Origin of the sequence: Streptomyces sp. NPDC048018 (assembly GCF_043202995.1) — a bacterium.
Taxonomy (GTDB): Bacteria; Actinomycetota; Actinomycetes; order Streptomycetales; family Streptomycetaceae; genus Streptomyces.
This window is the reverse complement of the sequence record NZ_JBIDBK010000019.1, coordinates 1-42,940: the sequence shown is the minus strand read 5'-3', so window position 1 is coordinate 42,940 and position 42,940 is coordinate 1. Positions and strand designations below refer to the sequence as shown.

Sequence of the window (42,940 nt, the reverse complement as noted above, 5' to 3'; positions counted from 1 at the left end):
CCGTCGAGCGCATGATGCGCGACGCCAAGATCACCCAGATCTACGAGGGCACCAACCAGGTCCAGCGCATCGTCATGGCCCGCAACCTCCCGTAATCCCCCCACGGGAAAAGGACGGCCCCCGGCGTGATGCCGGGGGCCGACCCGCGTCGGGGGGCGCCGCGCTCAGAAGCGCTCGACCTTCTCGCCCTCCGGCACCTGGTAGCAGCCCGAGGTGAGGAACAGGTTCAGATTGGGCTTGGCGTCCCGGGCGAAGTGGGCGATCTTGACGCTGTACTTCTTGGCGTCGTTGTCGGCCGTGATGGTCAGGTTCTTGTTCTTGCTGGCGTCGGGCCCGTACTCGACGATCTTCCAGCCGCGCTTGGGCATCTCCGCCTTGAGCCGCTCCATCACACCGCCGAGCTGGTCGGGCGACGCGGGCGTGAAGGTCCACGCGTGGAACACGGTGAAGTACTTCTCCGGGTCCTTGCCCGAGCACTCGGCCACGCCGGGCCCGGGCTCCGTCGCCGATCCCTTGAGCCCGATCAGGTCGTAGAGCTCGCTGGAGATCTTCTCCGCCTGGTCCGCGGCCTGGTGCGTGGTGGCCGTGCCGGCGGAGGGGAGGCTCTCGGAGCCATCGGCGTCAGTCATGCTGCATCCCGTGAGGATCGTGAGGGCGAGGGGCACGAGGAGCGCGGACGCGCTCCACTTGATCTTCATCTAGCGCACTCCTGGCGTGGGGTTCGGCGGCGGCTTCAGGGTCGCATCATCACCCTTGCCCGCGACGACCAGACCCTGGTTCCGGAGGCTTTCCGTGCCTTCCTTCCAGTAGTCGCTGTGGCCGTGGGTGTCCGTCTGCAGCTGGTTGGCGCCGAATCGCTGGTCGCTGGGAATCGTCCACGGACCGTCCCAGTCGGTCCCGCCGTGGCCGAACCGGCCGATGTCCGGGACCGGGTCCCCGTCGGCCTCCTCGTTCCAGACGTGTCCCTTGGGGACGTCCATCTGCTCCGCCTTGGGCACCTGCACACCGGGGCTGCCGGCGACGATCACGTCGTCCGCGTTGAGGTCGCCCTGCCGGGCCGCCGAGCCGATGAGGGTCGTGCCGTACGAGTGCCCGATCGCGGTGCGGTGCGGGTCCGAGTCGACCGCGCGCGACGCGTCGAGGCCGTCGAGGAAGCGGTTGTACGCCGGGGCGCCGTCATTGGCGTAGTGACTGAACGGCGAGTCCTTGACGATGTCCTGCGGGGCGTCGTAGCCGAGCCAGGTGATCGTGGAGACCGAGCCGTTGTTCTGACCGTTGGCCACACGCCACAGGTTCTCCATCCGGCCGATGTCGCCGCCGACGCTGCCCAGGTTCGACGTCGTGCCCGGCACGTAGATCGCCTGGTGGTCGGCCGTGTCCGGATTGCCGTTGGCGACGATCGCCCGGCCGTTCTTCTCCGGGTTGAAGCCCAGCAGGTACGCCTCGGGCAGGCCCTTGATCCCCGTCCTGTCGAAGCGGTCCTGAATGGCGTTCATGCCCTGCAGGGACTTGTTGAGCTGCTCGTACCGGTCCCCGTACTTGTTGTGCCACTCCATCCACTCGTCGGTGTGCACCTTCGACGGGTACATGCCGGCGGTGATCCACGTCCACTCGTTGGCGGGCGGCTTCGGGATGGAGTCCAGTTCCATCTGGTACTGCCCGTGCTTCTCCGCGAGGACCACGCGGTTGGCCTCGTCGCGCACCGTGGACGGCAGCCCGTCGAGGGCGCCCACCGCCTCGGGCCTGAGGGACTGCCAGGCCTCCTGCTGCTCCGGGGTGAGCCCCTTCCACCAGTTCGCGTTGTCCTGCGGGCTGCCGTCCTTGGGCGGCTGCGGCAGCGAGTTCAGATAGCTGCTGCCCGCGTCCTTCACCCCGCCCATGTCCGACTGCGCGTCGGCCCAGTCCCGGTCGGTGACCTTCAGGTCGTCGTCGGCCTTCAGCGCGCGCAGCTTCGGCGCCCACTTCGCGTCGGCCTCCGTCGCCTCCTTCAGCGCGTCGGCGATCCGGTTCGCGAACCCGATGGCCTTGCCGTAGTTCGGGTTCGGGTGGATGTTGATGGCCTGGCGCTCCAGGGCGTTCGCCGTGGGGTCGTCCATCCCGGCGCTGCCGGTCACCGTGCCGCCGTCCTCCACCTTCTCCGCGCCGGGCTTCGAGCCGGGCGGGAAGCCGACCGAGCCGTTCGGATGCACGGTGCAGTTGGCGGCGTGGGCGTCGGCGATCGCCGCGTCCAGCTTGCGCTTGGCCGCCCCCATGTCGAAGGCGAAACCGTTCAGCGCGGTGCTGACGAGACCGCACTCGGTCTGCGCGTAGTGGAAGTTCTTCGACAGCTCCTTCAGCTCGCCCAGCGCGGCCGTGGCCGCCTTGCCCTCCAGCTGGGCGCGGATGCCCGAGGAGATCTGGTTGTCGATCGTGTCCTTGGCCGCGCTCGCCGCCTCCCCGACGCTCCGGTAGCCGTCGGCGGCCTCCTCGTACTCGGCCTGCTTGAAGGCCTTCAGGGTCTCCAGGTCCATGGCCGCGGTCACTTCTCCTTCGCCTGGCCGCCGACGGCCTCGGTGTCCGCGTACTTCGCGGCGAGGGCGCCGAGGTCCCCGACGAGCGACTCGTCGGGCTTCGTCAAGTCGTGACCGGACGTCTGCAGGAGGCCGCCCAGCGCGTCACAGCGGGCGTTGACGTCGCCGACGTACTTCTTCCAGGATTCGTAGAGCTCCTTCTGCGCCGCCGCGCTCTGGATCCCCTTGTCGTCACCGAGGCCCGCCTGGCCGGAGTCGAGGGCCGTCAGCGCCTTGCTGACCCCCTCCTTCAGGCCCGTGACGCCCTCGCCGGCCTTCACCCAGGCCCGTTTGTCCGTCTTCAGGTCCTCGGAGGCCCCGCCCCCGCCCGGTTCGGGCGCCAGCTGGTTCAGCCGCATCGAGGTGGCCTGGCGCTGCGCCACCTCGGTCTTGAGTTGCTCCCATTCGTCCCACGGCATCCGTGAAACCTCCCCGTGTTCCCCGTTCCCGGGCGCCCCCGGGCCGAGACGCCATCCTCCCCGGCAACGACGGCCGAAATCAAACCTCCTGCGAACGTGCGGACGGATCGCTACCGCAAAAGCCCCCGGCGGTACGGTGTGTCACGGGCCGTCGGCCCGGGCGTTCCGGGACGACCGCACCCGTATCCGCCCAACCGGCAGTAAGGCCACCACCGATGACCGGCGAGTCCGCCCCGCTCCGCGCACCGGCGCGGCCGTTCGCCCCGGACCGGCTCCTCGCCGCGCTGCGCGGGGCGGCCCTGCTGCTCGCCGCCGGCGCCGTGCCGATGGTCGTGCGGCTGCCGTGGATCGGCGACATGGGCGTGCACGCCGCGACGGTCGAACGCCTGCGGCACGACCTGTTCCACCCGGGCAACCCGATGGTCGACTCACCCACGGACAGCCCCTACTACTCGCCGTGGACGGTGGGTCTCGCGGTGTTCGCGAAGGCGACCGGCCTCGACACCTTCGACGTGCTGCGCTGCGCCGCCGTCGTCGGCCTGGTCGTGCTGGTCACCGGTGTACGGCGGTTCGTGCGCACCCTCAGCACGCACCCGGCGGCGCCGCTGCTCGCCGTGCTGTGCCTGCTGCTCCTGTGGGGCGTGCGCCCGTTCGTCTGGAGCGGCTTCCTCGGCCTGACGTCCCTGTCGGCAAACGCCTCGTACCCGAGCACCTTCGCCACCGGTCTGGGCTTCCACCTGCTCGCGCTGCTCGCCCGGGTGCTGCGCCGGCCCGGCGGGGCGGGCTTCGCCCCGTACGCCGGGCTGGGCCTGCTGTGGGCCGTCCTGATGCTCAGTCACCAGTTCACGGGCGTCGTCCTCACCTTCGGCGTCCTCGGGGTCCTCGTCGCGGCACCCGGCCGGCCCACCCGGGCCGGCGCGCTGCGGATCGCCACCGCGCTCGCCGTCGGCCTCGCGGTCCTCGCCCTCTGGCCGTACTACTCGTTCTTCGCGCTGCTCGGGACGGACGGCCTGGAGGAGATCCACCAGCCGCTCTACCGGCACGCCCTGGCGCGGTTCACCCTCGTCCCGCTCGGACTGCTCGCCCTCGCCGCACGGTTCCGCCGCGACCGCCGCGACCCGCTCGTGGTCTGGTTCCTGCTCGGCCTGCTCACGGTGGGCGCCGGCGCCGTCCTCGACAAGTGGTCCCTGGGCCGTACCGAGCCCGCGATCGTCATGCCCGCGCAACTCGCCGCCGCGCTCTGCGTCCTGGACCGCGGCGCCCGCCGCCTGCGCGGAGCCTTCGCCGTCGTCCTGACCGCCGCCCTCGCGGTGGGACTCTGGGCGCAGCGGGACGCGCTCACCTTCGTCCTGCGGGGCGACGCGCTGCCGAGGGCGGTCGCCGGCGACGCCTGGAAGGTGTGGCAGCCGGTCGGCTGGGCGATGCGCGACGCCGCGTACGGCGACGTCTTCATGACCGGCGACCGGCGGGCCGCCTGCACGCTGCCCGCGTACGGCGGCTACACGGTCGCGGCCGGGTACCCGGACTTCTTCCTGCCCGACGAGAGGCGGCGCGCCGTCGACACGGCCCGCTACTTCGCCCCCGGCACCCCGCGGGCGGAACGCCTCGCGGTGCTGCGCAGGTATCACGTGAGATGGGTGCTCCAGCGCCCGTCGCGGGGCGGACTCCCGGCCGGGGACCCGGCCCTGCGCGAGGTGCGGAGGGGGCCGGACGGCCGGGTGCTCTACGAGGTGCTCGACCGGGGACGACCGCCGGCGGGTGCCGTCCGGCGGGCGCCCGTCAGCGGTCCGCGGTGACGGTGACCGGCTCGTCGTTGCGGATCTGCTCGACCAGCTGCTTCACCTTCGGCATGTCCCACTTCAGGGAGTTCTGCGGCGCGCTGCCGTTGATCGGCATGTTCATCGACCTGCCGTCGCCGCCGCTGATGCCCTTCATCGCGAAGAACATCTTCCCGAGGTCGTAGAGCGACATGTCCTTGTCCACGATGAGCGTGTCCAGGCCCGCGCCCAGGGTCGGGTACAGCTTGAAGGGGTTGAGGATCGTGCCCGGCGTCGCCGCCTGGTTGGCCAGGGCGGACAGGAACTTCTGCTGGTTCTTGGTCCGCGCCAGGTCCGACTCGGCGAAGGCGTAGCGGGTCCGCACGAAGGCCAGGGCCTGCTCGCCGTCGAGCGTCTGGGTGCCGGGCTGGAAGTTCGCCCCGGATTTCTTGTCCTTGAAGCCCTTCTCGATGTTCATCTCGACACCGCCGAGGGCGTCGACGATGCCCGCGAAGCCGGCGAAGCCGATCTCCGCGTAGTGGTCGATGCGCAGGCCGGTGTTGAACTCGACCGTGCGGACCAGCAGCTCCGGGCCGTCCATCGCGTAGGCGGCGTTCAGCTTGGAGCCGCCGCGGGCCTCGTACTTCTTGCCGGACTCCGAGCCCACGAAGGACGGGATCGTCACCCACGAGTCACGCGGCAGGGAGATCATCGTGTTCCCGCTGGAGCAGGCCGCGAGGATCATCATCGAGTCGGTCCGCTTGCCCTCGGCGGAGCCGGTGTGCAGCTTCTTCTTCTCCTCGGCCGTCATGCCCTCACGGCTGTCGGAGCCGACGATCAGGTAGGTGGTGCAGTCGCCCTCGGACGGGCGCTCGATCACCTTGCCGAGGTCGACCTCGTTGCGCATCTGCGAGCTGGCCCAGGCGTACGTGCCGACGCCCCAGCCGACCACGGCGACGGCCAGGACGATCGAACCGATCTTGATCCGGCGCCGCCAGTCGGGCGCGGGCCGCCCGCCGCCCGCCGAGCGGGGGTCGTACTGCGGGGGAACGGTCCCGTGGCCCCCGCCCTGCGGGCCGCCGTAGACCTGGCCGCTGCTGTAGCCGGAGTCGTAGCCGCTGCCCTGGGCCTGGGTGAAGCTCGGGTCGTAGCCCTGGTCGTAGCCCTGGCCCTGGCCGTACTGCTGCTGCCGCTGCTGCCGGTAGGGCTGCTGCGGCTGCTGCGGCGGGACCTGGGGGCGCTGCACGTGGCGCATCCGGCGGGGTCCCTCGGGCTGGGCGTCGGGCCAGTCATTCATGCGGACCAGTGTGCCGTCCGGCCCACCTGGGCCGACAGGGCGGGTGAGGAATCGGGTCGGCGCTGTTGCCAAGCTGATGCAAAGGGGACCGTGCGGGGACCCCCGGTCAGCCGGGCATAAGGTAGACGGCATGACAGATCAGGGCGACATCCCGGGCAAGCCCACCTCGGCGTCCCGCACCACGCTGAGCCACATCATGACCAGCCACGACACCAACCTGCTCGGCACGGTGCACGGCGGCGTGATCATGAAGCTGGTGGACGACGCCGCGGGCGCGGTCGCGGGCCGGCACTCGGGCGGTCCCGCGGTCACCGCCTCCATGGACGAGATGGCCTTCCTGGAGCCGGTGCGGGTCGGCGACCTGCTGCACGTGAAGGCCCAGGTCAACTGGACCGGCCGGTCCTCCATGGAGGTCGGCGTCCGGGTCATGGCGGAGCGCTGGAACGAGTCCACGCCCGCCACCCAGGTCGGCTCCGCCTACCTCGTCTTCGCGGCCGTCGACGCCGACGGCAAGCCCCGCCCCGTCCCGCCGGTCATGCCCGAGACGGAGCGCGACAAGCGCCGTTACCAGGAAGCCCAGATCCGCCGCACCCACCGCCTGGCCCGCCGACGCGCGATCCTGGATCTCCGCGAGCGCCGCGCGGCCGAGGGCTACGAGGAGTAGGACGGCGATCGCCCGGGCCACGGCGGCCGCCGGAGCGGCGAGGGCCGGGCCGAGGGCGCCCGAGGAGACGAGAGGGACCGGGCCGCGAGCTCCCCGCAGACGAGAAGGACCGGGCCGCGAGCTCCCCGCAGACGGGGCGTACCGGGCCGCGAGCTCCCCGGAGACGGGGCGCTCAGGACCGAACCGCCGGGCGACCCTACGGGCACACCACCTGGTCTCCCCGCACCGCCTCGAACTGGCCCGACTGGCGCTCCCGCTCCCGCACCGGAGCGACCCCCCTGTAGTCGGATCCCACCGTCACCCTCAGGGTCCCGCCCTGGCCCGGTACGGGCTTCAGCTCGGCGCCCGGCAGGGCCGCCGCCAGGGACTTCGCCGAGCGGTCCCAGCGCGGGTCGTAGGAGACGACGGTGTGCGGGGTCTCCTGTCCGGCCCCGGTCCGCGGCGCCCGCGTCGTGTCGAAGCCCACACCGCGCAGCGCCGCGTCGACCCGGCCGCCCAGCCCGTCCGTGCGGGTCCCGTTGTAGACCTGGACCCGGATCGTCTTCGGCGCGACGTCCACGTCGACCGGCCGCGGCCCCTTGGGGGCGGCCGGCGGCGCGGGGGAGAGCGGGCGGTCCTCGCGCAGCGACTGGAACAGCCTCTGCGCCTTCGCCGCGTCCCACTTCACCGTCGAGCCGATGCCCTTCACGGGGAAGCTCACGTCGCCGAGCGGCACCGACACGAACTCCGACGAGGACGGCCCGAAGCCCCGCATCGCCTTCGCGAGCGACAGCATCTGCTCCGTCCCGAAGCCCTGGTCCGCCCGCACCGAGCCCAGCATCGTCGTCGCGACCTCCCGGAACCGCACCGGGTTGAGCAGCACCCCGCCGCCGGTGACCCGGTCGATCAGCGCCGCCAGGAACTTCTGCTGGCGCTGCATGCGCCCGATGTCGGCGGCCCCGTCGACATGGCGGGCGCGGACGTACTGCAGCGCCTGCCCGCCGTCGAGCTCGTGCGGTCCGGCCGCCAGGTCCAGCCCGGTGTAGGAGTCCTTCAGCGGCTTGGTGGTGCAGATCTCCACCCCGCCGACCGCGTCGACCGTCTTCATGAAGCTGGTGAAGTCGACCTCCAGGTAGTGGTCGATCTTCACCCCGGTCATCGACTCGACGGTGCGCACGGTCAGCCCCGGCCCGCCCTCCGCGTACGCCGCGTTCAGCTTCACCGGGTGCGCGTGGTGCCTGCGGCCGGTGGTGAGGTCGGTGTGCTCCGGCATCTCGGCGTACGAGTCGCGGGGCAGCGACACGACGCTCGCCCGGTCCCGGTCCGCGGAGATGTGGACGAGCATCACGGTGTCCGTGCAGTGGCAGGGCGCGCCGCCGAGCCGGTACCTGCGTCGCTCCTCCTCGGTGATCCGGTCGCGGCCGTCGGTGCCGACGAGCAGGACGTTCATGCCGTGCCCGGCCTGCGGGCGGTTCTTCATGTCCTTGAAGGGGTCGATCCGGTCGATGCCGGTGTCCAGGCTCGTCACGACCGCGTGCCCGATCCCCCCGGCGGCCAGCACGCAGACCGAGAGGGCCGTCGCCATCCGTGTGCCCCACCGTGACCTTCTGTGGCGCGGCCGCCTGCGGACCGGCGCGCGCCGGGCGGCGGGCCGGGGCGGACGGGGCGGACGGGGCGGCGTGGGCACCGGGGGACACCTCCGCGGGTGCGACAGGGGGGACCGTGAGCACCGTAGGCCCATACGACGATCGCAAGGGCCCACTACCGCGGACGGCGCGCGACCGTGTCCCCCGTTCGCGGTAACGTGGCACGCGATGAACGCCAAGCCCCCCGTCTCCGTGATCATGCCGGTCCTCAACGAGGAGCGGCATCTGCGCAACGCGGTCCGTCACATCCTCGAGCAGGAGTACGCCGGCGAGATGGAGGTGGTGATCGCGCTCGGCCCGTCCACGGACCGCACCGACGAGATCGCCGCCGAGCTCGTCCGCGAGGACCCCCGCGTGCACACCGTGCCGAACCCCACCGGCCGCACCCCCGCCGCCCTCAACGCGGCGATCAAGGCCTCGCGCCACCCGATCGTGGTGCGCTGCGACGGCCACGGCATGCTGTCGCCCAACTACATCGACACCGCCGTCCGCCTCCTGGAGGAGACGGGCGCGCAGAACGTCGGCGGCATCATGCACGCCGAGGGCGAGAACGCCTGGGAGGACGCGGTCGCGGCCGCGATGACCTCGAAGATCGGCGTGGGCAACGCGGCCTTCCACACCGGCGGCACGGCCGGCCCCGCCGAGACCGTCTACCTGGGCGTGTTCCGGCGCGAGGCGCTGGAGCGGCAGGGCGGCTACAACGTGGAGTTCATCCGCGCCCAGGACTGGGAGCTGAACTTCCGCATCCGCGAGGCGGGCGGCCTGATCTGGTTCTCGCCGGACCTGCGCGTGCAGTACCGCCCCCGGCCCTCGGTCCGCGCGCTCGCGAAGCAGTACAAGGACTACGGCAAGTGGCGGCACGTGGTGGCCCGGTACCACGCCGGCTCCATCAACCTGCGCTACCTCGCCCCGCCGACCGCCGTCTGCGCGATCGCCGCGGGCCTGGTGGTGGGCGCGTTCGTCACCCCGCTGGGCTTCGTGGTCCCGGCCGGCTACCTGGCCGCGATCACCGTGGGCTCCGTCCCCGCCGGCAAGGGCCTGTCCCTGAAGGCCCGGCTGCAGATCCCGGTGGCGCTGGCGACCATGCACATGTCCTGGGGCTTCGGCTTCCTCACCAGCCCCCGCTCGCTGGCCAGGAAGGTCATCGCGAGCAGGCGCCCGGCGGTGACGGCCGGCGAGACGGCCGAGACCGTCTGAGCGCGGACTCACCTGCGGAACGCCGACGGCCGGGCCCCTCAGGGGCCCGGCCGTCGGCGTCGTGCGGACCCGCCGGCCGGCGGGTCACGCGTGGCGGCTCAGCTCTTCCCGTCCCACCGGTAGACCGAGTAGACGTCCATGCAGGTCGTCTTGTCGTCGGCACCGTCGGGCAGGTCACCGGCCGCCACCTTCGGCTTCTTGTAGGTGGAGCCCTCGCGCCAGTCCGCGCCCACCACCAGCGTGAGCCCCTCCGCCTTGGCGTCCGCGCGAACCGCCGCGTCGGGCAGTCCGAAGGCGTGCGCCACGGACAGGGCGTTCGCCCTGCCCTGGTCGCCGGCGTCCTTCGGGTAGAACACCACGCTGTCCTTGCGCGGCTGGGCGTCGCGCGAGGACTCGGCCTGTGTGAAGCCCTTGCCGCGCAGCTTCTCGGCGATGGTGCCGGCGCGGCCCTCGGTGGGCGACTCGCCGTCGCCGGCGGTGCCGTTGACGACCGTGACCTTGAGGTCCCCGGGCGCCTCGGCGGTCGCCGCCGGCTTCGTGGAGCCGCCCGGCTTCCTGCCGTCGGCGGGGTCGCCGTTCTTGTCGAGGGCCACGTCGTCGCGGAGCATCGACCACATCTTGTCGGCGGCCGACGGGACCAGCTGGAGCCACGCGTCGGGATTGCCCGGGTAGGCGACCGTCGGGACGGTGGCCGTCGTGAGGCGGTCCAGCTTCACGTTCTTGAGCTGCATCGACAGGTCGAAGAGCTTCTTCACCGACTTGATCTCGTCGGAGACCTGGAGGGCCGTGGTGGCGGTCTCCGCGAGACCCATGAGGCGGCCGGTGTCCGTCCAGGCGTTCTGCGCCTGGAGCTGCTTCATCATGCCGTTCATGTACATGTGCTGGGCCTTGGCGCGGTTCTGGTCGCTGCCGAACGCGTGCCGGGTGCGCAGCCACTGGAGCGCCTGCTCGCCCTTGACCTCGGTGGTGCCCTGGGGCAGCTTCAGACCCGAGCCGCCCTTCTGCCGGGCGGTCGACTTGTCCCACACGCCGGTCTTCACGCAGACCGGGACGCCGCCGACCTCGTCGGCCATCGACACCACGCCGGCGAAGTCGACCATCATCCAGTGGTCGATGTAGACCCCGGTCAGCTTCTCCCAGGTGGTCAGGGTGCAGCCGGGACCACCGCGGCTCAGCGTCTCGTTGATGGGCCGGGTCGTGGTCGCGGGGTAGGTCGTCTGGCCGTCCTGGCACTTCGGGATCGGGACGACGGTGTCGCGCGGGATCGAGATGATCGAGGCGTTCTTCCGGTCCGCCGAGACGTGGAACAGCATCTGCACGTCGGCGAGCGGCTTGCGGTCCCGCTCGTTCTTGCCGCCGCCCAGGGCGACGTTCTTGTCGTCGGCGCGGCTGTCGGAACCGATGAGGAGGATGTTCAGAGGCGTGTCGCCCAGCGCGTTCGGCGCGGTCTTCTTCACGCCGCTGTCGCCGCCCGCGCGGCTGCCGCCGCGGAGGTTGCCGTTGAGGTGCTCGTAGTACAGGTATCCGGCGCCGGCCGTGCCGAGTATCAGCAGCGACACGGTGACGGCCACCCAGCGAAGTATCCGGCGTTTGCCGGCTTTCCTGGCGCGCCGCCGCGGGGCGCCGCCCCGCCTGCGGCTCTGCCGGCCCCCGCCGTCACCGCCGTCACCGCCGTCACCGGAGCCGCCGCCCGCACGGCGCGCGCGCGGCACGGTGCCGCCCGCCCGCTCGCCCGTGCCGCCGGAGCCGTTGTCGGTCCCGTCCTCGTAGAGAGTCTCGTCCCAGCCCAAGTCGCGGGCGCGCGGGGCGCGTTCTCGCGCCCCCTCCCCCCTACGCACGCTGCTCTGTCCCACCCCAGGTCTCCTGTCGATTCAGGTGCGGCGCAAGGCCCGGTCGAGCCGGGTCACTTGGCGCACACCTGCTTGTCTGCCGTCTGCGCACCGGCCGGCGCCTTCGCCGGTCCGGTGAGGGGCACCCCCGCGCCCTTGAAGTCCGCGCCGAGGACGAGCGTCATGGGCTCGCGCTCCCCGGCGTCCTGCGTGCCCGGCTTGAGAGCCGAGGCGGGCAGGCCCATCAGGTCCGCGAGCTTGCGGGCCTGGTCGGCCTGGTTCGGTGCGTAGGTGAGCGTGGTCCTGGCCGCCTTCTCGGGGGCGTTGCTCCTGTTGCTGGACCGCGTCACGCCGTGCTCGTTCTGGAGCCAGTCGATCGTCTTCTGCGCCGCGCCGGTCATGCCGCTGCCGTTGTAGACGTCGACACGGACCTCCTGGGCGGTGGACCGCGCGCCCTGCAGGAGCTTCGCCTGGGCCTGCACCTGGGCGTTCTTGGCGTCCTGCTCCTTTTTCTTCACCTCGGTGAGCGAGGTGTCGGACTGCATCATCGCGAAGAGCCGCGGCGCTTCCACCGGGTCCGGCACGACGGTGACCGGCCGGGGCTCGGCCGGGTTGTCGATGACCGGCAGCGTGGTGAAGGTGATGTTCTTCGGGTCGATCTGGGCCAGCTCGCCCGCGAGGGACTTGAGCTTGGAGATGCTCCCTATGCCGGTGTCGACGGTGAGCGCCTTGGTGGCGGCGTCGGCGAGGTCGTACAGCTTGGTCGGGGACGTCAGCGTGTCGTCCGACTTCATCTGCCGGATCATCGAGCTGAGGAACTGCTGCTGGACCTTGATGCGGTCCAGGTCGCTCTCGTTGCCGAAGCTGTGGCGGGTGCGGACGAAGGCGAGGGCCTGCTCGCCCTGGATCGTCGACTCGCCCTTGGGCAGCTTGAGGTGCGACTTCGGGTCGTCGACCGGTTTGGCCAGGCAGACCTTCACGCCGCCGACGGCCGTCGTCATCTCCTTGACGGCGTTGAAGTCGGCCATCATGAAGTGGTCGACCGTCAGGCCGGTGAGCTCCTTGACCGTGCGCATGGTGCAGCCGGGGTCGCGGTCGGACTGGCCGAGGCTCACGTTGAAGCGGGTGTCCGACTGGCCGGGGATCGTCTTGACCTTGCCGCCGGGCTGCTTCGTCTCGCACTCGGGGATGTCGATGACCAGGTCGCGCGGGATCGACATCGCCGTGGCGTTGGTCCGGTCCTTGGAGACGTGGAAGAGGATCGTGGTGTCGGCGTGACCGGGGCTGTTCTTGTCGCCGTAGCCGCCGTTGCCCTCACCGGTCCGCTTGTCGGTGCCGATGAGCAGGATGTTGAACGCGGCGTCCTTCTTGAAGCCGCCGGTGCTGCCGCCGGCCACGTCGATGGTGTTGATGTTGTTGTTGAAGTGCTCGTAGAGCGCGTACGCGCCGGCGGCGCCGCCCACGAGCACGAAGGCCATCGTGCCGCCGGTCCACATCAGGACCTTCTTCTTGCGGGACTTCTTCTCCGGCCTGCGCTTGCGGCGGCCGGACGAGGCCGGCCGGTCGTCCGGCTCGGCGGCGCGCCGGCGGCGCTGCCCCGGCACGGGCGGCGCGGTCTCGGTGACGCGGTCGCGTCCCCCGTCGGCCGGCCCCTGCCCCGACCTGGTTCTCGGGCCGGGAGGCGAGCCGGCGCCGCGGGGGCGCGGGTGGGACGGTGCGACCTGCGGCGACTGCTCAGCGGAGCGGTCCAGTCGCAGTTCGTAATGGCCGGTCTGCGGGTTGAGCACCCACTGGTCGGCGGGGTCGATCTCGTCCGCCCGTCCACGGCTGTGCGCGTCCACGGTTCCTTGAATCCTCCGTCGGTGCCACGCGAGGCGCCTCCCCCTCGGGCGCTCGGTCGGTCGATCCGTTGAGTGCGAGACCACGCGGTCGGGTGCACCGGATCGCGTCACACTATCCGCCCAGTTCAGCGTGGGGCGACGTCCGTGACAAATTCCACGCCCCTTACACCTGGGCAATTTGCCCAAACCTCATCCTGTGCCGCCCCCACCTTGGCCCCTCCTTTACTCATCAGCAGCTTGCGGTCGCCGCGTTGTGCCCTGCGAACGACGGCGTCGCGGAGGCGCTCGGGCCGTCCCCCGCGGTCTCCGGCTCCCCGCTGCCGCCGGGCCGGATGACCACCGGCTTGTCGGCGCGCAGCCGGGCGAAGAGCTGGTCCGCCGCCGGCTGCACCAGTTCGTCCCGGTTCGCGTTGTACGAGTACGGGCGCCGCGGCACCGTCAGGAACTGCACCTTCTCGGTCGGTACGGCCCGCATCGAGCGCGCCAGGTCGTACAGGTCGCGCAGCGAGTCGAGCCCCGGATCGGTCGTGATGGACTTCGTGGCCGCGTCCAGGACCGGGTAGAGCCTGGTCGGGTTGAGCAGTACGCCGTCGCTCTGCACCTTGCTGACCAGGGCGCCGAGGAACTGCTGCTGCCGGTCCATCCGCTCCGTGTCGCTGCCGTTGCCGAGCGACTTGCGGGCCCGTACGAAGCCGAGCGCCTGTTCGCCGTGCAGCACCTGGCGTCCCGCGGGCAGCTTCAGATGGGCGTCGGCGTCGTCGATCGGCTCCTTGAGGCAGATCTCCACCCCGTCCACGGCGTCGACCATCTTCTTGAAGCCCCGGAAGTCGATCACCATGTGGTGCTCGATCCGGATGCCCGTCAGCTTCTCCAGGGTGCGGATCGTGCACGCCGTACCGCCGAACTCGAAGGCCCAGTTGAACTGGGCGAACTGTTCCCTGGTGCGTGTCCTGTCCGGTTTCGTGCAGCTGGGGATCCGCACCATCAGGTCGCGTGGGATGGAGACGGCGGTCGCGCTGGAGCCGCCGGCGGAGATGTGCAGCAGGATCGTGGTGTCGGATCGCTGGGTCCCCTTGTCCTTCCCGTATGCGCGGTTCCCGGCGCCCGCACGGGTGTCGGAGCCGATGAGGAGGATGTTCCGCGCCGCGTTGGCGGCCGGCGACGGACGCTCCTTCTCGTACCGGGTCAGCTCGTCCGCGGCCGTCGTGTCCGTGGTGATGTTGGAGTCCAGCTTGCGGTAGAGCCACCAGCCGGCCCCCGCCGCGGCGAGCACGAGGACCGCCGCGGCGAGCGCCGTCCAGCGCAGCCAGTGCCGCTTGCGGACGCCCTTGCCATCGGCTCCGGGCTCCGCGGGCGGGTCTGCGTTGTCCGTCACGTCTGGATCCGTCCGTCCTCGATGGCGCCTGCGGGACGCCGGCGGCCGTCGTCTCGGTGAAGTAGACGGTCGATTCCGGCGCTTGGTTCTGCGGAAGGCCTCGGTACCCCCCGGCCGATCATGTACCGGAGTCGGCCCCCGGAGCCGGGTTACGCGGCGCGTCGATGGGCCGTACGGGTGGGAGCGGCCACGGGCGGACCCACGGGGCGGGCACGGAAAGGGGCCGCCGGGGGGAGCGCCGCGGGGGTGGACACGCGATCGGGGCGCCGCCGGGCGGGCTCGCACCGGCGGGGCGCGCCGCGGGGCGGGTGTGCCGGCCGGACGGGCGACGGCAGGGGTGAGCAGGAGGGAAGCGGGGGTGGAGGCCGGGCCGCCGGCCGGCGCGGTGCGCGGAGGGGTGCCGCGTGGAGCGGTGGTGCACGCGGGGGAGCGGGGAGGCGGGGCGCGCCGGGGGAGGGGCGCGCCCCGCCGTGGTGCTCAGTGCGCGAGCGTGCGGGTGACCCGCTCGCTGTCGACCCGCTTGGCCAGGCCGTCCGCGTCGAGCCGGTCGAGGTGGCGGCACAGCACGACCGAGCCGCCGGCGGCGAGGGGCGCGTACAGCCCGGCCGAGACGCCGGGCCAGGTGTCGTACGAGCGCCCCGACAGCAGCCGGGCGCCGGGCGCGAGCCCGAGCTCCGCGGCGTCCCGGCGGGCGCGCTCGACGAGCTGTGCGCCCGTCAGTTCCGTACCGTCGACGGCGAGAGCGGGCGCGTCCGGATCGACCGGGACGAACGGGGCGAACCGGTCACCCTGGCTCGGCACCTCCACGGCGTAGTCCGCGTACCCCGCGGGCGGCGCGGGGAAGCGGCGCCCCAGCGGGGCGAGGGACAGCGCGATCCGGTCCCCGGAGCAGGCGAGCCCCGCCTCCAGGCCGTCCGGTCCCGCGACGACGTAGTCGGCGTCGGCCGGGTCGCCGCCCAGCTCCGCGGTGACCCCGACGGAGGAGCAGGCGAGCAGCCAGACCGCTGTCTGCCAGTGCGCGGGCAGCAGCAGGGCGAGCCGGTCGCCCGGGGATGCGGACAGTTCGCCCTGCAGCAGGTTGGCCGTCTTCGCCACCCAATTGGCGAACGTGGCCACCGACAATTCCACGCGTTCACCGGTGGCGTCGTCGTAGAAAGTGACCAAGGGGCGGGCCGGGTCCGCGGCGAGCGCGGATCGCAGCAGGTCGGCGGGGGTACGGTCGCTGGCGTTCACGCGGGCAAGGGTACGCGGGCCCGTCCGCGCGGTCCGCCGTACCGGTGACCCCGTCCACCGGTCGGCCCGACGGGGCGTCAGTTTCCGTGCGTGCTCCCACCGAGCGGAACGCCCGCCCGCTACGGACGATCAGCTCATGCGTGCCTACCTCGTCTCCTCGATCGCCGTCACCTGCGCGGCGGCACTCGCCCTGCCGCTCACCCTCGCGACCCCGGCCGCGGGTGCGGGCCCGGGCGTCGCCGCACCCGCCGTCGCGGACCCGGCCACCGTCGCCGACCCGGCCGCCGTGGCGAGCCCGGGCGTCGCCGTGGCGCCGGCCGCCGCGCCCGACACCGCCGTCGCCGGGTCGACCCAGTCGCTGCCGCTCGAACGCCTCGGCCCGGACCGTCCGCGGGGCCGCTCCTCCGGCCCCGCGGAGTCGTCGGCCGTCCGCGGGCTCGGCCGACGGGACGTCAGACCCTTCTCGCTCCTCGGCGTGGTGTGGGACGACGTCGGCGCCCCGCTGCAGGGCACCGTCGAGGTCCGCACCCGGACCGCCGCCGACGGGGTCTGGTCCGACTGGCAGGGCGTCGAGACCCACAACGACGAACACGGCGCCGACCCCGGTACGGCGGAGGGCCGTTCGGGAGCCCTGCACGGCTCCACCGCCCCGCTGTGGGTCGGCGACTCGGACGGCGTCGAGATCCGCGTGCGCCCCGAGCGGCACGAGGGCGTCGACGCGCCGCTCCCGTCGGGCCTGCGCCTGGAGCTGGTCGACCCGGGCCCCGAACCGGCGCAGGACGCGCCGGGGACCCGGGTCACCCGGGCGGCCTGGACGGCCGCGGCCGCGCCGGCGACCGCCGAACAGACCGAGGCCGCGCGCGTGAACGCCGACCTCGCCCCCGTCGGTGCCGACGTGATCCCCGCCCTGACCCGGGCCCAGACCCTGGCCGGGCTTCCCGCCACGGCCGGCGCCGTCACCAGCCGCGCCGCCGCGGCGAAGCCGTACATCGGCCCGCGCCCGAAGATCATCACGCGCAAGGGCTGGGGCGCCGACGAGAAGCTGCGCGAGAAGGGCTTCGTGTACACGAAGACGATCAAGGCCGTCTTCGTCCACCACAGCGCCACCGGCAACCGCTACACCTGCAAGCAGGCCCCCTCGGTGCTGCGCAGCATCTACCGCTACCACGTGAAGAGCAGCGGCTGGCGGGACATCGGCTACAACTTCGCCGTCGACAAGTGCGGAAACATCTACGAGGGCCGGGCCGGCGGCGTGGCCAAGCCGGTCATGGGCGCCCACACCCTCGGCTTCAACACCAACAGCATGGGCATCGCCGTCCTCGGCAGCTACGGCTCCACCAGCCCGCCGGCCGCCGCCGTGACCGCCATCGCACGGCTGACCGCGTGGAAGCTGGGGCTGCACGGGGTGAATCCGAAGGCGAAGACGTATCTCACGTCAGGAGGCGGAAACCTCTACAAGAAGGGCAGAAAGGTCAGGTTCAACGTGATCGCCGGTCACCGTGACGGCTTCGCCACGGAGTGCCCCGGCGGGCGCCTCTACAACAAGCTCGGCACGGCCCGGTCGGCCTCCGCGAAGTACCAGGGAAGGCGCTGATGGGGCGATGGACTCAACCATCTGCATAAACTGACCGGTCATATCGTACGGACGGCCGAAACGCGCTGCCCCGGGCGATGAGACCGGACCCGAACAGGAAGCAGAGACGACAGGTGACCGAAGCGATTCTTCTGGTCGGTGGCAAAGGCACCCGGCTGCGTCCCCTGACCGTCAACACCCCCAAGCCGATGGTCCCCGCGGCCGGCGTCCCCTTCCTGACGCACCAGCTGGCCCGGGCCCGGGCCGCCGGCGTGGAGCACATCGTCCTCGCCACCTCCTACCTGGCCGAGGTCTTCGAACCGCACTTCGGCGACGGTTCGGCGCTCGGGCTCAGCATCGAGTACGTCACCGAGGAGGAGCCGCTCGGCACCGGCGGAGCGATCCGCAACGTCGCCGAGCGGCTCCACTCGGGACCAGGGGACCCGGTCCTCATCTTCAACGGCGACATCCTCACCGGCCTGGACATCCGCGCCCTCGTCGCCACCCACGAGTCCTCCGGCGCCGACGTCTCCCTGCACCTCACCCGGGTCGAGGACCCGCGCGCCTTCGGCCTCGTCCCGACCGACGCCACCGGCCGGGTCACGGCCTTCCTGGAGAAGCCGCAGACGCCCGAGGAGATCGTCACCGACCAGATCAACGCGGGGGCGTACGTCTTCCGCCGCTCGGTCATCGACACCATCCCGGCCGGCCGGCCGGTCTCCGTCGAACGCGAGACCTTCCCCGAGCTGCTCGCCTCCGGCGCCCACCTCCAGGGCATGGTCGACTCCACGTACTGGCTCGACCTCGGCACCCCGCAGGCCTTCGTCCGCGGCTCCGCCGACCTCGTCCTCGGGCGCGCGCCGTCCCCGGCGGTCCCCGGCCGCTGCGGCGACCGCCTCGTCCTCGACACGGCGACGGTCGCCCCGGACGCCAAGCTCAGCGGCGGCACCGTGATCGGCGCCGGGGCGGTCGTCGGCTCCGGCGCGCGCATCTCCGGCTCCACGGTCCTCGCGAACGCCGTCGTCGAAGCCGGTGCCGTCGTCACCGACTCCCTCATCGGCGCCGGCGCCCGCATCGGCGCGCGCACGGTGCTGACGGGGGCCGTCATCGGGGACGGGGCGGACGTCGGCCCCGACAACGAGCTCCGCGAGGGCGTCCGCATCTGGTGCGACGCGACCCTCCCCCAGGGCGCCGTCCGCTTCTCCTCCGACCAGTAGCCCCCGCCGCGGCGGGCTACGCTCATAGCCATGTCCGGCCGCTTCGCCCCCCGCCCCCGCGTCACCCCCGTCACGGTCCGCGGCGGACACGTGCCCGTGCCCCGGCCCCAGGTCCGGGACCTGGAGCGGGATCCGGCCCTGGAGCTCGACCTCGGGCTCACCCTCGGCCCGCTGCGCCGCGGCCCCGGCGACCCCACCTTCCGGACCACCGCCGACGGCTCCGTCTGGCGGGTCAGCCGCACCCCGGCCGGGGCCGGGACCCTGCGGGTGCGGATCCGCGGCGGGGCGGTGTCCGCGGAGGCCTGGGGACCCGGCGGGCCGTGGCTCCTCGACGGGCTGCCCGCGCTGCTCGGCGCCGAGGACGACCCCGCCGCCTTCGTCCCGCGCCACAGGCTGCTGGCCGTCACCCACCGGGCCCGCCGCGGCCTGCGCCTCACCCGCACGGGGCTGGTGATGGAGTCGCTGATCCCGTCGATCCTGGAGCAGAAGGTCACGACGGACGAGGCCTACCGCGCCTGGCGGCTGCTCGTACGGAAATACGGCGAGCCCGCCCCGGGCCCCGCCCCCGAGGGCATGTACGCCATGCCCGACGCCCGGACCTGGGCGATGATCCCGTCCTGGGAGTGGCACCGCGCGAACGTCGACGGCAAGCGCTCCGCCGCCGTCGTCCGCGCCGCGCGGGTCGCGCACCGGATGGAGGAGGCCGCCCGGATGGCCCCCGCCGAGGCACGCCGGCGCCTGGAGCTGATCCCCGGGATCGGCCCGTGGACCTCCGCCGAGACGATCCAGCGCAGCAACGGCGCCCCGGACGAGGTCACCACCGGCGACCTCCATCTCCCGGGCATCGTCGGCTGGGCCCTCGCGGGCGACCGCACGGCGGACGACGCGGCCATGCTGGAACTGCTCGCCCCCTACGAGGGCCAGCGCCACCGCGCCGCCCGCCTGATCCTGCTCAGCGGCCGGGTCCCGCCGCGCCGGGCGCCCCGCCTGGCGCCCAACGACATCGCGGCCCTGTAGGGCCACGGCCGGCCCGGGTCAGCGCACCTCGACGAACCGCGCCGCGTCCCGCGCGGGGCGTTCCTTCGGCGGTGCCGCCGGGCGTCCGACGGCCACCGCGCCCATCGGGTCCCAGTCCGCCGGCAGCCCGAGGACCTCCCGTACGACGTCTCGGCAGAACATCGTCGAGGACACCCACGCCGAGCCGAGCCGCTCGCCGGCCAGCGCGACCAGCAGGTTCTGCACGCCCGCGCCCGCGGCGACCACGAACATCTCGCGCTCGGCGGCGTCCCGGCGCGGGTCGCCGTAGTGGTGGGAGCCGTCCATGACCAGGCACGGCACGATCAGGTACGGCGCGTTGCGCAGGACGTCGCCCCGCCGGACCCGCCGGGCGACCGACTCCTCCGACCTGCCGTCCGCCCGCAGGTCCGCGACCCAGGCGTCCCGCATCGCGTCGAGCAGCTCCCGCCGCGCCTGCGCCGACTCCAGGAGCACGAAGCGCCACGGCGTGGTGTGGTGCGGGGCGGGCGCCGTGACGGCCGCGGCGACGGCCCGCCGCACCGCGCCCGGGTCGACGGGCTCGTCGGTGAACTCCCGGACGGTCCGCCGCAGCGTCACCGCCTCCCGTACGGCCTCCGAGGTGCCGAGGCGGAACATGTCGTCGGCCGCGTCGCGGACCAGCGCCCGGGCACCCGGCTCCGCGTCGCCGCCCACGAGGTGCCCGAGGCCGCGCACGACGGCGACGGGCCGGCCCTCGGCCTTGCCCTTCACCAGGTCGCCGGCGGCGGCGAGTTCGTCCGCGTGGGCGACCAGGGTCACGTTCAGCTCGTTGCCGTGCGCGTCGGTCCGGCCGCGCAGGTCGTCCAGGACCCGCACCCCGGCCGCGCCGATGGCCACGTCGGTGAGTCCGTTGCGCCAGGGCCGTCCGAAGGTGTCGGTGACGACGACGCCGACCTCGACGCCGAGCGCCGTGCGCAGCCCGGCGCGTATCCGGCGGGCGGACGCGTCAGGGTCCTCGGGCAGCAGCAGCACGGTCCCGGCCGGGGTGTTGGAGGCGTCGACGCCGGCGGCGGCCATGACGAGGCCCTGCCGGTTCTCGACGATCCGCAGCGCCCCGCGCCGCGCCACCACCCGCACGGTCTCGGCGTCGATCGCCTTCTCCCGGTCGTCGGCGGCGATCACCCGCCCCTCCGCCTTGCTCACGATCTTCGAGGTGACGAGCAGCACGTCCCCGTCGGCGAGGTCCGGTGCGGCCGAGGCGATCAGCCCGGCGAGGTCGTCCCCGGGCCCGACCTCGGGCATCCCGTCGGGCGCCCAGACCTCGAAGCGCGGCGCGGTGCGGCCGGCTCCGGCCGTCATCCGGCGACCTCCGCGGCGAGCGCCAGCGCCTCGCCGGCCATCGCCGCGGTCGCCTCCAGGTCGGTCATCATCAGCGGCACCGCACGGCAGCGGATGCCCGCCGCCTCGACGTCGGCGACCGTGTCCGCGTCGACGGTGTCGACGAGCCAGCCGTCGATCAGGCCGGAGCCGTAGTGCCGGGCGACGGCGGCCGCCGTGGACTCCACGCCGACCGCCGCGAGCACCTTGTCGGCCATGCCGCGCACCGGCGCGTCGCCGACGATGGGGGAGAGGCCCACCACCGGCGCCGAGGCGGTGGCGACGGCCTCGCGGATGCCGGGGACGGCCAGGATGGTGCCGACGGACACGACGGGGTTGGACGGCGGGAAGAGGATGACGTCGGCTTCGGCGATCGCCTCCAGGACGCCCGGCGCGGGCTTCGCCTGCTCGGCGCCGACCGGTACGACGGCCTTGGCGTCCACGGAGGCGCGCATCTTCACCCAGTACTCCTGGAAGTGCACGGCCCGCTGCTCGCCGTCCGTCTCGACGGCCACGTGCGTCTCGACGCGGTCGTCGGACATCGGCAGCAGCCGGACGCCGGGCTGCCAGCGGGCGCACAGCGCCTCGGTGACGGCGCTCAGCGGGAAGCCGGCGCCCAGCATCTGGGTGCGGACGATGTGGGTGGCGAAGTCGCGGTCGCCGAGGCCGAACCACTCGGGCCCGACCCCGTAGGCCGCGAGTTCCTCCTTGACCGTGAAGGACTCGTCCTCGCGGCCCCAGCCCTGCTCCTCGTTGATGCCACCGCCGAGGGTGTACATCACGGTGTCGAGGTCGGGGCAGACCTTGAGGCCGAAGAGATGGATGTCGTCACCGGTGTTGCCGACGACCGTGATCTCCGCGTCGGGCGCGGCCTCCTTGAGGCCGCGAAGGAAGCGGGCACCACCGATGCCACCGGCCAGAACCACAATGCGCATGGGCACAGTCTGTCAGCCGCGGGCCGGTCCCCCGAGGGGTGGTGGGCGCGCCGGTCAGGCGGGTACGGCTCCGGGGGCCGCGGCCGGCACCGGCGTGCACTGCGCGCGCAGCGACTCGTGCATCGGCATCTCGGTCAGTCCGGGGTGGTAGACGTGCAGGCTGACGGCCGGTTCCAGGGAGTCGTTGACGACCTCGTGGGCGTAGCCGGGCGCGAACACGCGCTGGGCGCCGGCCGCGATCTTCTGCGCGCCGCGGTCCGTACGCTCCGTCAGTTCGCCCTCCAGGAGCGTCAGTACGCCGGAGGAGGGGCCGTGGTCGTGGTGCCCGCTGCCCTGGCCGGGCAGCCAGGACAGCAGCCAGACCTCGTAGCCGGGGCCGGTGCGCAGCCGGTGGTACCAGCGGGTGGTGGCGTCGTACTCGACGTACGGGGCCCACTGGGCGCGGTCGGCGGCGATCTCGCGGGCGAGGCCGACGAACTCGGCCACGGTGGCCGGGTGCTCGCGGGCGGGCTGCAGGAGGTGCGGTACCTCAAGGATGTCGCCGGCGATCTGAAGGTCGCTGTCCATGTTCATGGTGCGGTGGTTCCTCGGCAGAAGTGCTGGGGGTCGCAGAGCAAGGGGTGGAGCAGGGGATGCGCCGGCGGGACGGCCGCGCGGGAGGGTGCTGGAGCGCTGGGGAGAAGGCGCGCGTCAACAGCTGGGACAGCAACAGCAACAGCGGTCCTGGACAGCGCGGCGGAACCCACGGGCGTGGGTCGCGGAGGGCGCTGCGGTCGCTGGCATGCCACCAAAGTGGCGGGAGAGGTACCCGACTGTCAACCCAATGCCCGATTTGGCCGCCATGTTTCACCTCATACGGTTGCTGTGCGCGGAGAAAGGTTTGTGCAGGGCCTGGCCAGGACACATGGCGCAGCAGTCGCCGCCGCAAACACGGTGGAGGTCTCGTGATCAGACTGTGATCCGGATCGCTTCCGTGGCTGGATCGCAACAAGATCCACGATTCGGTCGTCCTTCTTCGTGAGGCGTCGGCGGACAGGGCAGGCCGGCGGCATGTGTCATGGTTTTTGGTGATTTGAACACTTTCCGCATACGCTTGGTTCCGCAGAGTGAATACGGGGCCCAATAGCAGATCTCGGCTTGACTCGCACAGAGCACGAACTTGTAATTTCACTCGTGTCGTTCGGCCGGCATCGATGCGGGACGGCAACACCACGGGGACGCGAAAAAGACGGACGAGGGGCGCACATGACCGAGTTGTTCCAGGAACTGCTGGTCGAGGACGCGGGCGAGGAACTCGGCTGGCAGGAGCGCGCACTGTGCGCCCAGACCGACCCCGAGTCCTTCTTCCCCGAGAAGGGCGGCTCGACCCGCGAGGCGAAAAAGGTCTGCCTCGCCTGCGAGGTCCGCTCCGAATGCCTCGAATACGCGCTGCAGAACGACGAGCGCTTCGGTATCTGGGGCGGTTTGTCCGAGCGGGAGCGCCGGCGCCTCAAAAAGGCCGCCGTCTGACGGGACGAACGGATCCGGCCACCCGCCGCCCGCTCCGCCCGACCGCACGCCGGTCCGCGTACACCCGCACACCACGAACGGTCCGCACCCTGTGCACTCCACCACAGGCGGCGGACCGTCGCCGTTCTCCGGCCCCCGCCCACCGCCCCTCACCGAGGCGCTGCGCGCCGCCCCTCCGTGTCTGCCGTTAGTGTGGGCCTCCGTCCGAGACGCTCCCACGCCCCCTCGCGGGGCGCCCCCCCGGCCGGAGGGCCCGTAGCTCGATGTCCTCAACTCCTGAGTTTCCGCGACACGTCGTCACCGCCGTGCTCGTCGCCCACGACGGCGCCCGCTGGCTGCCGGACGCCCTCGCCGGGCTGCTCGCCCAGGAGCGCCCCGTACAGAACGCGGTCGCCGCCGACACCGGCAGTGCCGACGACTCCGCGCGACTGCTCGCCGACGCGATCGGGCCCGACCACGTCCTCCACCTCGCCCGCCGCACCGGATTCGGCGCCGCCGTCGAGGAGGCCGTCCGCACGGCGCCCGTCCTCGGACCCGAGGAACTCCCGTACCTGAAGCGCCCCAGCGGCTGGGACCCGGTCACCCGCACCTGGCAGGACGAGAACTACGACCTGCCCGAACTCCCGCACGGCGAGCCCGTCCAGTGGCTCTGGCTGCTCCACGACGACTGCGCGCCCGAGCCCGGTGCGCTCGCCGAACTGCTGCGCGTCGCCGACTCCGACGCGTACGCCGCCGTCATCGGCCCCAAGCTGCGCGGCTGGTACGACCGCAAGCAACTGCTCGAAGCCGGCGTCTCCGTCGCCCGCAGCGGCCGCCGCTGGACCGGACTCGACCGCCGCGAGCAGGACCAGGGCCAGCACGACCAGATCCGCTCCGTGCTGTCCGTCTCCAGCGCCGGCATGCTCGTCCGCCGCGACGTCTTCGAGGAGCTCGGCGGCTTCGACCGCCGGCTGCCCCTCATGCGCGACGACGTCGACCTCTGCTGGCGCGCCCACGCAGCCGGCCACCGCGTCCTCGTCGCCCCCGACGCCGTCCTGCGCCACGCCGAGGCCTCCGCCCGCGAACGCCGCACCGTCGACTGCGCCGGCCGCTCCACCGCCAACCCGCACCGCGTGGACAAGGCCGGCGCCGTCTACACGCTGCTCGCCAACACCCGCGGCCGCGCGCTGCCCTACGTCCTCCTCCGGCTGCTCGTCGGCACCGTCCTGCGCACCCTCGGCTACCTCGTCGGCAAGGCGCCCGGCCAGGCCGTCGACGAGATCATGGGACTGCTCGCCACCCTGCTGCGCCCCGAGAAGATCCTCGCCGCCCGCAAGCGGCGCAGGAACCCGGCCGTACCCGCGAACGAACTCCGCCCGCTCTTCCCCCCGCCGGGCGCCACCGTCCGCGCCGCCGCGGAACAGTTCGCCTCCCACTTCGGCGGCTCCGACGCCGACACCGGCTCCCGGCACGGCGCCGTCGAGTCCGGCCCCGGCGGCGACGACGCCGACTACCTGGAGATCGAGCAGTTCGCGCGCCTGAAGAAGATCGCCCGCAAGCCCGGGCCCGTCCTCTTCGCGCTCCTCCTCGTCGTCTCCGTCGTGGCCTGCCGCAACCTCTTCGGCGGCGGCTCCCTCGCCGGCGGCACCCTGCTGCCCGCCCCCGACACCGTCTCCGGGCTCTGGTCGCGCTACGCCGACGGCTGGCACGCCATCGGCAGCGGCGGCACCCAGACCGCCCCGCCCTACCTCGCCGTCCTGGCCGCGCTCTCCGCGCTCTTCCTCGGCTCGACGTCCTTCGCGCTGACCCTGCTGCTCGTCTGCTCGGTCCCGCTGGCCGGCCTCACCGCGTACTTCGCCTCCCGCGGCATCGTCGAGTCCCGGCTGCTGCGCGCCTGGGGCGCCATCGCGTACGCCTTCCTGCCCGCCGCCACCGGCGCCCTCGCCACCGGCCGGCTCGGCACCGCCGTCCTCGCGATCCTGCTGCCCCTCATGGCCCGCGCCGCCGTCGCCGCGCACGGCCTCGACCGGCCCGCCGGCGAACGCGGCAGCTGGCGCGCCACCTGGGCGTACACCTTCCTCCTCACCTTCGCCACGGCGTTCACGCCGGTCGTCTGGGCGCTCGCCGCCGTCCTCGGCATCGGCGTGCTCGTGCTGCGCCGTGCCGACATCACCGCCTACGGGCTGCGCTTCCTGGCCGCCGTCGGCACCCCGCTGCTCGTCCTGGCGCCCTGGTCGCTGTCCTTGCTGACCAGCCCGTCCGCGCTGCTGCGCGAGGCCGGCCTCGACATCCGCACGGGCACCGCCTCCGCCCTCGACCTGCTCGGCACCAGCCCCGGCGGCCCCGGCGCCACCGGCGGGATCGTGCTCGCCGGCCTCGTCCTCGCCGGACTCGCCGCCCTGCTGCGCGAGGAGCGCGTCCTCGCCGTCCGGGCCGCCTGGGCCGCCGCCCTCGGCGGACTCCTCTTCGCCGTCCTCACCAACGGCGCCGGCGGCACCGGCTGGGCCGGCCCCGCCACCCTCGTCTACGGCGCCGCCCTGGTCGCCGCCGGCATGGTCGGAGCCGAGGGCGGCCGCACCCGCGTCGCCGCCCACGGCTTCGGCTGGCGCCAGCCCGTCGCCGCCCTCGTCGCGCTCGCCTGCGCGCTCGGTCCGGTCGTCGCCGCGGCCGGCTGGATGATCGGCGGCGCCGACGGCCCACTCACCCGCCGCGACCCGGTCCAGGTCCCCGCCTTCGTCGCCGAGGAGAGCGGAACCCGCGACCAGGCCCGCACCCTCGTCCTCGGCGGCAGCTCGCCCGGCGAGGTCTCCTACACCCTGGTCCGCGGCTCCGGCGCACGTCTCGGCGACGCCGAACTCGCCGCCACCGGCGGCAGCGACCCGCGCCTCGACCAGGTCGTCGCCCACCTCGTGGCCGGCTCCGGCGCCGACCAGACCCAGGAGCTCAGCGGCTTCGCGATCCGCTACATCCTCGTCCGGGACGGCGCGCCGCGCTCGATGGGCCGCGTCCTCGACTCCACCCCGGGCCTCTCCCGGCTCAGCCAGCTCGACGGCAGCGCCCTGTGGCGGGTCGACCGCGAGGTCGCCCGCATCACGATCGTGGCGGGCGCCGGCAGGAACACGGCGGCCACCACGGACGCCCGGCCGGTCACGGTCGCCGCCGGCCCCGTGGAGGCCCACGCCGACGTCCCGGCCGGACCCGCCGGGCGCGTCCTGCGCGTCGCCGACCGCGCCGACGCCGGCTGGACCGCCACCCTCGACGGCAAGAAGCTCGAACCGACCACCGTCGACGGCTGGGCCCAGGGCTTCACCCTGCCCGCCGAGGCCGGCCGCCTCGACCTCACCTTCGAGGAGCCCTTCACCCACACGGTGTGGATCTGGACCCAGGTCTTCCTCGGCGTCGTCCTGCTCGTCCTCGCCCTGCCCGGCCGCCGCCGCGACATCGACGACGACCTGCCCGACGAGGAGGTCGCCATCCCCGCCCAGGCCATGGAGGGCGACGGCCGCCGGGCCCGCCGGCTGCGCGCGGCCGCCGAGGCGGAGGCCGCGGCCGAGCAGAACGAGCCGGAGCCCGAGGCCCCGCAGGCCGCCGAGCCCGCCCCCGCACCCGTGCCGGAGCAGCCCGCGTACGAGCAGCAGCAGCCCGCCTGGGACGGCCGGTACGCCGACCAGCAGCAGGGCTACTACCAGGAGCCGTACGCGTACGACCCGTACGCGCAGCAGCAGCAGCAGCAGTACGACCCCCAGCAGTACCCGCAGCAGCACTACGACCCGTACGCCCAGCAGAACGCCTACGACCCGAACGCCCCGCAGCACGGCTACGACGCGAACGCCTACGAAGGCAACGGCTACGACGCCGACGCGAACGGGTACGAACAGCAGGCCTACGACCCGTACGGCTACGAGCAGCAGCAGCGTCCCGACGGGAGCAGCAACCAGTGAAGCGCACGACCCTCTCCCTGATCGCGGTCGCCACCACGCTCGCCGCCGTCACCGGCGTCGCCGCCGTGACCGCCCCCGACGGCACCACGCCCCGGACCACCGAGGCCGCCCAGCCGCTCCCGGTCGAGCGCTCCAGCCTGCTCTGCCCGGCGCCCAGCACCTCGGAGCTCGCCGAGACCGCCTACACCTCGTTCACCCCGAAGGGGGCGCCCGCGCAGGGCGCGCCGAAGGCGGGCGGCGAGTCCCGGAGCGACGCGAAGGCGGAGCTGACGCCCGCCGCCGCGGCCGCCGCCCCCGGCGAGACCCCCGCCAAGAAGCCCAAGCCGCCCAAGCCGCCCGCGACCGTCTCCCAGCCCGGCACCCCCGTGACCGCCGAGGCGGACGGCCCCACCGCGCCCGCCCTGGCCGGGTCGGCCAACGGCGCGCTCGCACCCGGCTGGACCGTCCAGCAGACCACCGTCGTCCCGGCCGGCGGATCGCGCGGCCTGCTCGGCCTCAGCTGCTCCGCCCCGGACACCGACTTCTGGTTCCCGGCCGCGTCCACCGCCAAGCAGCGACAGGACTACGTCCACCTCACCAACCCCGACGACACCGCCGCCGTCGCCGACATCGAGCTGTACGGCCCCGAGGGCGCGCTCAAGACCCAGATCACCGAGGGCATCCCGGTCCCCGCCCACTCGACCGCACGGGTCCTGCTCTCCACCCTCACCACCGACCCCGCCCAGCAGGACGTCACGGTCCACGTCACCACGCGCAGCGGCCGCGTCGGCGCCGTCGTCGGCTCGGCCGACGAGAAGCTGGGCAGTGACTGGCTGCCGGCCTCCGCCGACGCGGCCGGCACGGCCGTCCTCCCCGGCATCCCGGCCGACGCCACCTCCGTGCGGCTCGTGGCCTTCGCGCCCGGGGACGCCGACGCCGACCTGAAGGTCCAGCTGGTCACCCCGACCGGCACGATCGTCCCGGCCAGCGCCGGCGCCCTGCATGTGAAGTCCGGCATGTCCGCCGCCGTCGACCTGCCCGACCTCACCCGCGGAGACCCCGGCTCGCTGCTCCTGACCCCGGCCGACCCGAAGAAGGCCACGCCGGTCGTGGCCGCGCTGCGGGTGGTCCGGGGCAAGGGCGACCAGCAGGAGGTCGCGTTCATCCCCGCGACCGCCGCCGTCGAGGGCCGCGGCACCGTCGCCGACAACCGCGCCAAGGGCTCCACGCTCACCCTGACCGCGCCCGCCGCCGGCGCCGAGGTACGGATCACGGCCTCGGCGGGCTCGCAGGGCGGCACCCAGGTCACCAGGACCGTCACCGTGAAGGCGGGCACGACGCTCTCCCTCCCGGCACCGGTCCCCGGCGGCCTGAAGGGCTCCTACGCGCTGACCGTCGAGCACCTGTCGGGCGGCCCCGTCCACGCCGCGCGGATGCTGGAGCTGCCGCAGGACGGCATCCCGATGTTCACCGTCCAGACGGTCTCCGACGACCGGGGCACGGTGGAGGTCCCGACGGCGCGCCAGGACCTGTCGGTCCTCGACGACTGAGCCGGCCCGGCCGAGTCACGCCGCGGGGGCGGCGGAGCCGGGTCGGTAGGGAGACGGTCGGAACCTCCCCGTACGGGTGGTCCGGCCGCCCGTACGGGTGGTGATGCGGTGCTGCCGGTCAGTCCTGCCCGTAGCGCGGGTCGACGGACTCGGGGGAGAGGCCGAGGAGATCCGCGACCTGCTCGACGACGACCTCGTGGACCAGGAGCGCGCGCTCGTCACGGCTCTTCGAGCGGATCTCGACGGGCCGGCGGTAGACGACCACGCGGGCCGGGTCGTTCTTCTCCGCGGGGGTCGAACCGCCCAGCGGAACGACCGGCTCGCCCGCCACCGTCGGCGGGACCTCCATCACCAGGAACTCCACGTCCGCCAGCTGCGGCCAGCGCCGTTCGAGACGCTCCACCGAGTCCAGCACCAGGTCGCGGAAGGTGTCCGCCCGGCTCGCGGACAGCGGGACCTGCGGCGGGGCGACCGGCCCCCGCATGCCCCGGCCGTGCCGGTCGCGCCGCCGTACGCGCGGCGCGGGACTGTCCATGCTGTCGGTGGTGTCGGTCACTGACGCAGCGTAACTCTCTCCGGTGGTCCGGGACCGGTCGGGGAAGCGGCCGGAGGCGGTGCGCGGCCGCCCCGGTTGTCGGAAGTTGAGCATTCAGGCCAAGCAAGGGCTCGAATTCCAAAGTCCCGGGGATCGGCCATCTGGCGGTCGTTGACCGGATTTCCCTCTCCCGTTGTCCGGATCGCATACCGCCCCGGCCCCCGTGCCACACCGCTCCCGCAGGTCAGAACGGGCGACCCGGCCAGGTCAGTGGCGGACGTCACACCGCGACACGGTGGAGTGACCTGGGGGAGAGTCGTCGCGGCCCGCTCAAGAGTGCGGTACCGTCCAACGTCGTGAGCCCTGTACGTCGCTGTTCGCGCACCGCGTGCGGCCGCCCTGCCGTCGCGACACTGACGTACGTCTATGCCGACTCGACTGCGGTCCTCGGCCCGCTCGCCACCTACGCCGAGCCCCACTGCTACGACCTGTGCGCCGAGCACAGCGAGCGTCTGACCGCCCCGCGCGGCTGGGAGGTCGTGCGGCTCTCCGACGGCAGCGCCCCCGCCCGCCCCAGCGGCGACGACCTCGAAGCCCTGGCCAACGCGGTACGGGAGGCGGCCCGCCCCCAGGAGCGCGCGGCCGAGGCCGGCGGCAAGGGCGGCCGCGGCGGCGACCCGATGGAGGTCGGACGCCGGGGACACCTCCGGGTGCTCCGCTCCCCCGAAAACTGATCAAGCCCCCATCCCGGGTAGTTTGGGCGTTCCGTACGCGCGCCGCAGCCGCGCGTACCCGCAGCCGAGACTTCAGGGACCTCAGGAGGATTGATCCGTGACTGCTGATCTGTCGCAGATCGTGAAGGCGTACGACGTCCGCGGGGTGGTGCCGGATCAGTGGGACGAGGCACTGGCCGAGCTGTTCGGCGCGGCCTTCGTGCGGGTCGTGGACGCCGACGCGATCGTCATCGGCCATGACATGCGCCCTTCCTCGCCGGGCCTGTCCGCCGCGTTCGCCCGCGGTGCGGCCCGCCTCGGCGCCGACGTGACGCTGATCGGTCTGTGCTCGACCGACCAGCTGTACTACGCCTCGGGCGCGCTCGGCCTGCCCGGCGCGATGTTCACCGCCTCGCACAACCCGGCCCAGTACAACGGCATCAAGATGTGCCGCGCGGGCGCCGCCCCGGTCGGCCAGGACACCGGCCTGTCCCAGATCCGCGAGCTCGTCGAGCGCTGGACGGAGGAGGGCGCCCCGGAGGCGGCGGCGACGCCGGGCCGGGTCACCGAGCGCGACACGCTCAAGGACTACGCGGCCCACCTGCTGTCCCTGGTCGACCTGACGGCGATCCGCCCCCTCAAGGTCGTGGTGGACGCGGGCAACGGCATGGGCGGCCACACCGTCCCCACGGTCTTCGAGGGTCTGCCGCTGGACGTCGTCCCGATGTTCTTCGAGCTGGACGGCACCTTCCCGAACCACGAGGCCAACCCCCTCGACCCGAAGAACATCGTCGACCTCCAGGCGCGCGTCCGCGCCGAGGGCGCCGACCTGGGCCTCGCCTTCGACGGCGACGCCGACCGCTGCTTCGTCGTCGACGAGAACGGCGACCCGGTCTCCCCGTCCGCGGTCACGGCCCTCGTCGCGGCCCGCGAACTGGCGAAGACGCCCGGCGGCACGGTCATCCACAACCTGATCACCTCCTGGTCCGTGCCGGAGGTCGTCCGCGAGCACGGCGGCACGCCCGTCCGCACCCGCGTCGGCCACTCCTTCATCAAGGAGGAGATGGCGAAGACCGGCGCGATCTTCGGCGGCGAGCACTCCGCGCACTACTACTTCAAGGACTTCTGGAACGCGGACACCGGCATGCTCGCCGCGCTCCACGTCCTCGCGGCCCTCGGCGGCCAGGAGGGACCGCTGTCCGCCCTGGTCGCCTCGTACGACCGCTACGCCTCGTCCGGCGAGATCAACTCCACGGTCGCCGACCAGAACGCCCGCCTGGCCGCGGTGAAGGCCGCCTACGAGTCCCGCGAGGGCGTCACCCTCGACACCCTCGACGGCCTCACGGTCACCTCCGCCGACTGGTGGTTCAACCTCCGCGCCTCCAACACGGAGCCCCTCCTCCGCCTCAACGTGGAAGCCCGCGACCCCGAAACCATGCAGACCCTCCGCGACGAGGTCCTCACCCTCATCCGCGCCTGACCACCCGAAGGCGCCGCCGTCCCCTCCCCGCCCGGGCCTTCCCGCCTCCTGCCGCCGCGCCCAGGGCCACTGGCCGAGCCGACCGTCCCGCCCGGCCCGGCCGGGCTCGGGACGGCCGGGCTCGGGCCGGCCGTGGCCGGTGTTGGCGGTTTCGGGCCCGGCCCTGCCCCGTCGGTCCGGGCCTCGCCCGGCTCCGTCGGTCCGGGCCACGGCTGGGCTCGGGACGGCCGTGGCCGGGTCCGCCGGTTTCGGGCTCCGCCTTGCCCTGTCGGTTCGGGGTTGAGGCTTCGGGGCCGCGTGAGTGTGCTGTGCGGATCGGCTGGGCTCGGGTCACCGCGCCCCACATGGGGGCGCCGCCTGTCGGGGTACGCCAGGACATTCCCTGCACGCTTCCGGTCCGGCCCCGGCACCCCGCTCCGGCGGGCTCCGTCCACCCGCTGCCGCTCCCGACCTCCGGGCGGGCAGCCCGCGCTCGCCCGGAGGACCCGAGCCCGCTCGGGTCGGGTCCGCCCGCCCACCTCCGTGTGGGCAATCGTCCCGCTGGGGCGGGACGGGTGGGCACACGGGACGTCAGCCCTTGCCGGGCCCAGGCTCCCCGTACGTCCCGCCCCGTACGACGGTCGCCGCGGCGGGGGGCCCGTACCCCCAGAGCCGTATCCCGAGGTCCGGGGAAGTCCCCCCACGGCCGCGAGCTCCGCAGGGCCAGGCGCCCCAGCCCAGGCGCTCGCAAGGCCAGGCGCCCCAGGCCCAGGCGTTCCCAGGCCCAGGCGCCCGCAGGGCTCAGGCGGCTCACCCGGGCGATCCGAGCCCGCCCGGGGAGCCGGGATCCCCGGTCAGGGACCCCGGCCGCGGTCCCGCCGAGGGACCACCCGAACGCCCCGGGACCCGCCCGGTCATGACGCCGTCGCCCCCCGTTACCCCGCCCGTCCACCCCCCGCCACGCGCACCCCGCAACGTAACCCCCGGCACCGCCCCCACGCCCGGCGCGTCGCCCGCGGCCCGGCGGTAGGCTGACCTGGCCCGAGACCGCCCGTATGACACGGCCCGAGACGGCACGAGACGCCGCCCGGACGACCGGCCGAACAGCCGATCGTCCGACCGTTCATACGGACGCCCCGCCCGTACCGTCCGAAGGGACCGCCCATGCCGCTCGAAGCCGGCCTCCTGGAGATCCTGGCCTGCCCGGCCTGTCACGCCCCGCTGAACGACCGTTCCGCGGACGACACCCCGGAGCTCGTCTGCACCTCCGCCGACTGCGGGCTCGCCTACCCGGTCCGCGACGGCATCCCGGTCCTGCTGGTCGACGAGGCGCGCCGCCCCGAGTAACCAGACCCAAGAGGAAGCCCTCCGGGGCCGCCCCCCGGAGGATGTCCCCGCCGGCCCGCGACGGCCGGCCCCGCTCCGACGACCGGAGGCCCGCCACATGCTCGACGAGACGCTCCTCGACGCACCGGACGCCCTCGCCCTCGCCGACCACCGCGGTCTGCTCCGCGGCGCGGCCGAAGCCGGGGCCCTGGTGCGGACCGCCGCCCGGCACGCCGCCGAGGCCGGCATCGCGGAGCTCCGCCCCGACGGCCGTCCCCGCGCCGTCCTCGTCGCCGGTCCCGGCACCGCCGCCGCCGGTGTCGCCGACCTGGTCGGCGCGCTCGCGGGCGCGTCCTCCCCGGTCATCCGCCTCCAGCCCACCGGCGTCGCCCCCGCCGCGGGCGCGCTCCGCTGGGCGCTGCCCGGCTGGGCCGGTTCGGTGGACCTGCTGCTGCTCCCGACGACGGACGGCTCCGAGCCGGGCCTCGCGGTCCTCGCCCAGCAGGCGTACCGCCGCGGCATGACCGTCGTCGGCGTCGCCCCGAAGCAGTCCCCGCTCGCCGAGGCCGTCAGCGGCGCCCACGGCCTGCTCGTGCCGATGGCCATGGCCCCGCACGAGACCGCCGAGGAGTACGAGGAGGTCCTCGCCGCGAGCCCGGGAGCCCTGTGGGCGCTGTTCACGCCGCTGCTCGCCCTCCTGGACCGCGTCGGTCTGGTCGAGGCCCCGCCGGAGGCGCTGGAGCAGGTCGCCGATCGCCTGGACCACATGGCGGAACGCTGCGGCCCGGCCATCGCCACGTACAGCAACCCCGCCAAGACCCTCGCCGCCGAGCTCGCCGACAGCATGCCGCTCGTGTGGACCGAGGGCGAGGCGGCCGGCCCGGCCGGCCGCCGCTTCGCCGCCGTCCTCGCCGAGCTGGCCGGGCTGCCCGCGCTCGCCGCCGAGCTCCCGGAGGCGCTGCCGGCCCACGGCATGCTGCTCGCCGGGGACTACGCGGCCGGTGCCGACCCCGACGACTTCTTCCGCGACCGCGTCGAGGAGCAGCAGGCGCTGCGCGCCCGCGTCGTCCTCATCCGTGACCGCCCCGCCGAGGGCAACGCCCTCAGCGCCGCCCCGTCCGCCCGGGAACTCGCCCTCGGCCACGGCACGGCCATCAGCGAGCTGGAGCCGGAGGAGGGCACGGCACTGGAGAACCTGGCCGAGCTCATCGCCGTCACCGACTTCGCCGCCGTGTACCTGGCCCTGGCCACGGCGGGCCGGCCGGCCGACTAGCCCCGGGGGCGGGCGGAGCACCACCGGTGCAGCGCCGCCCCGGCCCCGCGCCGACCGCCCACCCGACCGCCCACCCCCCGCGGCCCCACATCCCCCGCCGCACGGGGCACCCGGCACCGACACCGTTGTCGGCACCGGGGACCCGGCACCGGGACCCGGCACCGGGCGGCGCCGCGGGAACCGGGACCCGGGACTGGGACCGCCGCCGCAGCGCGGTACGGGGACAAGCCCCAGCCTCAGCACCGGCATCGGGACCGCCTCGGCCCGCCGCCGGCACCGGCACCGGAACCGGCACCAGAACTGGACCGGCCAGGGAACGCCCCAGCCACCGGCACCCCAGCCACCGGTACCGCCGCCACCGACCCCACCACCCCCCTGACGCCGCCCCCACGTCCATCACCGCACCCACCGCACTGAAAAGAGCTGGAAGCCCCATGGACCGCCTCGTCAACACCGTCCGCCCCTACGCCTGGGGATCCACGACGGCCATCCCGGAGCTGCTCGGCGTCGCCCCCACCGGCGAGCCCCAGGCCGAGATGTGGATGGGCGCCCACCCCGGCGCCCCGTCCCGTACCGCCCGCGGACCCCTCGACGAGGTCATCGCCGCCGATCCCGTGGGCGAACTCGGCGCGGCCGCCGTCGACAAGTTCGGTCCCGGGCTGCCCTTCCTGTTCAAGCTGCTCGCCGCCGGTGCCCCGCTCTCGCTCCAGGTGCACCCCGATCAGGAGCAGGCGCGCGCCGGGTTCGCCGCGGAGGACGCCGCGGGCCTCCCGCTGGACGACCCGCGGCGCAACTACAAGGACGCCAACCACAAGCCCGAACTGATCTGCGCCCTCACCCCCTTCCACGGCCTGTGCGGCTTCCGCGACCCCGTCGAGGCCGCCGACACGATGGCCGCGCTCGGCGTGGACTCCCTCAAGCCGTACGTCGACGTGCTCCACGCGCACCCCGAAGAGGCCGCCCTGCGCGAGGTCCTCACCGCGCTGCTCACCGCCGACCGCACGGAGATGGCGCACACCGTCGCCGAGGCCGCGCACGCCGCCGCCCGGCTGGGCGGCGCCCACGCCCCGTACGCCCAGATCGCCCACCACTACCCGAGCGATCCGGGCGTGCTCGCCGCCATGCTGCTCAACCCGGTCTCGCTCCAGCCGGGCGAGGCGCTCTTCCTGGGCGCCGGCGTCCCGCACGCGTACCTCGACGGCCTCGGGGTAGAGATCATGGCCAACTCCGACAACGTGCTGCGCTGCGGACTCACCCCCAAGCACGTCGACGTCCCCGAACTGCTGCGCGTCGTCCGCTTCGAACCGATGGACCCGGGCGTGCTCCGCCCCGAGGCCTCCTCGACGGGCGAGGAGGTCTACGACACCCCGATCGACGAGTTCCGGCTGTCCCGCTTCGTCCGGGCCGAGGGCGCCGCACCGACCGACGTCACCGCCCCCACGCCGCAGATCCTCCTCGCCTCCGCAGGCCGCCCCGAAGTGGGCGGCGAGTCCCTCGCACCCGGCGAGTCCGTGTTCGTACCGGCGGGCGAAAAGGCCGAACTGTCCGGTACGGGAACGGTCTTTCGCGCCACCGTCATCGCCTGATGCGAGAATGACCGGCCGAACGACGGCAAAGGATCGGCAATATGCTGCCGTCGGCAGGGCCGGAGCATCGACGAAGGGAACAGACACACCCATGAGCGCGTCAGGCGGAACCAAGGCGATCGTGGCGGCACTGGCCGCCAATCTCGCGATCGCCGCAGCCAAGTTCGTGGCGTTCCTCTTCAGCGGTTCGTCCTCGATGCTCGCGGAGTCCGTGCACTCCCTCGCCGACTCCGGCAACCAGGGCCTGCTCCTCCTCGGCGGCAAGCGAGCCCAGCGCGAGGCCACCCCGCAGCACCCGTTCGGCTACGGCCGCGAGCGCTACATCTACGCCTTCCTGGTCTCCATCGTGCTCTTCTCGGTCGGCGGCATGTTCGCCGTCTACGAGGGCTACGAGAAGATCAAGCATCCGCACCCGATCGAGGCCTGGTACTGGCCCGTCGGCGTTCTCGTCTTCGCGATCATCGCGGAGAGCTTCTCCTTCCGCACCGCGATCAAGGAGTCGAACCCCCTGCGCGGCGACCAGTCCTGGAAGGACTTCGTGCGCCGGGCGAAGGCCCCCGAGCTGCCCGTCGTCCTCCTGGAGGACTTCGGCGCCCTCGTCGGTCTCGTCCTCGCCCTCGGCGGCGTCGGCCTGGCCCTGCTGACCGGCGACGGCCTCTGGGACGGCATCGGCACCCTGTGCATCGGTGTCCTGCTCATCGTCATCGCCCTCGTGCTCGCCGCCGAGACCAAGTCGCTGCTGCTCGGTGAGTCCGCCGGCATCGAGCAGGTGAAGCAGATCGAGGCGGCGATCGTCGACGGTGACACCGTCACCCGCCTCATCCACATGCGCACGCTCCACCTCGGCCCGGAGGAGCTGCTCGTCGCGGCGAAGATCGCCGTCCAGCACGACGACACCGCCGCCGAGGTCGCCACCGCCATCGACGCGGCCGAGGCCCGTATCCGCGCGGCGGTCCCGATCGCCCGGGTCATCTACCTGGAGCCGGACATCTACAGCGAGCGGGCGGCGCGGGCGAAGGCGGACACGGCCTGACACCGGCGGCCCGGCGCCCGCCGCCAGGCCACCGGCCGACAGCACCGGCCCCTCGTCGCACGGCGAAGGCCCCGGACCCGATCACCAGGGTCCGGGGCCTTCGCCGTGCCGTACCCGCTCCCCGGCCCCGGGAGACCCCTCCGGGCCGCTCCGCACGTCCTTGCCGTCGGCCGCGGTGAAGGCGCCGGAGGAGGCGATGGTGACGTGCCGGGTCCCGATGCGCGTCGCCCGCGCGAGCGCGCCCGTCGCCCGTCGCGCGAGTGCGCCCGGCCGTGCCCGCGACGCGAGGCGTGCTGCCGTGCCTGTCGCACGACGGGGTCCGGCCGTGCCCGTCATGCCGGGTCGTGCGGCCGCGCCATCGCGCCCCGGCGTCCGTCCGTGCCCTTCGTACGCCTCCGTACGCGGTGCCCTTCAGGCCACGGCGTACGGAGGCGGCGGCGAGCCCGCGGCCCGCCGCGCCGACCGGCCGACCAGCCACCCGGCCAGCCCGCAGCCGAGCCCGGCCAGCGCGACGACGATGCCGCCGGCCAGGCCACCGACGGCGGTGAGGACGGGGACGGCCTTCCCTTCCAGGGCCCGCTCGCGGACCGCGTCGGCGGGAATCGTCCCGCCGACACCGTCGTCGACGAAGAAGCGGGAGTCCCGCGACACGTCCCGGTTGTCGCCCATGACGAAGAGCCGGCCCTCCGGCACCTTCACGTCGTAGTCCTCGCCGGCACCGCCCATGTCGCCGGCACCGGCGACGTAGCTCTCCCGCAGCGGCGTTCCGTTCACGTACACCTGGCGCCCGTCGCTCCGCACCCGGTCGCCGCCGACGCCGATGACGCGCTGGAACACGAGGTCGGTGTCCGCGTAGCGGCCGGGGAGGTAGCAGAAGACCACGTCACCGCGCCGGACCTCGGCGCCGTCGATCTTCTTCGTGAACACGGTGTCGCCCCTGGGGTACGTCGGCTCCATGGAGTCGGAACCGACGGTGTGGCCGCCGAAGAACGTGTCCCCCACCAGCACGGTGGCGAGCGCCGTCAGCACACCCAGCGGAAGCAGGATCCACCCCGCGATCCGCAGGCCCCGCCCCGGTCTTCCCGATCTCATCCCTGGGTCCCCTCCCGACACGATCTCGGCCCGCACCCTATAGGCGCGGGCCCAGGCCGCCGGAGGGGATCCCCCCGCGACCGGCCCCACCGGCCCGGGGAGAGCGGCACGAGGATCGGCGGGGCCCCGGCCCGGGACCCCGCCGCGACCCCCGATCCGGTCGATCTCGGTCCGGGTGGACTGTGGGCCGCTGCGCCGATCGGTGTAGATTCGTGACCAGCCAGACGTCGCTGCTGATGGCGGTCGGGCGGTCCGCGCATGGACCGGCCGAGGGAGAGAGGGCCTCCGACGACTGCACCGCGAATCCACGCGGGAGCACCGGGCATTCGTATGCCCGCGTCGCCCACAGCCGCGGTGCCAGGTGCCCACTCGACCCTCGAAACCGATCCACGAGGAGCAGCTCCAGTCATGACGACTGTCGCCAAGCAGGACTTCAAGGTCGCCGACCTGTCCCTGGCCGTGTTCGGCCGCAAGGAGATCACCCTCGCCGAGCACGAGATGCCCGGCCTCATGTCGATCCGCCGGGAGTACGCCGAGGCGCAGCCCCTCGCCGGCGCCCGCATCACCGGCTCCCTGCACATGACCGTGCAGACCGCCGTCCTCATCGAGACCCTGGTCGCCCTCGGCGCCGAGGTCCGCTGGGCCTCCTGCAACATCTTCTCCACCCAGGACCACGCCGCCGCGGCCATCGCCGTCGGCCCGAACGGCACCCCGGAGAACCCGCAGGGCGTTCCGGTCTTCGCCTGGAAGGGCGAGACCCTGGAGGAGTACTGGTGGTGCACGGAGCAGGCGCTGACCTGGCCGAACACCCCGACCGGCGGCCCGAACATGATCCTCGACGACGGTGGTGACGCCACCCTCCTCGTCCACAAGGGCGTCGAGTTCGAGAAGGCCGGCTCCGCTCCGGACCCGTCCACCGCGGACAGCGAGGAGTACGGCTACATCCTCCAGCTCCTCAACCGGACCCTCGCCGAGAACCCGCAGAAGTGGACCCAGCTGGCGTCCGAGATCCGCGGCGTCACCGAGGAGACCACGACCGGTGTCCACCGTCTGTACGAGATGATGCAGGCCGGCACGCTGCTCTTCCCGGCGATCAACGTGAACGACGCCGTGACGAAGTCGAAGTTCGACAACAAGTACGGCTGCCGCCACTCCCTGATCGACGGCATCAACCGCGCCACCGACGTCCTCATCGGTGGCAAGACCGCCGTGGTCTTCGGTTACGGCGACGTCGGCAAGGGCTGCGCGGAGTCGCTGCGCGGCCAGGGCGCCCGCGTGATCGTCACAGAGATCGACCCGATCTGCGCGCTGCAGGCGGCGATGGACGGCTACCAGGTCGCCACGCTGGACGACGTGGTGGAGACGGCCGACATCTTCATCACCACGACCGGCAACAAGGACATCATCATGGCCTCGGACATGGCCAAGATGAAGCACCAGGCCATCGTGGGCAACATCGGTCACTTCGACAACGAGATCGACATGGCCGGCCTGGCCAAGGTCCCCGGCATCGTCAAGGACGAGGTCAAGCCGCAGGTCCACACCTGGACGTTCCCGGACGGCAAGGTCCTGATCGTCCTGTCCGAGGGCCGTCTGCTGAACCTGGGCAACGCGACCGGCCACCCGTCCTTCGTGATGTCGAACTCGTTCGCGGACCAGACCCTGGCCCAGATCGAGCTCTTCACGAAGCCGGAGGAGTACCCGACCGACGTCTACGTGCTGCCCAAGCACCTCGACGAGAAGGTCGCCCGCCTCCACCTCGACGCCCTCGGCGTCAAGCTCACCACCCTCCGCCCGGAGCAGGCCGAGTACATCGGCGTCAAGGTCGAGGGCCCGTTCAAGCCGGACCACTACCGCTACTGATCCACGACCGGCGGGTGACGGCAGACACCGGCACCCGCCCGTCACGGAAACCCGGAGCGGAACAGGCAGGCCCCCGCACCCCCGTGCCGGGGGCCTGCCCCGTCCCGACTACCGCCCCAGGACGCACCCCGAGGACCCATGCCCCGCGGCCGCTATTCGCTCTACGATCCGCACGATCACACCCCCCTCGGCGAAGAGCACTTCCACTGCGCGCCCGGCCCCTCCGGCTGGCGCTACGTCGCACGGACCACCACCCCCTCCGGCGAACCGAGCGGCTCCGTCGACCTGGCCGTCGACGACCTGGGCCGCCCCATCCGTCTCGAACTCCACGCCGCCGACTGGCAGGTCCGCGGCGCCGCTCTCGACGGCGTCACCTGGGTCCGTACCGACCCCACCGGAACCCACGCCACCGAAGGCAATGTGCGCGCGCACGCCTTCACCGGCACGTCCCCGGCGTTCCTCGTCGCGATCTCCCGACTCCTGCGCCTCACCCCCGATTCCCCGGAGACCCGCGTCCGGCTCGTCGCCTTCACGGATCCCGTGCTCGCCCCCCTGACGGTCGACCAGTCCTGGGCCCTGGTGAAGAGTGAAGCGCACGCCACTGACAACGGCCCCCTGATCGTGGACGAGTACCAGGTCAGCGCCCTCGACACGGGCGAGCGGCACACCGTCCACATCGCCGGCGACGTGGTCCTCGCGGCCCCCGGCATCGAACTCGAAGAGCTCGACACCCCGCCGAACGCCCGCTGACGCCGACCGCCGCCCCCGCATCCGCGCTGCGCGGCCCCTCAGGCCGGGGGAGCGAACCCGGTCGCGCGCGGCCCCTCACCGTCCGCGGGCTCCGGCCGGCGTACGGGAGCGGCCGGCGCGGAGGCGGGAGCAGCCGGGGGAGCGCCCCCGAAGGAGACGGGTGGGAGAGCGGTCGCGGCGGGAGCCGCCGCACCACCCGACGGGGCCGGTGAGGCGCCCCCCGCTGCCGGCGCGGCCGCAGGGGCGAAGGCCCGCCGCGCGTCCCGCGCCTGCTGCTCGGCCACGACACCCGCGAGATACGCGGCCGCCGGCACACCCGGCGGCGGAGGCGTCCCGGTCCGCGCCACCAGCTCGTCCGCCAGGCGTTCCGCGAGCCGCTGACCGATCGCGGGGTCGAGCCCGCCCATACGCGTCAGGTACTGCCGTATCTCCAGCCACAGGGCATCGGGCACGGCCGACAGATCGAGCGCGGCGAACCGCCCCACGAGCCACGGCGGGGGAGGGGGCACGACCAGAGCGGACGCGGGAGCCACCCGCTCCCGCACCACCAGGGTCCCCGCGAAGACGTCGCCGATCCGCCGGCCCCGCTCGGACACCAGCGAGGCGACGCAGGCGACGACCCCCATCGTCATGAGGATCTCCACGACCCCCATCGCCCCGCGCACCAACGCGTGCCGGAACCGGATCGGCCCGCCGTCCTCCCGCACCACCCGCAGCCCGCACACCAGCTTCCCGAGCGACCGCCCGTGGGACAGCGTCTCCACGGCGATCGGCGCCCCGACCAGGACCAGCACGAAGGACGCGACGGACAGCGCCATCACCGCCGCCTCGTCCAGCGAGGCCGTGGCGAGCGCGATCCCCACACTGATCAGCAGGTAGCCGGCCCACACGACGACCAGGTCGAGCAGCAGCGCCAGCGCCCGGCTCGGCAGCCGAGCCGGCTGCAGCCCCAGATAGACGGCATCCCCCGTCACGACCCCGCTCACCGCGCCCACCCTTCGTCGGCCTGCCGATCCCCGTCCGAACGCCAGTCTGCCAAGCTGACCCGCAGCGCGCCGCAGTAGTACGGACCCGTACGCACCCAGTGCCTGGAGCAGCAGTCGATCATGGACCTCGACGTCTTCGTCACCGCCCACCGGGCCGAGTGGGACCGCCTCGACCACCTGCTGCGCCGCGGCCGTCGCCTCACCGGAGCCGAGGCCGACGAACTCGTCGCGCTCTACCAGCGCACGGCCACGCACCTCTCGCTCATCCGGTCCAGCGCTCCGGACCCGATGCTCACGGCCCGGCTCACCCAGCTCGTCGCCCGCGGCCGCGCCACGGTCACCGGTACCCGCCGCGCCTCGTGGCGCGACGCGGCCGCCTTCCTGACCGGGGGCTTCCCGGCGGCGGTCTACCGCTCACGTCACTGGTGGATACCGACCGCGATCCTCTCCACCCTGCTCGCCGCCCTCATCGGCTGGTGGATCGGGACGCACCCGGAGGTCCAGTCGGCCATGGGCGCCCAGGCCGAGCTCCGCGAGATGACCCGCCCCGGCGGCCGGTACGAGACCTACTACTCCAGCCACCCCGCCGCCTCCTTCGCGGCGCAGGTGTGGACGAACAACGCCCAGGCGGCGGCCGTGTGCCTGGTCTTCGGGGCTTTCCTCGGCCTCCCGGTGCTGCTGGTCCTCTTCGCGAACATGCTGAACCTCGGCGTCGGCATCGGCCTCATGGCGTCCGCCGGCCGCCTCGACGTCTTTCTCGGCCTGGTCCTCCCGCACGGCCTCCTGGAACTGACCGCCGTCTTCGTCGCCGCCGGCACCGGCCTCCGCCTCGGCTGGACCGTCATCGACCCCGGCCCCATGACCCGCCGTACCGCCCTCGCCCAGCAGGGCCGTGCGGCGATCGGCATGGCCGTCGGTCTCGCCCTGGTCCTTCTCGTCTCGGGCCTGATCGAGGGCTTCGTGACCCCCTCCGGCCTTCCGACGTGGGCCCGCATCGCCATCGGTGTCGTCGCCGAACTGGCATTCCTCGCGTACGTCTACGTCCTGGGCGGTCGAGCGGCCCGCGCCGGCGACATGGGCGACGTCGAGGAGGCGGACCGCACGGCCGAGCTGCCCACCGCGGCCTGATGTGCGGAGCACCCCGCCGAGCTGCTAGCCTCCTCTTCGCCCGCAAAACCCGTTGACACGGGTGGCGTGGGGAGGTAGATTCAAACGGTTGCCTGGAGCTGGACAAGCTCAAGGTCGACGAGTTAGACTCTCTCTCGCTCCGGTCGGACATCGACAATGACGGAGCCACCCCGATTCCCTATCTCGATCACGAAGTCGCCCGTTAGGCCGACGGAAATGATTCTGATAAAGTCGGGACGCGCCGGAAGGCCTCGGAGAAAAGACGAAAGTCGGAAAGCCGGGACCGGAAAGCACCGAGGAAATCGGGTCGGAAAGATCTGATAGAGTCGGAAACGAAGGAAGCGCCCGGAGGAA

34 protein-coding genes are annotated in these 42,940 nt (G+C 73.3%); 19 read left to right on the top strand and 15 right to left on the bottom strand.

The annotated features are described in order from the left end of the window. On the top strand, positions 1–95 hold a 95-nt coding region (locus tag ACGF1Z_RS34835), incomplete at its 5' end, for an acyl-CoA dehydrogenase family protein (protein WP_132919430.1). 69 nt (positions 96–164) lie between these two features. Here ACGF1Z_RS34835 and ACGF1Z_RS34830 read toward each other — a convergent pair. From ACGF1Z_RS34830 to ACGF1Z_RS34820, 3 genes are read right to left on the bottom strand one after another with little or no spacing between them, the layout of a single operon-like run. After that, positions 165–698, bottom strand: a complete 534-nt coding sequence (locus ACGF1Z_RS34830) for a hypothetical protein (RefSeq protein ID WP_393010537.1) — start codon at positions 696–698, stop codon at positions 165–167. Beyond that, on the bottom strand, positions 699–2,510 hold the full coding sequence (locus ACGF1Z_RS34825; RefSeq protein ID WP_393010541.1) for an alpha/beta hydrolase: 1,812 nt from the start codon (positions 2,508–2,510) through the stop codon (positions 699–701). Positions 2,511–2,518: 8 nt separating this feature from the next. Further along, entirely contained in the window at positions 2,519–2,968 is a 450-nt protein-coding gene (locus ACGF1Z_RS34820; RefSeq protein ID WP_393010535.1) for a hypothetical protein, read from the bottom strand. Between the two features lie 215 nt (positions 2,969–3,183). Between ACGF1Z_RS34820 and ACGF1Z_RS34815 the strand changes: the two genes are divergently transcribed. Further along, the gene (locus ACGF1Z_RS34815) at positions 3,184–4,764 is read left to right on the top strand and encodes a hypothetical protein (RefSeq protein WP_393010533.1); all 1,581 of its coding nucleotides are present in this window, start codon (positions 3,184–3,186) and stop codon (positions 4,762–4,764) included. Here the strand turns inward: ACGF1Z_RS34815 and ACGF1Z_RS34810 are convergent. After that, positions 4,748–6,022, bottom strand: coding sequence for an LCP family protein (locus ACGF1Z_RS34810; protein ID WP_393010531.1), 1,275 nt, complete (start codon positions 6,020–6,022; stop codon positions 4,748–4,750). The genes ACGF1Z_RS34815 and ACGF1Z_RS34810 overlap by 17 nt on opposite strands. A gap of 130 nt (positions 6,023–6,152) precedes the next feature. Between ACGF1Z_RS34810 and ACGF1Z_RS34805 the strand changes: the two genes are divergently transcribed. Further along, the gene (locus tag ACGF1Z_RS34805; RefSeq protein ID WP_393010529.1) at positions 6,153–6,686 is read left to right on the top strand and encodes an acyl-CoA thioesterase; all 534 of its coding nucleotides are present in this window, start codon (positions 6,153–6,155) and stop codon (positions 6,684–6,686) included. A 196-nt stretch (positions 6,687–6,882) separates the two neighbouring features. On the opposite strand, the gene ACGF1Z_RS34800 is transcribed toward ACGF1Z_RS34805, so the two are convergent. Then, positions 6,883–8,250, bottom strand: a complete 1,368-nt coding sequence (locus ACGF1Z_RS34800; RefSeq protein ID WP_393010527.1) for an LCP family protein — start codon at positions 8,248–8,250, stop codon at positions 6,883–6,885. Positions 8,251–8,479: 229 nt separating this feature from the next. On the opposite strand from ACGF1Z_RS34800, the gene ACGF1Z_RS34795 reads away from it, so the two are divergent. After that, positions 8,480–9,508: a glycosyltransferase family 2 protein gene (locus tag ACGF1Z_RS34795; RefSeq protein WP_393010524.1), complete on the top strand. Its 1,029-nt coding sequence runs from the start codon at positions 8,480–8,482 to the stop codon at positions 9,506–9,508. 98 nt (positions 9,509–9,606) lie between these two features. On the opposite strand, the gene ACGF1Z_RS34790 is transcribed toward ACGF1Z_RS34795, so the two are convergent. The 4 genes from ACGF1Z_RS34790 to ACGF1Z_RS34775 all read right to left on the bottom strand — a co-directional run bounded on the left by ACGF1Z_RS34790 (position 9,607) and on the right by ACGF1Z_RS34775 (position 15,786). After that, positions 9,607–11,079, bottom strand: coding sequence for an LCP family protein (locus ACGF1Z_RS34790; protein ID WP_393010522.1), 1,473 nt, complete (start codon positions 11,077–11,079; stop codon positions 9,607–9,609). Positions 11,080–11,411: 332 nt separating this feature from the next. Then, positions 11,412–13,178: an LCP family protein gene (locus tag ACGF1Z_RS34785; RefSeq protein ID WP_393010520.1), complete on the bottom strand. Its 1,767-nt coding sequence runs from the start codon at positions 13,176–13,178 to the stop codon at positions 11,412–11,414. A 229-nt stretch (positions 13,179–13,407) separates the two neighbouring features. Next, positions 13,408–14,553, bottom strand: a complete 1,146-nt coding sequence (locus tag ACGF1Z_RS34780) for an LCP family protein (RefSeq protein ID WP_393010518.1) — start codon at positions 14,551–14,553, stop codon at positions 13,408–13,410. A 477-nt stretch (positions 14,554–15,030) separates the two neighbouring features. Beyond that, on the bottom strand, positions 15,031–15,786 hold the full coding sequence (locus ACGF1Z_RS34775; protein ID WP_393010516.1) for a TIGR03089 family protein: 756 nt from the start codon (positions 15,784–15,786) through the stop codon (positions 15,031–15,033). Between the two features lie 136 nt (positions 15,787–15,922). Between ACGF1Z_RS34775 and ACGF1Z_RS34770 the strand changes: the two genes are divergently transcribed. The 3 genes from ACGF1Z_RS34770 to ACGF1Z_RS34760 all read left to right on the top strand — a co-directional run bounded on the left by ACGF1Z_RS34770 (position 15,923) and on the right by ACGF1Z_RS34760 (position 19,593). After that, positions 15,923–17,380 (top strand): peptidoglycan recognition protein, encoded by a 1,458-nt coding sequence (locus tag ACGF1Z_RS34770; protein ID WP_393010515.1) that lies wholly within the window; start codon positions 15,923–15,925, stop codon positions 17,378–17,380. Between the two features lie 113 nt (positions 17,381–17,493). After that, positions 17,494–18,576, top strand: coding sequence for a sugar phosphate nucleotidyltransferase (locus ACGF1Z_RS34765; protein WP_393010513.1), 1,083 nt, complete (start codon positions 17,494–17,496; stop codon positions 18,574–18,576). 30 nt (positions 18,577–18,606) lie between these two features. After that, positions 18,607–19,593, top strand: coding sequence for a DNA-3-methyladenine glycosylase family protein (locus ACGF1Z_RS34760; protein WP_393010511.1), 987 nt, complete (start codon positions 18,607–18,609; stop codon positions 19,591–19,593). Between the two features lie 18 nt (positions 19,594–19,611). On the opposite strand, the gene ACGF1Z_RS34755 is transcribed toward ACGF1Z_RS34760, so the two are convergent. From ACGF1Z_RS34755 to ACGF1Z_RS34745, 3 genes are read right to left on the bottom strand one after another with little or no spacing between them, the layout of a single operon-like run. Next, on the bottom strand, positions 19,612–20,931 hold the full coding sequence (locus ACGF1Z_RS34755) for a coenzyme F420-0:L-glutamate ligase (protein ID WP_393010509.1): 1,320 nt from the start codon (positions 20,929–20,931) through the stop codon (positions 19,612–19,614). Continuing rightward, positions 20,928–21,884, bottom strand: a complete 957-nt coding sequence (gene cofD / locus ACGF1Z_RS34750; RefSeq protein ID WP_393010507.1) for a 2-phospho-L-lactate transferase — start codon at positions 21,882–21,884, stop codon at positions 20,928–20,930. Before cofD ends, ACGF1Z_RS34755 begins: the two co-directional genes overlap by 4 nt. Before the next feature lie 54 nt (positions 21,885–21,938). Continuing rightward, a complete protein-coding gene (locus ACGF1Z_RS34745) occupies positions 21,939–22,457 on the bottom strand; it encodes a cysteine dioxygenase (RefSeq protein ID WP_393010505.1) in 519 nt (172 codons plus the stop codon). A 672-nt stretch (positions 22,458–23,129) separates the two neighbouring features. Here ACGF1Z_RS34745 and ACGF1Z_RS34740 point away from each other — a divergent pair. From ACGF1Z_RS34740 to ACGF1Z_RS34730, 3 genes are all read left to right on the top strand, one after another. Then, the gene (locus ACGF1Z_RS34740; protein WP_345487777.1) at positions 23,130–23,393 is read left to right on the top strand and encodes a WhiB family transcriptional regulator; all 264 of its coding nucleotides are present in this window, start codon (positions 23,130–23,132) and stop codon (positions 23,391–23,393) included. 263 nt (positions 23,394–23,656) lie between these two features. Further along, on the top strand, positions 23,657–27,313 hold the full coding sequence (locus ACGF1Z_RS34735) for a glycosyltransferase family 2 protein (RefSeq protein WP_393010503.1): 3,657 nt from the start codon (positions 23,657–23,659) through the stop codon (positions 27,311–27,313). Then, positions 27,310–28,842, top strand: a complete 1,533-nt coding sequence (locus ACGF1Z_RS34730) for a DUF5719 family protein (protein WP_393010501.1) — start codon at positions 27,310–27,312, stop codon at positions 28,840–28,842. The genes ACGF1Z_RS34735 and ACGF1Z_RS34730 overlap by 4 nt, the downstream gene beginning before the upstream one ends. Positions 28,843–28,960: 118 nt before the next feature. Here the strand turns inward: ACGF1Z_RS34730 and ACGF1Z_RS34725 are convergent, their stop codons facing one another. After that, positions 28,961–29,377, bottom strand: coding sequence for a metallopeptidase family protein (locus tag ACGF1Z_RS34725; RefSeq protein WP_393010539.1), 417 nt, complete (start codon positions 29,375–29,377; stop codon positions 28,961–28,963). A 305-nt stretch (positions 29,378–29,682) separates the two neighbouring features. Here ACGF1Z_RS34725 and ACGF1Z_RS34720 point away from each other — a divergent pair, with 305 nt between their 5' ends. From ACGF1Z_RS34720 to ACGF1Z_RS34695, 6 genes are all read left to right on the top strand, one after another. Further along, a complete protein-coding gene (locus ACGF1Z_RS34720) occupies positions 29,683–30,111 on the top strand; it encodes a DUF3499 domain-containing protein (RefSeq protein ID WP_376638599.1) in 429 nt (142 codons plus the stop codon). Positions 30,112–30,208: 97 nt separating this feature from the next. Further along, positions 30,209–31,570 (top strand): phosphomannomutase/phosphoglucomutase, encoded by a 1,362-nt coding sequence (locus ACGF1Z_RS34715; RefSeq protein ID WP_393010499.1) that lies wholly within the window; start codon positions 30,209–30,211, stop codon positions 31,568–31,570. A 1,143-nt stretch (positions 31,571–32,713) separates the two neighbouring features. Then, positions 32,714–32,896 (top strand): Trm112 family protein, encoded by a 183-nt coding sequence (locus tag ACGF1Z_RS34710; protein WP_382487820.1) that lies wholly within the window; start codon positions 32,714–32,716, stop codon positions 32,894–32,896. A 97-nt stretch (positions 32,897–32,993) separates the two neighbouring features. Beyond that, positions 32,994–34,148 carry an SIS domain-containing protein gene (locus ACGF1Z_RS34705; protein WP_393010497.1) on the top strand — a complete coding sequence of 385 codons (1,155 nt, stop codon included), beginning with the start codon at positions 32,994–32,996 and terminating at the stop codon, positions 34,146–34,148. Positions 34,149–34,582: 434 nt separating this feature from the next. After that, positions 34,583–35,734 (top strand): mannose-6-phosphate isomerase, class I, encoded by a 1,152-nt coding sequence (gene manA / locus ACGF1Z_RS34700; RefSeq protein ID WP_393010495.1) that lies wholly within the window; start codon positions 34,583–34,585, stop codon positions 35,732–35,734. 91 nt (positions 35,735–35,825) lie between these two features. After that, positions 35,826–36,767, top strand: coding sequence for a cation diffusion facilitator family transporter (locus tag ACGF1Z_RS34695; RefSeq protein ID WP_393010493.1), 942 nt, complete (start codon positions 35,826–35,828; stop codon positions 36,765–36,767). 411 nt (positions 36,768–37,178) lie between these two features. On the opposite strand, the gene lepB is transcribed toward ACGF1Z_RS34695, so the two are convergent. Beyond that, positions 37,179–37,859, bottom strand: coding sequence for a signal peptidase I (gene lepB / locus ACGF1Z_RS34690; RefSeq protein WP_393010491.1), 681 nt, complete (start codon positions 37,857–37,859; stop codon positions 37,179–37,181). A 408-nt stretch (positions 37,860–38,267) separates the two neighbouring features. Here lepB and ahcY point away from each other — a divergent pair, with 408 nt between their 5' ends. Both ahcY and ACGF1Z_RS34680 read left to right on the top strand, forming a co-directional pair. Continuing rightward, positions 38,268–39,722: an adenosylhomocysteinase gene (ahcY, locus tag ACGF1Z_RS34685; protein WP_393010489.1), complete on the top strand. Its 1,455-nt coding sequence runs from the start codon at positions 38,268–38,270 to the stop codon at positions 39,720–39,722. 138 nt (positions 39,723–39,860) lie between these two features. Beyond that, positions 39,861–40,472, top strand: a complete 612-nt coding sequence (locus tag ACGF1Z_RS34680) for a hypothetical protein (RefSeq protein ID WP_393010487.1) — start codon at positions 39,861–39,863, stop codon at positions 40,470–40,472. Positions 40,473–40,510: 38 nt separating this feature from the next. Here the strand turns inward: ACGF1Z_RS34680 and ACGF1Z_RS34675 are convergent, their stop codons facing one another. Continuing rightward, entirely contained in the window at positions 40,511–41,458 is a 948-nt protein-coding gene (locus tag ACGF1Z_RS34675) for an RDD family protein (RefSeq protein ID WP_393010485.1), read from the bottom strand. A 120-nt stretch (positions 41,459–41,578) separates the two neighbouring features. Between ACGF1Z_RS34675 and ACGF1Z_RS34670 the strand changes: the two genes are divergently transcribed. Continuing rightward, a complete protein-coding gene (locus ACGF1Z_RS34670) occupies positions 41,579–42,586 on the top strand; it encodes a stage II sporulation protein M (RefSeq protein ID WP_393010483.1) in 1,008 nt (335 codons plus the stop codon). The last annotated feature ends 354 nt before the right edge of the window (positions 42,587–42,940 follow it).

Excerpts from the sequence above, each read along its gene's own strand:
- ACGF1Z_RS34670 (WP_393010483.1), top strand. The coding sequence starts at position 41,579 with ATGGACCTCGACGTCTTCGTCACCGCCCACCGGGCCGAGTGGGACCGC.
- ahcY (WP_393010489.1), top strand. The coding sequence starts at position 38,268 with ATGACGACTGTCGCCAAGCAGGACTTCAAGGTCGCCGACCTGTCCCTG.
- cofD (WP_393010507.1), bottom strand. The coding sequence starts at position 21,884 with ATGCGCATTGTGGTTCTGGCCGGTGGCATCGGTGGTGCCCGCTTCCTT.
- ACGF1Z_RS34815 (WP_393010533.1), top strand. The coding sequence starts at position 3,184 with ATGACCGGCGAGTCCGCCCCGCTCCGCGCACCGGCGCGGCCGTTCGCC.
- ACGF1Z_RS34705 (WP_393010497.1), top strand. The coding sequence starts at position 32,994 with ATGCTCGACGAGACGCTCCTCGACGCACCGGACGCCCTCGCCCTCGCC.
- ACGF1Z_RS34710 (WP_382487820.1), top strand. The coding sequence starts at position 32,714 with ATGCCGCTCGAAGCCGGCCTCCTGGAGATCCTGGCCTGCCCGGCCTGT.
- ACGF1Z_RS34795 (WP_393010524.1), top strand. The coding sequence starts at position 8,480 with ATGAACGCCAAGCCCCCCGTCTCCGTGATCATGCCGGTCCTCAACGAG.
- ACGF1Z_RS34825 (WP_393010541.1), bottom strand. The coding sequence starts at position 2,510 with ATGGACCTGGAGACCCTGAAGGCCTTCAAGCAGGCCGAGTACGAGGAG.
- ACGF1Z_RS34820 (WP_393010535.1), bottom strand. The coding sequence starts at position 2,968 with ATGCCGTGGGACGAATGGGAGCAACTCAAGACCGAGGTGGCGCAGCGC.
- ACGF1Z_RS34800 (WP_393010527.1), bottom strand. The coding sequence starts at position 8,250 with ATGGCGACGGCCCTCTCGGTCTGCGTGCTGGCCGCCGGGGGGATCGGG.
- ACGF1Z_RS34740 (WP_345487777.1), top strand. The coding sequence starts at position 23,130 with ATGACCGAGTTGTTCCAGGAACTGCTGGTCGAGGACGCGGGCGAGGAA.
- manA (WP_393010495.1), top strand. The coding sequence starts at position 34,583 with ATGGACCGCCTCGTCAACACCGTCCGCCCCTACGCCTGGGGATCCACG.
- ACGF1Z_RS34810 (WP_393010531.1), bottom strand. The coding sequence starts at position 6,022 with ATGAATGACTGGCCCGACGCCCAGCCCGAGGGACCCCGCCGGATGCGC.
- ACGF1Z_RS34805 (WP_393010529.1), top strand. The coding sequence starts at position 6,153 with ATGACAGATCAGGGCGACATCCCGGGCAAGCCCACCTCGGCGTCCCGC.
- ACGF1Z_RS34680 (WP_393010487.1), top strand. The coding sequence starts at position 39,861 with ATGCCCCGCGGCCGCTATTCGCTCTACGATCCGCACGATCACACCCCC.
- ACGF1Z_RS34695 (WP_393010493.1), top strand. The coding sequence starts at position 35,826 with ATGAGCGCGTCAGGCGGAACCAAGGCGATCGTGGCGGCACTGGCCGCC.
- ACGF1Z_RS34755 (WP_393010509.1), bottom strand. The coding sequence starts at position 20,931 with ATGACGGCCGGAGCCGGCCGCACCGCGCCGCGCTTCGAGGTCTGGGCG.
- ACGF1Z_RS34745 (WP_393010505.1), bottom strand. The coding sequence starts at position 22,457 with ATGAACATGGACAGCGACCTTCAGATCGCCGGCGACATCCTTGAGGTA.
- ACGF1Z_RS34735 (WP_393010503.1), top strand. The coding sequence starts at position 23,657 with ATGTCCTCAACTCCTGAGTTTCCGCGACACGTCGTCACCGCCGTGCTC.
- ACGF1Z_RS34725 (WP_393010539.1), bottom strand. The coding sequence starts at position 29,377 with ATGGACAGTCCCGCGCCGCGCGTACGGCGGCGCGACCGGCACGGCCGG.
- ACGF1Z_RS34770 (WP_393010515.1), top strand. The coding sequence starts at position 15,923 with ATGCGTGCCTACCTCGTCTCCTCGATCGCCGTCACCTGCGCGGCGGCA.
- ACGF1Z_RS34830 (WP_393010537.1), bottom strand. The coding sequence starts at position 698 with ATGAAGATCAAGTGGAGCGCGTCCGCGCTCCTCGTGCCCCTCGCCCTC.
- ACGF1Z_RS34760 (WP_393010511.1), top strand. The coding sequence starts at position 18,607 with ATGTCCGGCCGCTTCGCCCCCCGCCCCCGCGTCACCCCCGTCACGGTC.
- lepB (WP_393010491.1), bottom strand. The coding sequence starts at position 37,859 with ATGAGATCGGGAAGACCGGGGCGGGGCCTGCGGATCGCGGGGTGGATC.